Genomic DNA, 51776 nt, shown 5'->3' on the forward strand with positions numbered 1-51776 from the left:
ACGCCGCCGGCGGCGGGATTGACGCTCTCGGGCAGCACCGGCACCTTGGGCAAGCTCGGGCTGACTGCCGTCGGCGATGGCTTGTCAGGTCAGACCTTGACGGTCGGCGCCACAGGAGGTGGCACGGCGACAAGCATCACGTTCGGCCTAGGGACAGGACAGGTCAAGTCGCTGAACGATCTCAACGCGAAGCTCGCAGCCAACAACCTGCAGGCCACGGTCGACTCGTCCACCGGCAAGATCTCGATCACCACGACCAACGACGCGGCTTCGGCCACGATCGGTGCGATCGGCGGTACGTCGGCTGCATCCAGCCAGGCCTTCAACGGTCTGACGGCGGCGGCTCCGGTGGCGGACGCGACCGCGCAGACGCAGCGCGCGAGCCTGGTCTCCCAGTACAACAACGTGCTGGCGCAGATCAACACGACCGCGGCTGACGCTTCGTTCAACGGCATCAACCTGCTGAACGGCGACACGCTGAAGCTGACCTTCAACGAAACGGGCAAGTCGACGCTGTCGATCACCGGTGTCACGTTCAACTCGGCTGGCCTCGGCCTGTCGAACCTGACCTCGGGCACCGACTTCCTCGACAACAACTCGGCGAACAAGGTCATCGGCGTCCTCAACTCGGCGAGCTCCACGCTGCGCAACGAGGCCTCCACGCTGGGTTCGAACCTCTCGGTCGTGCAGGTTCGTCAGGACTTCAACAAGAACCTGATCAACGTGCTGCAGACCGGCTCGTCGAACCTGACGCTGGCCGACACCAACGAGGAAGCGGCCAACAGCCAGGCGCTGTCGACCCGCCAGTCGATCGCGGTGTCCGCGCTGTCGCTCGCCAACCAGTCGCAGGCGAGCGTGCTGCAGCTCCTGCGCTAAGGCGCGGGCGGCACCCACGAATATCGGAGGCGGCGGGGCTTGCCCCGCCGTTTTCGGCTCTAGACTATTCGCAAATTGACGCCGCTCGGCTGCGGCGCCGGATCAGCCGGACAGCGAGCACGAGAGCAACGTCGTGTCGACGCGAATGCAGCCTGCCGACGACGCCGCTCCCGAGAGGAGCCTCCCGAGAGGAGCCTTCTGAGAGGAGACTGGGCCATGCCCCTGCGGGTCGAGCTGAAGCCTTTCGAGCGCATCGTGATCGGCGACACCGTCATCGTCAATTCGAACACGCGCGCCCGCTTCATCGTCGAAGGCGACGCGCCCATCCTCCGCGAGCGTGACACCGTCACTGCCGAGACCGCCGATACGCCGGCCAAGCGCCTCTATCTCTGCGTCCAGACGATGTATCTGAAGAACGACGCGATCCGTTATCGCGCGTCCTATCTCGCCTGTATGAACGAGTTGCGCAGGGTGATTCCGGAAGCCGCCGGCCAAGCCGAGATGGTGGATCGCCATGTCACGGAAGGAGCGCTGTACAAGGCGCTGAAGGAGATCAGGGCGTTGATCGAGCGAGAGGATCGCGCAGTCGCGCCGGTCGAAGCGATGCCTTGACATTCCGGCCGCGGAAGGAGCCGGGCTCGCCACAGCCTGAGAGGTTGGTGCTACGTCCGTATTAGCACGGACAATAAAATTAACGGGACGGATAAAAGCCCCACCTAACGATGGCGTGGACGAAAGTCTGTTCAGCCGGGTCGGCGAGGGCCGGGTATCGATCCGCGCCGCTGGTGAAGGCCGGGACCGACCGTCGCTCTGACAGGATCAGCGGTCGCCCCGTGACCGCGGCGCCAATTCTTGGAAGGCCAGTTTCATGGATGACCTGTTGCGTGAGTTCCTGACGGAGACCAGCGAGAGCCTGGACACCGTCGACAATCAATTGGTGCGGTTCGAGCAGGAGCCGAACAACGCCAAGATCCTCGATAACATCTTCCGGCTGGTGCACACGATCAAGGGGACCTGCGGTTTCCTCGGCCTGCCGCGGCTCGAAGCACTGGCGCACGCCGCCGAAACATTGATGGGCAAATTCCGCGACGGCATGCCGGTGACCGGCGAGGCCGTGACGCTGATCCTGACCACGATCGACCGCATCAAGGACATCCTGGGACAGCTCGAGGCCAACGAGGCCGAGCCCGAGGGCGAGGACCGCGACCTCATCAGCGAGCTCGAGGCCATGGTCGAGCGCGGCATGGCGGCGATGGCCGCCGGCGAGGCGGCCCCGCCGCTGGTGCCGGCCGCGCCGCCCGCCCCCGCGGTGACGCACGGCTCGCTGATCGACCAGACGCTGGAGCGTCCGCTGCGTCCGGGCGAAGTGTCGCTCGACGAGCTCGAGCGGGCCTTCCGCGAGACCGCGATCGAGTTGCCGCCCGCGCATGAGAAGGCGCCTGAGCCCAAGGCCGCTGCCCCGGCGCCGGTCGCCAAGGCCGGGCCTGCCAAGGCGGAAGCAGAGGCCAAGGCCGAGCCGAAGAAGGCGGCGCGGCCGAAGGTCAATGCCGACGGCGAGGTGCACGAGAACGACAAGGTCGCCAACCAGTCGATCCGCGTCAACGTCGACACGCTCGAACATCTGATGACGATGGTCTCGGAGCTGGTGCTGACGCGCAACCAGCTCCTGGAGATCGCCCGCCGCAACGAGGACACCGAGTTCAAGGTGCCGCTGCAGCGGCTGTCCAACGTCACCGCCGAGCTGCAGGAGGGCGTCATGAAGACGCGCATGCAGCCGATCGGCAATGCCTGGCAGAAGCTGCCGCGCATCGTCCGCGACCTCGCCACCGAACTCGGCAAGCAGATCGAGCTCGAGATGCACGGCGCCGACACCGAGCTCGACCGCCAGGTGCTCGACCTGATCAAGGACCCGCTCACCCACATGGTGCGCAACTCCGCCGATCACGGCCTGGAGACGATGGCCGAGCGCGCCGCGGCCGGCAAGGCCGAGCAGGGCACCATCCGGCTGTCCGCCTATCACGAAGGCGGCCATATCATCATCTGCATCGCCGACAACGGCCGCGGCCTCAACACCGAGCGCATCAAGGCCAAGGCCTTGGCGAACGGCCTCGTCACCGAGGCCGAGCTCGAGAAGATGACGGAAGCGCAGATCCACAAGTTCATCTTCGAGCCGGGCTTCTCGACCGCGGCCGCCGTCACCTCGGTCTCGGGCCGCGGCGTCGGCATGGACGTGGTGCGCACCAACATCGACCAGATCGGCGGCACCATCGACATCAAGTCGGTGCTCGGCGAGGGCACCTCGGTCACCATCAAGATCCCGCTGACGCTCGCGATCGTCTCGGCGCTGATCGTCGAAGCCGGCGGCGACCGCTTCGCGATCCCGCAATTGTCGGTCGTCGAGCTGGTGCGTGCGCGCGCCAACTCCGAGCACCGCATCGAGCGCATCAAGGACACCGCGGTGCTGCGCTTGCGCAACAAGCTGCTGCCGCTGATGCATCTGAAGAAGCTCCTGAAGATCGACGACGGCTCGTCGACCGATCCGGAGAATGGCTTCATCGTGGTGACGCAGGTCGGCAACCAGACCTTCGGCATCGTGGTCGACTGCGTGTTCCACACCGAGGAAATCGTGGTCAAGCCGATGTCGACCAAGCTGCGTCACATCGACATGTTCTCGGGCAACACCATCCTGGGCGACGGCGCCGTGATCATGATCATCGATCCGAACGGCATTGCGAAAGCGCTCGGCGCCGCCGGCTCGGCCTCGCAGGCGGTGTCGGACGAGCACGCCGCGCATCACGCCATCGGCGGCGAGCAGCTCACCTCGCTGCTGGTGTTCCGCGCCGGCACGGCGCAGCCCAAGGCGGTGCCGCTGGCGCTGGTCACGCGCCTGGAGGAGATCGCGGCCGACAAGATCGAGATCTCCAACGGCCGCTACATGGTGCAGTACCGCGACCAGCTGATGCCCCTGGTGCAGATGGAAGGCGTGTCGGTGCAGACGTCGGGCTCGCAGCCGATCCTGGTGTTCGCCGACGAGACCCGCGCGATGGGCCTCGTGGTCGACGAGATCATCGACATCGTCGAGGAGCGGCTCAACATCCAGGTCTCCGGCGCCAAGGACGGCATCCTCGGCTCGGCGGTGATCAAGGGCCAGGCGACCGAGGTGATCGACGTCGGCCACTTCCTGCCGATGGCCTTCGCCGACTGGTTCATCCGCAAGGAGATGCACACCGATGCGCAGACGCAGTCGGTGCTGCTGGTCGACGACTCGCCGTTCTTCCGCAACATGCTGGCGCCGGTGTTGAAGTCGGCCGGCTACAAGGTGCGCACGGCGGCCTCGGCGATCGAGGGCCTGGCCACGCTGCGCTCCGGGCACAGCTTCGACATCGTCGTCACCGACATCGAGATGCCGGAGATGAACGGCTTCGAGTTCACCGAGGCGATCCGCGCCGACCAGAACCTGAGCCAGATGCCGGTCATCGCGGTGTCGTCGCTGGTGTCGCCGGCGGCGATCGAGCGCGGCCGCCAGGCGGGTCTCTACGACTACATCGCCAAGTTCGACCGGCCCGGCCTGATCGCGGCGCTGAAGGAACAGATCGAGGAACGGGCCCGCGCCGAAGCCAACCGGCGGGCCGCGTGACAGCAAGCGGACAGGAGTAGCGTGCGATGAGCAGCAAGATCGAAACCACCGAGGGCGCCGCCGTCGAATACGTCACTGCGATGATCGGCGGCCAGCTGTTCGGCCTGCCGATCTCCCGGGTGCAGGACGTGTTCATGCCGGAGCGGGTGACGCGGGTGCCGCTGTCATCGGCGGAGATCGCCGGGGTCCTGAACCTGCGCGGCCGCATCGTGACCGTCGTCGACATGCGGGCGCGGCTCGGCCTTGCCCGCGCCGAGGACGGCAAGCCGCCGATGGCGGTCGGCGTCGATCTGCGCGGCGAGTCCTATGGTCTCCTGATCGACCAGATCGGCGAGGTGCTGCGGCTGCCCGAGGAGGGCCGGGAGGAGAACCCCGTCAATCTCGACCCGCGCATGGCGAAGCTTGCCGGCGGCGTGCACCGCCTCGACGGCCAGCTGATGGTCATTCTCGACGTCGATCGCGTGCTCGAACTCCTGCCGAAGGCAGCAATCGCCGCCTAGCCCGTCAACCGTCCCATAGGGGAGACAACAATGAAGAGCTGTCTGGTCGTGGATGACTCCAGCGTCGTGCGCAAGATCGCACGCCGTATCCTGGAGGAGTTGGGCTTCTCCGTCGTCGAGGCGGAGGATGGCGAGCGGGCGCTCGAGATCTGCACCAAGAGCCTGCCGGACGCCATTCTGCTCGACTGGAACATGCCCGTCATGGACGGTTATGATTTCCTCGGGCGCCTGCGCCGGCTGCCGGGCGGCGAAGGCCCGAAGGTGGTGTTCTGCACCACCGAAAACGACATCGATCACATTTCGCGCGCGCTGAACGCCGGCGCCAACGAATACATCATGAAGCCGTTCGACAAAGAGATTGTGGCCGCCAAATTCCAGGAAGTTGGTCTCATCCAGGCGCTGTCAGCCGAATCCGCCTGATCCCTTCGTCTGCCCAGAAGAGGCCGCCCGTGAACCAGCCTGATTATGAGTTCCTGCGCAAGCTGCTTCGAGACAAGTCCGGTCTCGATCTGTCTGCCGACAAGCAATATCTGATCGAGAGCCGCCTGCTTCCGCTCGCGCGCAAGGCCGGCCTGGCCAGCATCAGCGATCTCGTCCAGAAGCTGAAGGACGGGTCGAGCGCCTTGATCAGCCAGGTCGTCGAAGCGATGACGACCAACGAGACGTTCTTCTTCCGCGACAAGGTCCCGTTCGATCATTTTCGCGACGTGATCATGCCGGAGCTCCTCAAGGCGCGCGCCAACCGCAAGTCGATCCGGATCTGGTGCGCTGCTTGCTCGACCGGCCAGGAGCCGTATTCGCTGGCGATGTCGCTCAAGGAGATGGGATCTGCGCTCAGTGGATGGCGCATCGAGATCATCGCCACCGATCTGTCGCAGGAGGTGCTGGAGAAATCGAAGGCCGGCCTCTACAGCCAGTTCGAGGTGCAGCGCGGGCTGCCGATCCAGCTTCTGGTCAAATATTTCAAGCAGGCAGGCGAACTCTGGCAGATCAATTCCGACGTGCGCGGCATGGTCCAGCATCGCCAGCTCAATCTGCTGCACGACTTCTCACAGCTCGGCACGTTCGACGTCGTGTTCTGCCGCAACGTGCTGATCTATTTCGATCAGGACACCAAGATCAACATCTTCGGCCGGCTCGCCAAGCAGATGGAGCCGGACGGCTTCCTCGTACTCGGTGCGGCGGAGACCGTCGTCGGCCTCACCGACGTGTTCAAGCCGCTCGCGGACCGGCGTGGCCTTTATCGCCCGAGCGGGATCGCTTCCGCGGCGAAGGCGTCCGCTCCGGGAATGCCCAGGATCGCGGCCGCGGGCAACTAGATGTTCCCGCAGCCCAATAGAGCAGGACGCGAAGATGTCTGACGACAACAAAGGTACGGAGCGCGTCACCTTCAGCCGTGGTTACGATGTCTGCATCATGGGCATCGACGGGACCTGGCGCAGGGACTGCCAGCTCAACGCCATCTCGGACACCGACGCGGTGCTGACGGTCGAGGGATCGATCCAGGGATTGAATCTGAAAGAGTTCTTTCTGCTGCTGTCCTCGACGGGGCTCGCCTACCGCCGCTGCGAGCTGGTCCGGGTCAACGGCTCCGAGATGGACATCCAGTTCATCAAGGGAAAGAACAAGAAGAAACGTGGCAACGCTTCCGCCGGCCAGGAAACGACCGTCAACTAGTTCGCCTTGCGGCAGCACGGCGCATTGCTCGCCCGCCGCTCGGGAAACTTCCGCGCGCGGAGCGACGAGGAGACGCGCCGGCCCGGGTCCTGCGCAAGTCCTAAGACGCGTGGCCTTTTTTCCGAGAGCCGCTTTACGTCGCCGCAGGGTCGGACGTGTATGACAATGACGTCGGTCAAATTTTCCAGGGACGGCCAATGCCGGTCATGAGTTCGGAACTTGCATCCAGCCGGTCGGAGCGCGCCGATGATGGCGAACGGCGCGCGCTGCAGCTCTTGGTCGTCGACGACGACGCCGCGCAGCGGACGCTGATCGCGCTGGCGGCCAAGCAGGCCGGCCACGCCGTGACGGTCGCGGCCACGTGCAGCGATGCGATCCGCGAGGTGCGCAACAACCGCTTTGACTGCGTGACGCTCGATCTCATGCTAGAGGATGGCGAGGGGACCGAGGTCCTCAAGGTCATCGCAGATACCCGCTTCGCCGGTTCCGTGATCGTGATCAGCGGCATGGATGCGGCAAAGCGAATTGAGGCCCGGCTGTTCGCGCGCTCGCTCGGGATCGACCTGCAGAGCCTGCCGAAGCCAGTCGATCTGGCAGCGTTGCGCATCTGCCTGGCGAATCTCGGCAAGACTGTGCTCGGCCTGCCCGTGGTTCACACCTGGGGCGGCGTCGCCGCCGAAAGTGTTGCCGCGAAGCATCGGTCCTGACAGAGCTGCATCGGCGCAAGCCGCGGTCCAGGGCGCACAATCCTATGCAACGTCCGAATCCCGCCGATCTCTGATCAAAACGAGGGCAAGGCCGGCTGACGGCTGTACGTCTTGTGTCAAATGCCGTGCAGATTTTCGTGGGCTGAGGGCCGTGCACGCGTCCGCCGCCGAGCATGTCTGTGGGCGTGGTGCACGTGGGCAACGCCGATGCGATCAGAGTTTGATGTCGATCATGACGCTGTCGGCGTTGATGTGTTTTTGCAAGGCAGCATGCTGCCCGAGACGACTGCCTTGAGATCGTGTCCAGATCATGGTCTCGTGAAGGCGATCACCGATCTGCAGCTACTACTTGTGGGTTAGGATCATAAACCGTACAAATACGGGTGCCCAAAGCACCCGACGAGTATGGTATCATAAGACGCGCTTTCATTGTTTCTTCTCCTTTGCAAGAGCAATCGCCCATGGCCGAACAAACAGCTTCCCGCGGTGAGATTTTTGTCGTCGATGACGACCCAGCCGTGCGCGACACCCTCTCGATGGTCTTGTCGGCAGGTGGGTATGAAGTGATCTGTTTTGCGGACGGCGCCGCGCTCCTGGCGGTGGCGCGGAGCAGGACACCGGCCTGTATCCTGCTCGACGTGCACATCCCCGGAAAGTCCGGTCTCGACATTCTCAGGGAACTGCACGGCGAGGACTATCCGGCTCCGATCTTCATGATCTCGGGCCAGGGCGACATCCCGATGGCCGTCAATGCGATCAAGAACGGGGCGCTCGACTTCATCGAGAAGCCGTTCCGCGGCAGTGAGATCGTGGCCCGTCTGAACGAGGCGATCGGCGCGTTCGCGCGGCGGCAGAAGGAGAATGCCTCGCCGAAGATCGGCTCGCTGCATTTCCCCGGCCGCGAGCCGCTGACGCGGCGCGAGCGCGAGGTCCTGGAACAATTCACGGCGGGGGCCTCGAACAAGGAGGCGGGGCGCACGCTGGGTATCAGCCCCCGCACGATCGAGGATCACCGCGCCAACATCATGAAGAAGCTCGGCGCGCGCAACGCGGCCGATCTGATCCGCATCGTGATGACGGCGTCGCGCGCCAATTGAGCCGATGGCCGGGCCGCCCGCACGGGGCCTCAAGCTGGAGTAGCGGCAACCGCAAGCGCCAGGCCGCGTTGGTCGGGCCGCATTGGCCAAGCCTCGTTTTTCAAGCCTGGTTTTTCAAGCCTCGGTCGCGGCGAGCGCCTTGCGGATCATCTTGGCGAGCTCGGATTTGCGGTACGGCTTCGGCAGCAGAAGAATTCCTTCGTCGAGCCGGCCGTGATGCACCACGGCATTCTCGGTGTAGCCGGAGGTGAACAGGACCCGCTGCGTCGGACGAATCCGCTGGATCTCGGATGCGAGCTGGCGGCCGTTCATCGTCCCCGGCATGATGATGTCGGTGAAGAGCAGATCGAACGGCTCTCCGGCATTGGTGATCGCCAGCGCTTCGGCGGCATTGGCCGCCTCCAGCGTCGCATAGCCCAGTGCATGGAGCTGGGCGAGAACGTAGCCGCGCACCAGCCGGTCGTCCTCCACCACCAGGATCGTCTCCTGGCCGCCCTGGATCGCCGGCGCGTCGCCCGAGGGCTGCGTGATCGCTTCTTCGCTGCCCGGCGGCAGGTACATCCGGATCGTGGTGCCGTGGCCCTCTTCGCTGTAGATCCTGATGTGGCCGGCCGATTGCTTCACGAAGCCGTACACCATCGACAATCCGAGCCCCGTCCCCTTGCCCGGCCCCTTCGAGGTGAAGAACGGATTGAACACCTTGTCGATGATGGCGGCGGGAATGCCGCTGCCACTGTCGCTCACCGCGATCATCGCGTAGCGACCGGGCCGCACGTCGTCGTAGAGACTTGCGTAGTTCTCGTCGAGGTCGGCCCAGCCGGTCTCCAGGATGAGCTTGCCGCCATTCGGCATCGCGTCGCGGGCATTGAGCGCGAGGTTGATGACCGCCGTGGCGAGCTGGTTCGGATCGACATGCGCCACGCAGGTCTCGTCCTGGAAGACGGACTCGATCTCGATCTGCTCTCCGAGCGTCGGCCGCAGCAGCTTGGCCGTGTCGATCATCAGCGTGTTGACGTCGACCTCGCGCGGCTGCAGCGGCTGCCGGCGCGCAAAGGCGAGCAGATGCTGGGTGAGATCGGCCCCGCGCGCGGCGGCCTCGTCGATCATCCGGGTGATCGCGGCGAGCTGCGGCTCCTTGGCCACGGCCGCGGCGAGAATCTCGATGGTGCCGGTGATCACGGTGAGGATGTTGTTGAAGTCGTGTGCGATGCCGCCGGTGAGCTGGCCGATCGCTTCCATCTTCTCGGACTGGCGGATCCGCTCCTCGGTCGCGATCTTGTCGGTGAGGTCGCGGAAGAAGCCGTTCAGCACGAACCCGTTGCGGGTCTTCAGCGCGGTCACGCTGAGCTCGGCCTTGAACTCGCGGCCATCGCGCCGCTTCACCATGACCTCGCGTCGGCGGCCGACGCCGAGTGCGCTCGCTTGTCCGGTCATCAGGATGCGGCCGAGCGCGGCGCGCAGCTCCTCGCCGACGTCCCCGACGGTGATCACGTCGAAGACGTCCTTGCCGATGATCTCGGCGCGCGACCAGCCGAAGATCTTCTCGGCCTGGGAGTTCCAGTTGAGAATGGCCCCGTTGTCGTCGACCTGGACGAAGGCGTCGAGCGCGGTCTCGACGATGTTGCGGGCGAGCTGTTCGCTCTCCCGGAGCGTCTCCTGCGCCAGCCGGCTCTCGGTCATGTCGCGGCCGATGAAGAAGTGGCGCTGCACCGGCTCCGACCAGTTCGAGGTCCAGGACAGCGTCACCACGCGGCCATCCTTGTGGACGTAGCGGCAGTCGGAGGTGCGCGCCCGAAGGCCGAGGCGCGAGGCGCGAAGCTCCTCGCGTGCTTTGGGTAGATCGTCCGGGTGGATGAACTCCGCGCCGCTGCGGCCGATCATCTCGGCCGGCGTATAGCCGAGAATCGCCTCCACGCTCGGTGAGACCTGAACCAGGATGCCATTGCGGTCGGTGATGAGGATCAGGTCCTGCGACGTCTCGAAGATGCGCCGCCGTTCCTCGGTCTGCTGGCGCAGCGCCAGTTCGGTCCGGCGGCTCTCGGTGACGTCGCGTGCGATCTTGGAGGCGCCGATGATCTGGCCCGTCGGTGATTTGATCGGCGAGACGCTGAGCGAGACCTGGACCAGCTCACCGTCCTTGCGGATCCGCACCGTCTCGAAATGCTGGATCCGCTCGCCGCGGGCCATGCGCGCCAGAAGGTCCTGGGCCTCGGCCATGCGCTCGGGCGGCACGAGGAAATCCGCAAGGCGGCCCACGGCCTCCTCGGCGGAGTAGCCCAGCATGGCCTCGGCTGCCGGATTCCAGGCGGTGATGGTGCCGTCCAGCGACAGCGTCACGATCGCGTCGTTCGACGATTCCACCGCGGCACTGTAGAGCCGTTCGCGGGCGGCGAAATGGTCGCGCGCTGCTTCGGTCAGGTAATGCTCCTGGACCTCGCGCTCGAGCTCGGCGGTCTTGGTGCGAACCTCGTCCAGCACGCGGGCGAAGGCGCGCGCCAGCACGCCGGTCTCGCCGACCGCCTCGAGCGGGATATTCACCGCCTCGCCGCGCCCCACGCCCTCGACGGCCTGGGTCAGTTGGTTGATCGGCCGCGTCAGCGAGCGCGCGACCACGAAGGCGAGCGCGGCCGCGCACAGCATCGCGATCAGGCCGACCTCGATCGCCGTCTTGCGGATGGCGAGGGCGGGCGCCATGAAGGCGGTGTTCGGGATCGTCTCGATCACCGCCACCCATTCCTGTCCCGCGAGCAGCGCCGGCGCGAAGGCGACACCGCCGGGACGATCGGCTTCGTCGTGCAGGATCTGCGCGAAACCCTCGGCGCTGCCGGTCGCGCCGGCGAGCGTCGGAAAATCGTCCTGCCATCGCGTCGATCGGCCGCGTTTCGAGGCGAATTCCCGGTCTGATTCGGGATGGAAGAGATAGTCGCCGCGGGCGTTCACGACATAGAGCTGCGCGCCCGGGCGGGCCGCCGTGCGCAGATGCGCGAAGATCGGGCGCATGTCGAGATCGACGATCAGGATCGCGTACGGCTTGCCGTCCGGCGCGAACACCGGCGTGCCGACGCACAGCATCGGCACGCCTGTCTTGGGGTCCGTCGTGTTGCCGTCGAGAATGATCGGCGAGAGCCGGATGCCGCCGGGCGGCAGGCTCAGCGTCTCCTTGATGTAGTTGCGCTCGCCGCGCGTGATCAGCTCGTTCTCCGGAACGATCCGCACCGTGTTGCCCGGCCCGAGCCGGTCGACCCGGATCAGCTCGCGATAATCGTTCTCGATCCCGACCAGGCGGATCATCGCGTAGGTCGGCTTGGCCTGCAGCTCGGCGAAGTAGCGCGTTGCGACCCGCTCGCGCCACGACTGCGCCGGCAGCCCTTCGCGGGGATCGGGAGCTCCCGTCTTCAGTGTGCGCATCAACGTCGCCAGATTCGGCGAGGCGCGATAGCCGTTGATGTCATTCCGGGCGCTGCCGACATAGTTTTCGAGCTCGGTCGCCATCAGGCGCGAATGCGACTCGATTCGATCGAGCGCGCGCGGCAACAGCGCCCGCTCGAGGCTGCGATAGCCGAGCCAGCCGACGGCGAACACCGCGATCGCGACCAGCAGGATCATCGCGATCGCCAGCCGCGTCGTCAGCGTGAGGCGGCCGCCGAACCGCGGCGCCTCGCTCGCGCGCTGCGCGCCGCTGAGCAGGAGCCCTTCGGTTCGGCCGTCAGGATTTCGGAACAGCATCTTGGCCTGGCCGGGGTCGAGCAGCCCGATCGCCTGCCGATGCCAGGCATTCGGAAACCATCGTCAGGAGGGCTGCCGGTTTGAATGGCTTGGGCAATGCGGACACCGCTCCCAGCCTGGTGGCCATGGTAAGATAGTCGGGCTCGGTCACCGAGGTCGGGGTGTGGGCACGTCCCGAGGTCATGATGATCGGAACGCCCGGCGTGTGCTTGAGGATCAAGCGCATCGCCTCCAGCCCGTCCATGCCCGGCATGAAGATGTCCAGGATCACCAAGTCAAAGCTCTCGCTCTTGAAGCGGACGAGTGCCTTCTGGCCGTCGCCGGCGATGCCGACGACGTGACCGGCCCGTTCGAGCACGCGCTGAATTGTCAGCTGCATGAGCGGATCGTCGTCCACGACCAGAATCTTCGCCACGCTCCGCATCTCCCGATTGGCTGGCAGCAAGACCAACGGTCAGTTGTAAGGTTTTGCCCAATTCGCGGCGCGCCGCAAGCGTTTCGCCGGGCAAGTCACATGCAGGATGGGGCGCGGTGATCGATGTCCTGTACGGGACAAGGGTGGACTATCCGGGCGCCGGGCCTGCATTCGAGGCGCTCGCGCCGTAGTTGCATGGCACGGAGCGCTTCACAATCGCCTCGTCCTCGCGCCGAATGCACAATATTTGAGCACATGTGTGAGGGTTTGCGATCCCAGGTGGCGCGACAGACGGTGCGGACCAGCACGGGACGAAGTGGCCACAGACGACATGCCGGCGTGCGGCGTGACACCGCTCACGTCCTCCGATTGGGCGGGGCCGCTAGCCACTGAGATAGTCTGGCCAGCGGCCGCGAATGGTCGCGAGGTCGCTCAGCGTCCCGGTCAGGTGCTCGCGCAGATGCGTCTGCGCGTCGTCCGGCCGGCCGGCGGCGATCGCATCGACGATCTGCTTGTGATGGCGCAGGATCGTCTGCGCCTTGCCGGGCGAGGGCAGATGCAGCCGGCGCAACCGGTCGATGTGACCGCTGCGGCTGCGCACCAGGGTCCATAGCTCGTGCTTGTCCGCGGCGGTGTAGAGCCGCTCGTGAAATGCGTTGTCGACCACCGTGAATGACGCGAAGTCGCCGTCCTTGGCGAATCGCCGCTGCTGGGCGATCAGAGCATGGAGTTCGTCGATCGGCGCCGCCGCAGGCCGCAGCGCGAGCAGGCGCACGATCTCGAGCTCCAGCGCCTGGCGCAGGAATTGCGCCTGCTGCGCCCGACCAACATCGATGCGGCTGACCAGGGTCGCATGCTGCGGGAACACGTCGACGAGGCCTTCCTCGGCGAGGCGCATCAGCGCGTCGCGGATCGGCGTCGAGCTGAGGCCGAACTCGGCCTGCAGCGCCGGCCGCGACAATGGCGCTCCCGGTGGGAGCGCGAGGGCGATGATCTGGTCGCGCAACCGCTCGAAGACCTGCGGTGCCGCGCGCCGGCTCGGATCGAGCCGTTCGGGCGGGAGAACCGCAGCAGGCGTCGCGGGCAATGCCATTTGGTGGGACGTCCGGCTCGAATGTCGCAGGGGGAGAACAGCCCTTGTCAGAGATGCACTAATGCATTAGTGCATCTCTCCGCCGGCCGTCAAGAAGGAGCCGGCACGCGAGGAGGGATGTCCCATGTTCGAGAAGTTCGCGCGCTCGGCCGCACGAGCCGCCGGCCTGCTGGCCACGCTGCTGGTCGCGGCGGCCTGGAATGACGCCGCGCAGGCCCAGCAGAAGACCGAAATCTCGCTGTCGCGCCAGCCTGGCATCTTCTACATGCCGAGCCACATCATCGAGAAGAACAAGCTGATCGAGAAGCATGCGGCCGCGCTCGGCGTGCCCGGCGTCACCACCAAATGGCTGACCTTCTCCGGCGGCGGCGCGCAGACCGATGCGCTGTTGTCGGGCAGCGTCGACATCCTCAACACCGGCACCGGCAATCTGCTGCTGTTGTGGGATCGTACCCGCGGCGGCGTGAAGGGCATCGTCGCCACCTCGGCGCAGCCGATGACCCTGATCAGCCGCGATCCCAACATCAAGTCGATCAAGGACTTCGGTCCCAGTGACAAGATCGCCGTGCCGACCGTCAAGGTCTCGACCCAGTCCATCGTGCTGCAGATCGCGGCCGCCGAGGCGTTTGGCGCCGATCAGTGGAACAAGCTCGACGCGAACACCGTGCAGCTCGGTCACCCCGACGCCTATACGGCGCTGTCGAACCCGCAGCACGAGGTGCACAATCATTTCTCGATCCCGCCCTACACGTTCCTCGAATTGAAGAACGTGCCAGGCGCGCATGTCGTGATGAATTCGCCCGACGTCATGGGCGGACCGCTGAGCCAGGCGCAGTTCTTCACCACCACGAAGTTCGCCGACGCCAATCCGAAGATCATCCAGGCGGTGCGCGATGCGACCAAGGAAGCGCAGGACCTGATCCGCAGCGATACCAGGACGGCGGTCGAGATCTACAAGGAGATCACCGGCGACAAGACCTCGGTCGATGACCTGCTCGTCTGGCTCAAGGAGCCCGGAATGATGGAATGGAATCTGGAGCCGCAGGGCACCATGAAGTTCGCGGCCCATCTCGCCAAGATCGGCACCATCAAGACCCAGCCCAAGGCCTGGACCGATTATTATCTCCCCGTCGCGCATGATCTGAAGGGCAACTGATGTCCGCGCTGCTCGACGTCGATGGCGTCACCCTGCGCTACAAGACCTCCAGCGCGGTGATCACCGCGACGGAGCGGGTCGGCTTCTCCGTCGACCGCTCCGATCGCTTCGTGCTGCTGGGACCGTCCGGTTGCGGCAAGTCGACCTTGCTGAAGGCGGTCGGTGGCTACATCAAGCCGAGCGAGGGCCGGATGCGCATCAACGGCCGCGAGATCACCGGTCCTGGCGCCGATCGCATGATGATCTTCCAGGAGTTCGACCAGCTGCTGCCGTGGAAGACCGTGCTCGCCAACGTGATGTTCCCGCTGCTGACGGCGCGGCGCATGCCGCGCAAGGAGGCCGAGAGCCGCGCCCGCACCTATATCGAGAAGGTCGGGTTGACGCGCGTCGTCGATGCCTATCCGCACACGCTGTCGGGCGGCATGAAGCAGCGCGTCGCGATCGCCCGGGGCATGGCGATGGAGCCGGACATCCTGCTGATGGACGAGCCGTTCGCCGCGCTCGATGCGCTGACGCGACGCACCTGCCAGGACGAGCTGCTGCAGTTGTGGAACGAGACGAAATTCACCGTCTTGTTCGTGACGCATTCGATCGCCGAAGCCATCAAGATCGGCAACCGCATTCTGCTGCTGTCGCCGCATCCCGGCCGCGTCAAGGCCGAGGTGGTCGACGTCGACAAGGTCTCGGCCGAGGACGGCAGCGCGGCGCGCCTGGAGAAGCAGATCCATGATCTCTTGTTCTCCGAACCTGCAACGACGCATTGAGGACGGCGCCCATGGCTGAAGCCAAGATCATCCTGCGCGATACGTCGGCCGCGAGCGCCGCGCCTGCAGATGTCGCGCGCAAGCTCGGCGTGCTCGAGCTGCTGTGGAACGACGGCTTCGTGCGCAAGAGCCTGATCATTGTCTTGCTCGCCGCGATCTGGCAGGCCTATGGCAGCTATCTCGACAATCCCCTGCTGTTCCCGACCTTCTCCGACACCATCGCGGCGCTGTGGGAGAAGGTCCGCGACGGCACCATCCCGATGCGCGTCTGGACCTCGCTGAAGGTGCTGTTCATGGGCTATGCCGCAGGCATCGTTCTCGCGGCGATCCTGACTGTGCTCGCGATCTCGACCCGCATCGGCACCGATTTCCTCGAGACGATCACGGCGATGTTCAATCCCTTGCCGGCGATCGCGCTGCTGCCGCTGGCGCTGATCTGGTTCGGGCTCGGCAGCGGCAGTCTCGTCTTCGTGCTGATCCATTCGGTGCTGTGGCCCGTCGCGCTCAACACCCATTCCGGCTTCAAAAGCGTCTCGAACACGCTGCGCATGGTCGGGCGCAACTACGGTCTCAGCGGCTTCTCCTATGTGATCCGAATCCTGATTCCGGCGGCGTTCGGCGCCATCCTCACGGGTTTGAAGATCGGCTGGGCCTTCGCCTGGCGCACCCTGATCGCGGCCGAGCTGGTGTTCGGTGTCTCCTCGGGGCAGGGCGGCCTCGGCTGGTTCATCTTCGAGAACCGCAATCTGCTCGAGATCCCCGCGGTGTTCGCTGGCCTGCTGACCGTGATCCTGATCGGTCTCGTGGTCGAGAACCTGATCTTCCGCACCATCGAGCGCAAGACCGTGCTGACCTGGGGAACGCAATCATGAGCCACAAGAAGAGCCCCGATCAGCTGCGCAGCGCGCGCTGGTTCGCGCCCGACGATCTCCGTTCCTTCGGCCACCGCTCGCGGGTGATGCAGATGGGCTATGCCCAGGAGGAGTGGAAGGGCCGTCCCGTCATCGCCATCGTCAACACCTGGTCCGACGCGCAGCCCTGCCACATGCACTTCAAGCAGCGCGTCGACGACGTCAAGCGCGGCGTGCTGATGGCCGGCGGTTTCCCGATCGAGCTGCCTGCGCTGTCGCTGTCGGAGTCGCTGTTGAAGCCGACCACGATGCTCTATCGCAACATGCTGGCGATGGATGTCGAGGAGCTCTTGCGCGGCCACCCCGTCGATGGCGTCGTGCTGATGGGCGGCTGCGACAAGACCACGCCGGCGCTGCTGCTCGGCGCCACCAGCATGAACCTGCCGGCGATCTATCTCCCGGCCGGGCCGATGCTGCGCGGCAACTGGAAGGGCAAGACGCTCGGCTCCGGCTCCGACGCCTGGAAGTACTGGGACGAGCGCCGCGCCGGCAAGCTGTCGGACGCTGATTGGAACGCGATGGAAGCCGGCATCGCCCGCAGCCACGGCACCTGCATGACCATGGGGACGGCCTCGACCATGACCGCGATCGCGGAAGCGATCGGCATGACCTTGCCCGGCGCCTCGTCGATTCCGGCTGCCGATGCCGAGCACATCCGCATGAGCTCGGAATGCGGCCGCCGCGTCGTCGAGATGGTGTGGGAGGACCTGACGCCATCAAAGATCCAGACCCATCAGGCGTTCGAGAATGCGATCGCGGTCGCCATGGCGATGGGCTGCTCGACCAACGCCATCATCCATGTGATCGCGCAGGCGCGCCGCGCCGGCGCCGATATCGGCCTTGATGATTTCGAGGCCGCCAGCCGCAAGGTGCCGGTGCTCGCCAATGTCCGGCCGAGCGGCGACGCCTATCTGATGGAGGATTTCTACTACGCGGGCGGGCTGCCCGGCCTGATGAGCAGGATGAAAGAGCATCTCCATCTGGATTGCATGACCGTCAACGGCCGCACGCTGGGCGACAACATCACAGGCGCCGGCGTCTACAATGACGACGTGATCCGTCCGCAATCCAACCCGATCTACCGCGAGGGCGCGCTCGCCGTGCTCAAGGGCAACCTCGCGCCGGACGGCTGCGTCATCAAGCCTTCTGCCTGCGATCCGCGCTTCCTCAGGCACACCGGCCCGGCGCTGGTGTTCGACGACTATCCCTCGATGAAGAAGGCGATCGACGATCCCGATCTCGACGTCACCGCCGACCATGTGCTGATCCTGCGCAATGCCGGGCCACAGGGCGGGCCGGGGATGCCGGAATGGGGCATGCTGCCGATCCCGACCAAGCTGGTGAAGCAGGGCGTGCGCGACATGGTCCGGCTGTCCGACGCGCGCATGAGCGGGACGTCCTACGGCGCCTGCATCCTGCACGTCGCGCCGGAGGCCTATGTCGGCGGTCCGCTGGCGCTGGTGAAGAATGGCGACCTGATCACGCTGGACGTCGCCGCGCGCACCATCAATCTCGATGTGCCCGAGGACGAACTGGCGCGCCGCCGCGCCGCCTGGACTCCGCCGGACCCGCGCTTCGAGCGCGGCTATGGCTGGATGTTCGCCCGCCACATCAAGCAGGCCAATGATGGCTGCGATTTCGATTTCCTCGAGACCGGCTTCGGCGCCGCAGTCGGCGAGCCAGCGATTTATTAGTTCACCCGTCATTCCGGGGCGCCGCGGAGCGGCGAGCCCGGAATCCATAACCACGATCGGGAGTATGGATTCCGGGCTCGCGCTCCGCGCGCCCCGGAATGACGACCGGAGAGAGCAGGACATGACCAGACTCAGCACCGCCACCCGCAACAAGCTCAAGACCGTCTCGACGGCCACGGTCGCTACCGCGCTGTTCAAGCGCGGCCTGCGCATCCAGTGCATCCAGAACGTCCATCCGCTCAGCCCGGCGCAGCCGACCATGGTCGGCGAAGCCTTCACCTTGCGCTACATCCCAGCGCGCGAGGATCTCAACACCATCGAAGTGTTTCGCGACCGCGGCCATCCGCAGCGCAAGGCCGTCGAAGATTGTCCGCCCGGCGCCGTGCTGGTGATGGACAGCCGCAAGGACGCGCGCGCCGCCTCGGCCGGCGCCATTCTCGTGAGCCGCCTGCAGCAGCGCGGCGTCGCCGGCGTCGTCACCGACGGCGGCTTCCGTGACGCCGCCGACATTGCCAAGCTCGGCATCCCCGCCTTCCACCAGCGTCCGAGCGCGCCGACCAATCTCACCCTGCATCATGCGATCGAGATCAACGGCCCGATCGCCTGCGGCGACGCGCCGGTGTTTCCGGGTGACGTCATCCTCGGCGATTCCGACGGCGTCATCGTCATCCCCGCCCATCTCGCCGACGAGATCGCGGACGAGACGTTCGAGATGACCGCGTTCGAGGATTTCGTTGCCGAGGAAGTTGCCAAGGGCCGCTCGATCCTCGGCCTCTATCCCGCGACGGATCCGCAGACGCCCGCCGACTTCGCGGCGTGGCGCGCGAAGCACAACCGGTAGCAGTCATGTCCTCCGCTGTTGTCCCGGCCTTGAGCCGGGAGCCATAACCACAGGGCGACGTGACTACGAAGGACGCAGCTCCAGCGCGCTCAGAAACGGACGGCGATGGTTACGGGTCCCTGCGTTCGCAGGGACGACACCGGTGTTCAGGCGAGAGTTTGCCTCAGATCGGATTGCAGCCCATCGCCGCTCACGCCGTCCGATCTGCCAGACCCACCGCCCATAGCGCGAACGCGTAGACGATCGCGACCTCGTCCAGCCGGTTGAAGCGGCCGGAGGCGCCGCCGTGGCCGGCGCCCATGTTGGTGCGCAGGAGGACCGGCCCGCCGCCGGTCATCGTCGCGCGCAGCTGCGCGATCCACTTTGCAGGCTCCCAATAGGTGACGCGCGGGTCGGTCAGTCCGGCCATCGCGAGGATCGCGGGATACTCCTTGGCGGCGACGTTGTCGTAGGGCGAGTAGGACAGGATGGTGCGGAAATCCTTCTCGCTCTCGATCGGGTTGCCCCATTCGGGCCATTCCGGCGGCGTCAGCGGCAGGGTATCGTCGAGCATCGTGTTCAGCACGTCGACGAACGGCACCTCGGCGACGATGCCGGCGAACAGCTCGCCCGCGCGGTTGGCGACCGCGCCCATCAGCATGCCACCGGCGCTGCCGCCATGGCCGACGATGCGCCTGGCGCTGGTGTAGTTCGCCGCGATCAGCGCCCGTGCACAGGCAGCGAAGTCGTCGAAACTGTTGGTCTTCTTCTCGCGCTTGCCGTCGAGATACCAGCCCCAGCCCTTGTCGGTGCCGCCGCGGATATGGGCGATGGCGTAGACGAAGCCGCGGTCGACCAGCGACAGCCGGTTGGCCGAGAACGAGGCCGGCATCGCGTGGCCATAGGAGCCGTAGCCATAGAGCAGCAGCGGCGCCGAGCCGTCGGCGTTGAGGTCGCGCCGGTGCAGCAGCGACACCGGCACCTCGGCGCCGTCCTCCGCCTTGGCCATGATGCGCGTGGTGACGTAGTCGGCCGGATTGTGCCCGGACGGAATCTCCTGGCGCTTGCGCAAGGTCTTCGCGCGCGTCACCATGTCGTAGTCCCACACCTCCGACGGCGTCGTCATCGACGAATAGGCAAAGCGCAGATTGGTGGTGTCGAACTCGTAGGAGCCCATCGCGTCGAGCGAATAGGCGCCTTCGTCGAAGGCGATGGCGTGCTCCTCGCCGGATGCGAGATCGCGGATGACGATCGACGGCAGCGCATTGGCGCGCTCCAGCCGCACGAGGTGCCCGGCATACAGATCGTGGTCGAGTACGTAGATGCCGGCGCGGTGCGGAATGAGGTCGCGCCAGTTGGCGCGCTCGGGCGCGGACAGCGGCGCGGTGACGATCTTGAAGTCGATGGCGCCGTCGGCATTGGTCAGGATGAACAGCTCATCGCCGCGGTCGGCGATCGAATATTGCACGCCGTTCTCGCGCGCGGCCACGAGGCGCGGCGGCGCCTCGGGAGCATCGAGATCGATCAACCGTTGTTCGGACGTCTCGTGGTCGCCGCCGGCGATGACGCAGAACCGGCCCGACGTCGACTCGTGCACATGGGTGAACCAGCCCGTGTCCTTCTCCTCGTACACCAGCGCGTCTTCGGCCTGCCTGGTGCCGAGCTTATGCCGCCACACCTGCATCGGGCGGTGATTGTCGTCGAGCTTGACGTAGAAGAAGCTCGTGCAATCGCGTGACCACACCACACCGCCGTCGGTCTCCTCGACCACGTCGTCGAGATCGTTGCCGCTATCCCAGTCGCGGACGCGGATGGTGAAATATTCGGAGCCCTTGGTGTCGGCGCTCCAGGCGACGCGCTTGTGGTCGTGCGAATGCCTGCTGCCGCCGAACTTGAAATAGTCGTGGCCTCGCGCCAGCGCATCGCCATCGAGCCCGATCGTCTCCGCCCCGCCGTTGCGCGGCGTCCGGCAGAACAGCTCGTGCTGGCCGCCCTCGCGATATTTGCGGAAATAGGCGTAGGGCCCGTCCGGCGACGGCACCGAGGAATCGTCCTCCTTGATGCGGCCGCGCATCTCCGCGACGAGCTTCTTCTGCAGCGGTGAGGTGTGGCCGAGCACGGATTCCGCATAGGCGTTCTCGGCCTCGAGATAGGCGCGGATATCAGCATCCAGCAGCGACGGATCGTGCAGCACCTCCTGCCACCGCGCGTCTTTCAGCCACGCATAGTCGTCGCTTACGGTGATGCCGTGACGGGTGAAGCTGTGCGGATGGCGCGGCGCCACCGGCGCCTTGGTGCTCAAGTCGGTCATGTCGTCCTTTACGGGGTCACGCTCTCGCCGAGCCATTGGATCGCGGCGTCGAGGCCGCCGCGGCCGTGCGGAATCTTCAACGCCACCAGCGCCATTTCGATCACGCCGAGCGTGCCCAGCACCATCGGCGCGTTGACATGGCCCATATGGGCGATGCGGAACGCCTGGCCCTGGAGATCGCCGATCCCGGTGCCGAGCACGACGCCGCACTGCTCCTTGCAGTAGGCCTGCAACACGGCCGGATCATAACCTTCGCCGACCAGCACAGTGGTCACGGTGTTGGAGCGCTCGGCGGCGTCTGCGATGTTGAAGCCGATCACCTGGCCCTCGCTCCACTTCGCCACCGCGCGGCGCACGGCCTCAGCCAACAGCTCATGGCGGCGGAAGGCATGCGGCAGTCCTTCGGCGAACAGCATGTCCATGGCTTGGCGCAGTGCGAACAGCAGATGCACCGGCGCGGTGCCGCCATATTTGCGATAGTGCTCGGTGCCCTCGCGCTCGCTCCAGTCCCAATAGGGCGTGCGCATGTTGGCGCGCTTGTGCGCCTCGAGCGCGCGGTCATTGGCCGCGACGAAGCCGAGACCCGGCGGCGTCATCAGGCCCTTCTGCGACCCGGACATCGCGACGTCGATGCCCCAGGCATCCATCTCGAACGGCATGCAGCCGAGCGAGGCCACGGTGTCGACCATGTAGAGTGCCGGATGGCCCGCGGCCTTGATGGCGCGGCCGATCGCCTCGACGTCGTTGACGACGCCGGACGCCGTATCGATCTGCGCCACCACGATCGCCTTGATGCTGTGCTCCTTGTCGGCGCGCAGCCGCGCCTCGACCTCGGCCGGCCGCACCGCGCGGCGCCAGTCGCCGCGGAGCACTTCGACCTCGGCGCCCATCGCGCGCGCCGCATTGCCCCAGCCGATCGCGAAGCGGCCGCTCTCCAGCACCAGCACCTTGTCGCCGCGCGCCAGCACGTTGGAGAGCACCGCCTCCCAGGCGCCGTGACCGTTGGCGATGTAGATGTAGGTCTTGCCCTTGGTGGCGAACAGCCGGCCGAGATCGGACATGATGCCGTCGGTCAACTCGACCATCTGCTTGGAGTAGATGTCGAGCGCGGGGCGGTGCATCGCCTGCAGCACCTCGTCGGGCATCGTGGTGGGTCCCGGGATGGCCAGAAACTCCCGGCCCGCGCGAACGGTCATTGTCAGTGTCCTCGGCGATGTGGTTTGGCGGTTGAGGGTGGTGACGGGCTCTCGCACACGGCCGGCCCATGGTCGTTTTACGTGGCGCGGCGCATTAAGAAAAGCCGGAGAAGCCGGGGGGCTGGCATGCCCCGGCAGGCCGGCGGGTCGGGCCGTCAGCGCCTCGTTTCGCGGCAGCCGGCGGCCTCGGCCTCCTCGACCGAGCAGAACCAGCGGGTGCCCTTGGCGACGTGCATCTTGATCTGCGCGTACCAGCGGCTCTGCGGCGTGTGATAGATGCACTCGCCGGCGCCGTTGACATTGCCCTTGATGGTGCAGTCCGGCGAGGGCGCGACCGGGCCCGAGGCCGAGGCGAGCAGGATTTTGCGCGCGCCCTCCGGCGGGTTGGTGGCCCCGAGGATCGCAGTCTTCTTGTTGCGCACGCGCCAGTCCCATGGCGCGATGAACGCGCCCTGCCACATGCCGGCCTTGGCTGCGCGCGCCTCCGCCTCGTCGGGCTCGTAGTCATGCGAGAGGGTGCGATAGGCCAGCGCCCAGCCGCTGCGCACCAGCCATTTCTGGATGTCCTCGCCATCGACGTCGCAGCGCGCGACCTGGCGGCCGCGGCGGTCGATCGAGCGCGGATGGCAGGTCCAGCTCTTGCCGTCGACGTACTTGATCAGCTCGTCACGCGCCGCCACGCCGCAGGTCCAGCGCTCGCCGTTCTTGTTGAGGCAGAGCTGATCCACGGAGGGCGCGTCGATGCCGCCGAGCCGGATGCGGGTGGTCCCGATCGTGATCCCATCGGCCTCACGGATCTTGGGAATCCCGGTGATGTCGGCCGCGGACGCGACGGAGGGCAGCAGCAGGAGGAGCGCAAGCAAAGCTGGTTTCATCGACATCAACGGGCGCGGGTCGTCCTTGGGGATGGGAAGGCTGGAGCAATTGTGCGGCGGATCGGCCCGCGGTTCCAGCGCCGTGATTGGCTGAGCCGCTCAACTTCGCGCGATGGCGGGCTGAGAGAAGGGCGACTCGAGCTATCACCTCGACGGCAGTGCGCTCCCTTTCCCGCAAGGGGGAGGGGAGCCGACCGCCATCACTCCCTCACCGCACGACGACCCGCCGCGCCAGCGCCAGGCCCATCAGCACGAAGGCAGATGTCACCTCAGGGCCGCCGACCAGGATCCGGGTCGGGGTCTTCATCTTGTTCCACTCATAGGCGCGGTACGGATGCCGCCGGCCACCCTCGCCGAACGACGTCACGATGCAATGCACTGCGGGCGCGAAGCTCGCCGCAGCGCCGCCGAGATGGCCGAGCGCGATCAGCGCCAGCGCGGCGTCGAACGGGTTCATCTCGCGGCCGACCAGCTCGTCCTCGACATAGGCCAGCACGCGCAGACGAATGAGCTCGAACGCGCCGTCGGGATCGATCGCCTGCCGCGCCGCCGGCGGCAGCGCCATGAAGGCGTGGTAGCAGCGGCCGAAATAGGCGCAGTACAGCTCCGGCAGATAATAGATGTGCGAGCGGGGGTCGGCGAAGGCGCCGCTCAGCACCAGCCGCTGCTGGAAGCCGACGATCCGCCTGACGACGTCGAGCCGGGCTTGCGTCTCCAGGATCTGCCAGCGCCCGAGATTGCGGAACGATACCTCGAGCACGTCGAGGTTCAACGTCGGATCGAGATCATTGCCGTAGGGCCGCTCGCCGGCCAGGCTGTCGATCCAGGTCGCGACACCGCCTTCATAGTCGATGTTGTCGTTGATCGGCACCGTCACGCGCGGCTCGTTGCCGCCGGCGCGCACCTGGTAGCCCGCATAGAAATCCAGCAGCGGCTGGCTCAACATCGGATCCTCCGAGCCGGCCTGCGTCGCCGCCGAGAACGAGCACGCCGTGGTGTCGCAATCCGGCACGTAGACGCCGAAGCCGAGGTCCTGCTTGATCTGGGTGAAGAAGCGCGAGAAGCGCGGATGCGGCGGCGGCGCCAGCGCGGTGACGACATTGTAGCTCTTGCCGTCGGCGCCGCGCACCTCCTCGCGGCTGATGGTCAGGCAGAACTCGACCATGGCGGCGATGGCGCTGCGCGCCGCGCTTGTCTGCTCCGATGACGCGAGGCCCGTCTCCAGATAGCTCAGCAGCGCCTCGGTGAAGAACGCGTCGTAATAGGCCGAGCGGTGGCGGATCTGCACCGGCTCCCACATCGGCTCGGCGATGCCGCGCCACGGCGGATTGATCACCGCGGCCGCCGGCGATCGCGCGATGAAGACGCGGGCGAGGTTGAACAGCAAGGTCGAGTTCTTGTAGCCGCGGGCGTCGAGCCCCTGCAGCGCCATCTTGACCTCGCGGCCCTTCATGTCGGGATCGCCGATCAGGTTGAAGGCGGCATAGGTCGGGATGAAGCCATTGCGGCTGAACGAGCCGAGCAGATCGGCGCCACAGGCCCGGATCACGCGATCGACCTCGCCGGCCGGCGGCATGGCCGCCGCCGCAGTCCGGCGCGGCGGGGCAGGGTGGTGCAAGGCGACGCTGTCGACCAGATCGGCGACGGGGCGGCCGACCTGCTCCCAGTCCGGCGTCGGATTGTCGCGGGCAAGAACCAGCGCCTCGCGCAGCGCATTGAGAACAGCGGGATCGTTCAACTCGGGCAGGCCGGCACGGCGCAGCAATGCGCGCAGCGCCGGGTTCCCGAGCGCGGTCCGGTAGAATTTCGACAGATGCGGGTCGCCGCTGCCGGGCCGGCGCAGGATGGGATCGCAGACCTCGTACAGCGAGGGCCCATCCTTCCGGGCCGTCAGTGCGCGACAGGCCGCGCCGGCGAAATACTGGAAACTCAAGCGAGGACTCGCGGGTTGTCGAAGGCGGGACGAGCGGCATGCGTTGCTCGAGACGCCCGGCAAACGGCGCGTCACGCGCATGCATCGGGCAAACTGACACGCTGGACGGCCAAAGACAACGTGACGGCGGTCACGGCGCGGGAGGCGGATTTGGCGGCAATGTGGTCTCCCGGCGGTCCGTCCGGGGCCGTTTGGAGATCGCCGCCATGGTTAAATTTGCGTTTCTCTTCAAGTGCTTGAAAAGTCAATGGTGTTCCGATGTTGCTTGGGATGCGCGTTCGGGTTAAGCCTTTCTTCGTTGCGGCGCCGCAATTTGCGCGCATTGAGACGACACATCGTCTCGCAACCCCTCAAACCTCAGAGGCGCCAGCGCGACCAAAGGGTGCACCCCTTTGGCATCGATGGGCAGGCTCGGACCAGGATTGACGTGATGACCGCAAGGCAGCCTTCTCTTTCCCGCCGATCGGCCGTGATCGCCGCCGCGCTTCTCTGCACGGTGTCGCTCGCGATCGGCGCGCATGCTGCCCTGAACAAGCGTTCGCTCGAGGCGCCCAAGGCCGCGGCCTCCGAGCAGAGCAGCGTGGCGACCGGCAACGGCGCGCGCCTCGCGCTCGTGATCGGCAATGGTCACTATCCCGACGCGAACGCGCCGCTCGTCCAGCCGATCAACGATGCCCGTGCGCTGACCGGCGCGCTGCGCCGCGACGGCTTCGACGTCGATGTCGTCGAGGATGCCAACAAGGACGACATGGCCCGCGCGGTCGAGCGCCTGAAGGCCAGGATCAAGCCCGACTCGGTCGTGATGCTGTTCTTCGGTGGCTACGCCATCCAGGCCGGACGCGAGAGCTACATGATCCCGGTCGACGCCAAGATCTGGCGGGAAGCCGACGTGCGCCGCGACGGCACCAGCATCGAGCGCCTGCTCGATACCGTCCGCGAGCAGGGCGCGCGCGCCAAGCTGGTGGTGATCGACGCCGCCCGCCGCAATCCCTATGAGCGCCGCTTCCGCGCCTATTCGCACGGCCTGGCGCCGATCAATGCGCCGGCCAACGCCCTGATCCTGTCGTCGGCGACGCCGGGCAAGGTGCTGGACGATCCGAAGGGCCAGAACAGCGTGCTGGTCACCGAGTTGCTGAACCAGCTCGGCAAGAGCCCGAGCGCCGAGACCGTGTTCAACAAGACCCGCAACGCCATCGCCCGCAGCTCCGACGGCGAGCAGGTGCCGACCGTGTCATCCTCGCTGGTCGAGGACATCCGCTTCAGCGCCGACGTCGCCAACGCCGGCAGCTGAGCTTAGCCTGTCCCGCGCCTGAGATGCTCCGCCCTCTCGGCGGCCTCCCACCCTCCCCTGGAGGGGGAGGGTCGCCTCACGGCGAGCGAAGCGAACCGTGGGGCGGGGTGGGGTGATCTCTCCACTTGCACCGTCATCCCTGGCTCCACCCCACCCCGCCGCACGACGCTGGCGCGCCGCACGACGACCCTCCCCCTCCAGGGGAGGGTGGGGCCCCTCAGACCCCTGCGGCGTCGCGTCTTTCAATTGCTCGCCATCACCGGCCGGACCGGGTCGCCCTCGCGCAGCAGCGCGCCGGCGCGGGTGACGACGACGTCGCCCTCGGCGAGGCCGTCGCGGATCTCGACCTGGCCGCCGGCCATCAGGCCGATCTCGACCCGCTTGGTCTCGATCCGCTGAGCCCGGACCACCTGCACCACCGTGCCGTCGGGATCGTACAGCACGGCGGTCAGCGGCACCGCAACGCCGCAGCTCTGGCCGATCTTGATCACGGCGCGGCCGAACGAATGGACCAGCAACCGCGCCGTGCCGGTGATGCCGATGAAGGCCTGGCCGAGCTGGCTGTTCGGCTCGACGGTCGGCGCCACCCTTCGGATCTTGCCCTCGACCTCGCCGGCCCCGACGATGCGGATCCGCGCCGTCTGGTTGACCGCGAGCTTGCCGAGCTGGGCTGATGGCACCAGGCCGACGAGATCATATTCGTTGCGGGCGAGAATCGAGAACAGCGCCTCGCCGCGACCGGAGGCGAACGCCCCGATGGTGGCGCTCGACGACAGGATGGTGCCCGCGACCGGCGCCTGGATCATGATCGTGCCGCCCTCCGGCGGCGTCAGCCGCGCCAGGTTCTGTCCGGCCGTGACGGTGTCGCCGGCATCGACCAGCACCTCCGCGACCTTCAGGCCGGGACGATCGGGCCTGACGGCCGTCTCGTCGCGCGCCAGCACCATGCCGGACACCTCGACCGTGTTGTCGAAGCAGGCCTTGGTCGCCTTGAGCACGCTGACCGCGGCGCCCTTCGGCGCGCCGTCATCGGCTGCCGCAGCCTGGATCATCGCCAGCAGGCCGGCGGCGGCGAGCATCGGCATCCGGCGCATCGTGGCGGCAATTGCGGCATGTCCCATCCGAAACCGATCCTCGCGAACCCAATTCATTGCACGGCTGTCGCCGGGATAGCAGACGCACCGCCGCCGGGCCAGCCGACCCGCGTCCCTGGTAGTCGCGCCAGGATGCCGCGACGTTCATCCGATGGTGCCGAACTTCTCGGCCGGGTCCACGTTGACGCTGCCGAATGTCAGCCGTCTTTCACTTGGGACTCACGACCATGCTTCGGCTCTGGATACCGCTTCTGCTCTGCGCCGTCGTCGTCACGCCTGCGGTCTCCGCCGAGCTCACCGCCGACGCCGTCAACAGCGCCGAGCTGCGCAAGCGGCCGCCTGCCGAGGAGAAGATGGATCCGGTGGCGATCCGCGCCCAGGTGCTGCTCGATCGCGCGCATGTCTCTCCCGGCGAGATCGACGGCCGCTTCGGCGACAATGCGCGCAAGGCGCTCGCCGCGTTCGCGCGCACCAAGGAGCTTGCCGGTGATGCGAAGCTGACGCCCGAGCTGTGGGAGGCGCTGCTGCGCGGCGACCAGGCGCCGGCGATCGTCTCCTACACGATCACCCGCGACGATGTGAAAGGGCCGTTCCTGAAGAAGCTGCCGCAGCACATGGAGGACATGAAGGACCTGCCGGCGCTCGGCTACACCTCGCCGCGCGAGGCGCTGGCCGAGAAATTCCACATGAGCGAAGCGCTGCTGTCGGCGCTCAATCCGAAAGCCAGCTTCGACAAGGAGGGCGAGCAGATCGCCGTCGCCAATGTGATCAGGCCGGACGAGAAGGCGCCGGAGATCATGCGGCTCGACATCAGCAAGGACGCCGGCACGGTGCAGGCGTTCGACCGCGACGGCAAGCTGGTGGCGGTGTTTCCCGCCACGGTCGGCAGCGACGAAAAGCCGACGCCCGACGGCACCTTCAAGGTCACCTCGCGGGATGCCGATCCCAACTACCGCTACAATCCGGACTACGAGTTCAAGGGCGTCAAGTCGCGCAAGCCGTTCACCATCAAGCCCGGCCCGAACAACCCGGTCGGCGCCTATTGGATCGGCCTGTCGGCCGGCAACGGCTACGGCATCCACGGCACGGCCGAGCCGTCCAAGGTCGGCAAGTCGGAGTCGCATGGCTGCGTGCGGCTGACCAATTGGGACGTGCGATTCCTCGGCGACCACCTGGCGAAGAAGGCGAAGGTGGAGCTGCATTGAATGTTCACAATCATTCCGGGGCGGTTGGATTGCTTCGTCGCTTCGCTCCTCGCAATGACGGAGCACGTCAATCTGCATCTGCGCGTAGCGGCCAATTTATTCAGTCATCTCAACTTGATCTGGGCCGTCCAGATGTTCGGTAAAAAAGAAATCGCTTGTGCCGTCGGGCAAATCAGGTGGAGACTTCCGCCCGTCCCGCCTCATTGAAGAGGGGCGCTTTCGCGAACGTCACGACGCGTTGAGGTGGGATGCGATGGCCGCGGCGGGGCGCAGCGTGAGAGCACGCGGACGTACGCCATGCTGCGGACGGTGAAGTCGCAGGGTCCTGGCCTCCCGACGCTGAGGTCCGCGCGGCGCGCGTGATGCGCGCGTCGTCGCCACGGTGACAAACAAGCCGGTCACCGAGGAGACTGCGTATAAATCGTAAAGCCATCGCGCAGGGAGGGCCGGGTCATTCCGGCTGTACCTGTGGTTCTGCCGCCTGCATTTTTTCTCGCAGGCGGACCGCAGGCCTCAGCCGAGGCCTGGCTCTCCCTGCGCCCTCTGTTCAGAAGAGGGTGTCTCGATGAGTAAAGCTCGGACGCGAAACGCGCCGCGAGACCGAAGTGTCATGTTCGCGCGGCGCTTCGTCGATCACCCGCGCAGGCGGGTGGTCCAGTACGCCGCGGCCGTGGTGATTGAGCCTGTCCGTCTCGGAGTCCTGGATCGCCCGTTCGAGCCGGGCGATGACGGCGAAGAAAATCAGCACCGCCTCGGGATGGCGGAAACGATGCTCATTCCTGTCACGTCACTTGGTCCTGCCGCGCCGCTATCTCGCAAACGACCGAGACGGCGCCACATGCAGTGCGTAGGCATCGGCCGCCTCGCTCACGCGCGGATAGAGTTCGGTCACCAGCGGATCGTGGCCCGGAATGAATCGATCCGGATGCCCGGCGAGGCGCTCGATGATCTCCCAGCCCTGGATCATGTCGCCGATGTTGAGCACGATCGGAAACGGGCTGCGGCGCTGCAGGTTGGCGTAGTAATGCGCGGCGTCGGAGGCGAGCACGACCGGGCCGCGCGCGGTGTCGACGCGCACCACCTGCAGCCCGTCGGAATGGCCGCCGACCCGGTGCACGGTGACGCCCGGCGCGACCTCGCCGTCGCCGTTGTGGAAGGTGACGCGCTCGCCATAGACGTGGCGCACCATGGTGGTGACGTGCTCGACCGTGAACGGGTAGCGCAGCATGCCGTTGCACATGCAGCGTCCGGTCGCATACGCCATCTCGCGCTCCTGCAGGTGAAAGCGCGCGTTCGGGAAGCGGTCGAGATTGCCGGCGTGATCGTAGTGCAGATGGGTCACGATGATGTCGCGGATGTCGGCCGCCGCGACGCCGAAGGAAGCGAGCGCATCGATCGGATCGCGCGTCAGGGTGCGATGGCGGATCTCGGCCTCCGCGGCGTTGAAGCCGGTGTCGACCAGGATGTCGCGCCCGTCACGGCGGATCAGCCACACGAAATAGTCGAGGTCCTGCGCCGTGCTGTCGTGCGGATCGGGCTGCAGGAAGTTCATGTGCGGCGTGCGCGGCGACATCGTCGCGTAGCGCAGCGCGTAGATCTCGGCGGCGTTCCCCATGATGGCCTTCTCGTTGGTTGGGCACGGCAACCATCGAGCCATCGGCACGGATCGAGGTCAATCGCATCGAGGTCAATCGCGGTGCTCGTCGAACCGGACGCTGCGCTGCCGCGACACAGCGTGAGGCATCTCACATTTCAAGCCATTGGGATCGTTGCATGGTCCGCTCGTGTCATGGCCCGCAGCTCGCAAGAGGCTCCTGCGGGCGGTCGCCGCCTCAGACGATTCGTCAACCTCTGCAAGCGGTTGACGTGCCGTCACGGCGATTTGATAATGCCTGACGCGTGGGATATGGTCGCCGCGGCGCAAGCTGGACGGCGCCTGATTGCTGACCGCTGGACCGCCATCGTGATGACTTTCCGCCTGCTGTTGCCGCTCGGCCTGATGTTCTCCGTCGCGTTTTCGGCCGTTGTCTCCTGGCCCGCGCACGCGGCCGGCGACCGCTTCGCCCTGGTGATCGGCAATGCGAAATATCCGGATGCCGAGGCGCCGCTCAAGGAACCGGTCAACGATGCCCGCGATCTCACCGACGAGTTGAAGCGCGACGGTTTCAGCGTCGAGACGCTGGAAAATGCCGGCGGCGACGCGATGCGCCGCGGCCTCGATCGGCTCTATGGCAAGATCAAGCCGGGCTCGGTGGCGCTGCTGTTCTTCTCCGGCTACGGCATCCAGTCGAGCCGACAGAGCTACATGATCCCGGTCGATGCGCAGATCTGGCAGGAGGCCGACGTGCGGCGCGACGGCATCGGCCTCGAGCAGGTGCTGCAGGAGATCAACAGCCGCGGCGCCGGCGTGAAGATCGCGCTGCTCGATGCTTCCCGGCGCAATCCCTATGAGCGCAGGTTCCGCACCGCCTCGGCCGGCCTCGCGCCGGTCATCGCACCGAGCGGTACTTTGGTGATGTACTCGGCGGCGCTGTCCGCTGTCGTGACGGATGGCGGGCGCGATCGCAGCCTGTTCGTGCAGGAGCTCCTGAAGGAGATCCGCGTTCCCGACCTCACCGCCGAGGAGACGCTGAACCGCACCCGCGTCGGCGTCACCCGCGCCTCGCGCAGCGAGCAGGTGCCGTGGATCTCGTCGTCGTTGGCGGAGGACTTCTCCTTCGTGCCGGGCAATGGCGGCGTCAGGCCGCCGCCGGCCGAGAGCAATGCCGCGCCGGCGCCTGCACCTGTACCTGTACCTGCGCCAACCCCGACGCAGGTCGTGGTGGCGCCGCCGGTGCCGTCGCCGCTGCCGCCGGCTCCGCCCGCGCCGCAGCCGACGCCGGTGCAGAAGGTGGACACCCCGTCGCCCGCGCCGGTTGCTCCGGCGCCGCCGGCGCCCGCGCCATCTCCCGTGATCGCGAACGTCGCGCCCGCTGCGCCCGCGGCCCCAGCAGCGCCCGCGCAGGATCCGTTCGCCGACGATCCGACGATCAAGAGCCTGAGCGCCAAGATCGCGGCCAATCCGGAGGATGCTGGCGCGCTGTACCGGCGCGGCCAGGTGTATGCGAGCAAGGGCGCCTACGCGCAGGCGATCCGCGATTTCGACGACACCATCCGGATCAATCCGAAGGACGTCGAGGCGCTCAACAACCGCTGCTGGGCGCGCACCGTCGTCGGCGAGCTGCAACCTGCGCTGCGCGACTGCAACGAGGCGCTGCGGCTGCGGCCGAATTTCGTGGACGCGCTCGACAGCCGCGGGCTGGTCAACCTCAAGAGCGGCGCGGTCAAGAACGCCATCGCCGATTTCGATGCGGCGCTGAAGATCAACCCGCGGCTGACGTCGTCATTGTACGGCCGCGGTCTCGCCAAACAGCGTAACGGCGCCGCGCAGGAGGGGGCGCTCGACATCGCCAACGCCAAGGCGATGGACCCCAACATCGTCCGCGAGTTCGAAGCCTACGGCGTGCGCTGATTTGTTGCGCGCGTCGGCCGGCCGGCTCGAACCATGCGGCAGGCCGGACCGACATAACAGCGAACAGCCGGGTGTCGCGCCGGGCGCGGCGGAGACCGGGACGATCAGTTCGCGTGAGGAGGGATTGGCAATGACCGCACCGAAAACGAATTCGACCATGACCGCCGGCCTGACGGCTCTCCTGGCCGCGACGGTCCTGAGCGCGGCCGCGTCGCTGAGCGCGATGCCGGCCTTCGCCGCCGATGATGTCAGTGAGGATCAGATCGTCCGCGCCCTGGCCGGGCCGAAGAGGCCGCTGACCCGGGGACTGTCGATGTCGCCGCCGTCGGAGGCCATACCCGCGGTCGCGCCGGAGCAGGACAAGTTCCTGCAGAGCATTCGCGGCCGCTCGACGCGGTCGCTGTCCACTGCCGAGCGCGAGGAGATCGCGGCGGTCGCCAAGACCAAGCCGAACATCGACCTCGAGATCACCTTCGACTACAACTCCGCCAACATCAGCCAGAAGTCGCTGCCGTCGGTGCAGGCGCTCGGCCGGGCGCTGACCAACGCCGAGCTGAAAGGGTCGACCTTCGTCGTCGCCGGTCATACCGATGCCGCCGGTGGCGAGGCCTACAATCAGGATCTCTCCGAGCGCCGCGCCGATTCGATCAAGCGCTATCTGGTCGAGAAGTTCGGCATCGCCGGCGCCGACCTGGTGACGGTGGGCTATGGCAAGAGCAAGCTGAAGGATCCGAGCCAGCCGCTCGCCGAGGTGAATCGCCGCGTTCAGGTCGTCAACATGCAGAGCAAGACGGCGGCGGCCAAGTAGCGCCGCGTCCATCAAGCGCCGTCGGAGGTCGCGTGGCCGGAGATCGAGGTGGCCGGATGCGTCCCGCAGGATTGCGGGGCGCATCGCCTTGTCGGAGCGCGCCGTGCCAAATTCGCAGCATCCATAACCCGCATCTCGCGCCGACCGGATCACCCTGCCGATGAAGCTGCCAAAATCCCTCAAGTCCGCGGCCAGTGCGGTCGTCTTCGTGGCCCTGTTCGCCGGCTATTACTGGTATGAGCATCGTCCCCATCACACCGCCGAGGAGCCGCCGATGCAGGCCCAGGTGCTGGTGACCAAGGCGGTGAAGGCCTGCTTCTCAGATCTCGTGCGCGTCACCGGCTTCGTCCTGGCCCGCCGCGAGGCGGTGGTCGGCGCCGATCAGGAAGGCTCGCGGGTCATCGACGTTCTGGTCAAGGAGGGCGACACCGTTACCGAGAACCAGGAGCTGGCGCGCCTGACGCCGTCACCGCCGCAGCCGGGAGCGCCGGCGGCGGCCGCGAACCGGCCCGTGTCGCTGCGTGCGCCGGCCGCAGGACTCGTCACCGAGGTCCGCACGATCGCCGGTGCGCCGGCCTCGCCGCAGGCCGGTCCGATGTTCCGCATCGCCGTGAACAACGAGCTGGAGCTCGACGCCGAAGTTCCGAGCGTTCATCTCCTGAAGCTCGGCACGGGCGCGCCGGTGCGCATCACTCGCGACAACCTACCCGACATTGTCGGCCGCCTGCGCGTGGTGGCGCCGCAGGTCGACCGGACCACGCAGCTGGGCCATGTGCGCATCGCGCTGACCAGCAATCCGTCGCTCAAGCCCGGCATGTTCGCGCGCGCCAATATCGATGCCCGGCGGAGCTGCGGCGTCGCCGTGCCCAATACGGCGATCGATCATCTCACCATCCAGGTCGTGAAGGGCAACACGATCGAGACCCGCCGGGTGCGGGTCGGCCTGGTGTCGGATACGGCGAGCGAGATCCTCGACGGGCTGACAGAGGGAGAAATCGTGGTGGCCGACGCCGGCAGCTCGCTGCACGATGGCGACCAGATCAAGACCATGTTTGCCGAAGACATCGATCGCACGCGGGTACGCTGATGGCACTGAACATTTCGGCATGGTCGATCAGGAACCCGCTGCCGTCGATCCTCTTCTCCATCATCCTGCTGATCCTGGGCTGGATGAGCTTCACCAAGCTCGCGGTCACCCGGCTGCCGAACGCCGACATTCCGGTGATCTCGGTCGCGGTGGCGCAGTTCGGCGCGGCGCCGTCGGAGCTTGAATCCCAGGTCACCAAGATCATCGAGGACGGCGTCTCCGGCGTCGAGGGCGCGCGCCACATCCAGTCGCTGATCACCGACGGCCTGTCGGTGACGACGATTACGTTCGCGCTCGAGACCAACACCGATCGCGCCATCAACGACGTCAAGGACGCCGTCACCCGGGTTCGTTCCGACCTGCCGCAGAACGTCACCGAGCCGCTGATCTCGCGCGTCGACAAGATCGGCCTGCCGATCGTCACCTATGCGGCGATCTCACCGGGCAAGACCCCGGAGCAGCTGTCGTTCTTCGTCGACGACGTCGTCAAGCGCGAGCTGCAGGGCGTGCGCGGCGTCAGCCAGGTCGAGCGCATCGGCGGCGTCGAGCGCGAGATTCTGGTCTCGCTCGATCCCGACCGGCTGCAGGCCATGGGTCTCACCGCCGTCAATGTCAGCCAGAGTCTGCGCGGCACCAATGTGGACGTCGCCGGCGGCCGCGCCGAGATCGGCAAGAACGACCAGGCGATCCGCACGCTTGCCGGCGCCAAGACGCTGAACGAGCTGTCCAACACGATGATTCCCTTGTTCGGCGGCGGCGAGGTCCGGCTCGCCGATCTCGGGACGGTCACCGACACGATTGCCGATCGGCGAACCTTTGCGCGCTTCAACGGCGAGCCGGTGGTCGCGCTCGGCATCAAGCGCGCCAAGGGCGCCAGCGACGTGGTCGTCGCCGCCGCGGTCCAGAAGCGCATCGACCAGGTCAGGGCCGCCCATCCCGACGTCGAGCTGAAGCTGATCGATACGTCGGTCGATTTCACCAAGGGCAATTACGAAGCGGCGATCTCGACCCTGTTCGAGGGCGCGATCCTGGCCGTCATCATCGTGCTCTTGTTCCTGCGCGACTTCAGGGCCACGGTGATCGCGGCGATCTCGCTGCCGCTGTCGATCTTTCCGGCCTTCTGGGCGATGGATATTCTCGGCTTCTCGCTGAACATGGTGTCGTTCCTGGCGATCACGTTGTCGACCGGTATTCTCGTCGACGACGCCATCGTCGAGATCGAGAACATCGTGCGCCACATGCGGATGGGGAAGTCGCCCTATCGCGCGGCGCTCGATGCCGCCGACGAGATCGGGCTCGCGGTCATCGCGATCAGCCTCACCATCATCGCGATCTTTGCGCCGGCGAGCTTCATGTCCGGCATCGCCGGACAGTTCTTCAAGCAGTTCGGCATCACCGTCTCGGTGCAGGTGTTCTTCTCGCTGCTGGCGGCGCGCTTCGTCACGCCGATGCTGGCGGCCTACTTCCTCAAGGACCACAAGCACGACGATCCGCCGCCGGGGTTCATCCTGCGTGCCTATCAGCGCATCGTGACGTGGTCGGTAAAGCACTACTTTGTCACGGTGCTGCTCGGCATCGGGATCTTCGCTGCCTCGATTTGGAGCACGACGCTGCTGTCGCAAGGGTTCCTGCCGGCGCAGGACGCGGCGCGATCGCTGCTCGCGATCGAGCTGCCGCCAGGCGCGCAGCTCGCCTACACCGAGAAGGTCACCGAGGACATCGTCGCGCGCCTGCGCAAGCGGCCCGAGGTCCGCAGCGTGTTCGTCGACGGCGGCCGGCTTCAGGGCGCGATGGAGGTTCGTCGCGCCGGAATGATCGTCAACTACACGCCGAAGACCGAGCGCAAGATCACCCAGAAAGAGCTCGAGCTCGAGATCACCAAGGATCTCGAAACCATTCCGGACATCCGTTTCTGGTTCACAGACGAAAATGGTCTGCGCCCGATCAAGCTGGTGCTGACGGGCTCGGATCCCAAGCTGGTCGACAACGTTGCGAGCGAGCTCGCCTCGCAGATGAGGCGGATTCCGATCATCTCCAACGTGGTGTCGGACACTTCGCTCGACCGGCCGGAGTTGCGGGTGCAGCCGCGCGCGGATCTGGCGGCACGTCTGGGCGTTTCGACCGAAAGCCTGTCGCAGACGATCCGCGTCGCCACGATCGGAGATGTTGGACCTGCGCTGGCGAAGTATGACGCCGGCGGCCGGCTGGTCCCGATCCGGGTGCAGCTCGAGGACGCGGCGCGCAGCGACGTGAAGATCCTCGAACAGTTGCGGGTGCCGCTCGGGCAGTACGGCGAAAAGGGCGGCGTGCCGCTGGCCGTCGTCGCCGACATCAAGCTCGACCAAGGCCCGACCAGCATCAGCCGCTACGATCGCGGGCGGCAGGCCACCGTCGCCGCCGACCTCGTCGGACTTGCGGCGCTCGGCGATGCAACCAAGCAGATCGACGAGCTGCCGGTCAGAAAGAGCATGCCGGCCAGCGTCAAGCTGATCCCGTCCGATGATGCCGAAAGCTTGAACGAGCTGGCGTCGGGCTTCATCACGGCGATCACGGCGGGCCTGATGATCGTCTACGCCGTGCTGGTGCTGCTGTTCGGCACCTTCCTGCAGCCGATCACGATCCTGTTCTCGCTGCCGTTGTCGATCGGCGGTGCGATCGCCGCGCTGATGCTGACGGGCAAGCAGCTCACCATCCCCGTCTATATCGGCATGATGATGCTCATGGGCATCGTCACCAAGAACGCGATCATGCTGGTCGAGTTCGCGGTCGAGGCGATCCATGCCGGCGTCAGGCGTGACGAGGCGATCATCGATGCCGGCATGAAGCGGGCCCGTCCGATCGTGATGACCACGATCGCGATGGTCGCCGGCATGATGCCGAGCGCGCTCGCGGTCGGTGCCGGCGGCGAATTCCGCTCGCCGATGGCGCTCGCGGTGATCGGCGGGCTGGTGTTCTCGACCGTGCTGTCGCTGTTGTTCGTGCCGGCGATGTTCCTGGTGATGGACGATGTCGGCGCGTTGTTCGCCCGCCTTGGCCGCAAGCTGATCGTCTCTTCCGGCGATGCCGCCGACGAGGCGCAGTCCGGCCATGGGCCGGAGGCGGCGCATCAGCCAAAGCCGCCGCCGTCGGCGATGTCGCCGGCTGCGGAATGAGATGACGTGCCGGAACGAGCTGTTTCAGTTCGCGGTCGAGGGCATGCGGCGGCGTGCGCTGAGATCGAGACCCCCGCTCGGGGCGCCGTCGACTGGCGCGGCGGTCTCAGGCGGCACGATCAGGGCAACGAAGCCCTGGCTGGCGCCTTCCAGGCCGAACAGCTTGGTCCGGAGCGTGAAATCGGCCCGCACCGAACGCCGCGCCTGCGCCGCCGCGGCTTGCATGCCGGAGATGCAGGAGATGTCGGTGTCGTAGCACAGCGCCGCCCAGCCCTGCGCAGTCAGCGCTTCGGACGGAGGTTGCAGCTCATGCGGGTGCACCAGCGCCATTTCATAGTGCGGATGGTCGGGACTGTAGAACGCTGCGGCAAAGGCGAGGCCGTCATCGCCGCCGACGGAGACAAGGGCGCCGTTCGATGCCGTCTGCCACAGGCGGTCCAGCTCGGTCACGGCCGGCTCGTAGAAGTTGCGACCCTCGTTCAACGGAACGTAGTTCCGGTACAATGCATGGAGGGGCGCTACGACGGTGGCCGCGAATGCCGCGATCGCGATCGTCGCCACGGCGAGATTGATCGTGATGTCGCGGGGGGCGTGATAGCTCGCGCCGCACACGATCACGATGACGAACAGAAAGACGCCCTGCAGGCCCCACAGCGGCGGCATGTCGGTGCCGAACACGATCGAGACCAGTGCGGGGAACACTACGGTCCCGATGCTGATCATCGCCAGCAGCTGGAGTCCGGAGTTGAGGCTGAGCGCATCGTTCAGCACGCGGGTGGGGCGAGGCCGCGTCATGGCGAGCCATATGAGGCCGGGGATACCGGCGATGCCGGCCATCGCCAACAGGAAGCCGCTGCCCTCGACCAGGGCGGCCGCGGCGGTCTTGCCGACGTGATGCTCGATTGCATGCGAGAACGGCTGGGCGCCGGTCGTGGCCAGCCAATAGACATGGGGCGCCAGCGCGACCAGGCCGGACAGCGCCGCGATCCACGGCGCGGGCGAGGTGAAATAGGCCCGACGCTCGCCGTGGCACAACGCTGCGACCGCAAAGCTCGCGATCAGGAAGACCGAGTAGTACTTGCCGAGCATCGCGAGCGCCCCGGTCAGGCCGACCGCGATGGCCCAGCCGACGTGACGTGTCTCGAACGAGCGCAGGAAACACCACGTCGCCAGCGGCCAGCTCGACAGCAGCACGGCGTTGGCGTTGAAGCGCTGCGCATGCAGTTGATAGACCGGCAGCAGCATGAGCAACAGCAGTACGACCAGCCGCTTGTCACCGCGCGCGAAACGCCGGGTGATGAGGTCGACGGCGAAGAGGCCGACGGCTGCGTTGGTCAGCGCCAGCAGGTTGAACGACCAGTTGGTCAGCGGAAACACGGTGGTCCAGGCCCACGCCGCCCAGCCCATCAGCGGCGGATGCTTGGTCGAACCCCAGTCGAAGCTGCGTCCAAGCGACCAGGTCTCGATCACGTCCTGGTGGAGATCGCCCCCGAGATAGGCGATCGAGAAATACACCATCCAGACCGCGACGAACCCGACGATCAAGGCCGGAACGGCCCAGCCGTCCTCCACGGCGTCGATCCAGACCGCGAGAGCTCTGCGCCAACGGCCAACAGAACCACTGGCCTCGATGGCGATTGCCGGCAACGCAAGACTCATGACGTCACTTCCAACCACGCTTGCCTGGCGCGCAAAGCTCCACCCCGCGCGCCGCCGCGCGCGAGCAAATGGAACTCTCCGCTGCCGGATTGAACCCTGTTAGAATTGTTAAAAAGAGTTCATGTCGCAAATTGTGAGGCGTGGTGGCCCAATTGCGATCATGTTTGGCCGATGCTGATACGAAACGATGCATGGCGGGCGGTTCCCGCCATGGACCGGACCCGCAATCGACAAATTTGCGGTGAGCGACGCTGCGCGCTCGGCCAATTAGTCGTTGCGTGCGATCGTGTTCAGCTTGGTCAGGTCATGCAGAAGGATGCGGCCGCGTTGCAGATCCAGGATCTTGTCCTTGCGCCAGGCCTGCAACTGGCGGTTCACGCTTTCACGCGCCGCGCCAACGAAGACGCCAAGCTGTTCCTGCGAGATATGAACCTCGGAGCCGAAATCCTCCGCCAGGGCGCACAGCCGGCGTGCCAGCCGGACCGGCAGCGGCTGCAGCACCGATTCCTCCATTCGCTCGCTCTGCCAGCGGATGCGCTGGCACAGCAGCTGAATGATCCTGATCGCCACCTTGGGCTCGCGTTCCAGGAAGCTGAGGAAATCCTCGCGGCGAAGCACGAACAGTTCGGTCGCTTCACCGGCGGTGGCGTCGGCCGTGCGCTCCTGCCCGTCGAGCACGGCGACCTCGCCGAACAGATCGCCGGGCCCCATGAAGTTGAGCGTCAGCCGGCTGCCGTCGGTGGCACCGGTCTCGATGCGAATCTGGCCGCGCCGCACCCCAAACAGGGCATTGCCGGGGTCGCCCTTCTGGAACAGCACCTCGCCCGACGACAGATGCTGGGTGTGGCAGAGGCTCGAGATTCGCTGCAGCTCGTCCGCGCCGAGGTCGGCGAACATCGGGTTCATCTTCAGAATGACCGCAAATTCGGCCTGCTTGCTCATCACTATACCTTCGGCAACGGTTCAAAGCCTCAGTTACAGAAACCCCCCGGGCGGAAGTGTGTCATAAGTCACATAATGACGCACGGGCTTCCGACTATTTTGGTCGCTCTGGGAGCGGTCTTCGTTCCGAGAAAATTTCGGATTGAACCGGGTCGGCATTGCCGCACGCTAACCCGTGGAGACCGCTCGCGCCTCGCGCTTGGGACATCGACATGAAGGCATTGAAGATCGCAGGCGGTTTGATTGGCGCCGTCATCGTCGTGCTCGCTCTAGCGCTGGCTTTTGGACTTCCGGCGAGCTTCCTCACGGTCGCGATCCAGGACCGCGTCGAGCGTGACACCGGCTATCGCCTGAGCATCGCCGGCTCGGCGAGCGTCAGCCTGTGGCCGTCGCTGCATGCGACCCTGACGGACATCACCCTGCAGGATCCAAAGGAGCGGGACGGCAACAATCGGCTGACGATCGGCAAGCTGCAGGCCGACATGGCGCTGTCGAGCCTGTGGTCCGGCCGGCCCGACATCGGCGAGATCATCATCGACAAGCCCACACTTTATCTGCCGCTGCTGCGCGAACGGCTGCGGGACAATGCGCCGCGCAGCCGTGCCTCGGCGAAGTCGGAAGCGGCGCCTGCGGTCCGGATCGAACGGGTCACCGTCAGGGACGGCGCCGTCGTCCTCTCCAACCCGCGCGACCGCGTCGAGAATCGGCTCGAGGGCATCGGCGCGACGGCGTCTCTGTCCGATGGCAAGGTCAAGATCACGGGTACGGCCCGGGCCGGCGACCGTCCGGTGACCTTCGACCTCACAGCGGCCGCGCCCGCGCTGCCTATTGAGCGCCAGACGCTGCCGGTCGATTTCAAAATCGACATGGCTTCTGCATTCCGCGGGAGTCTTTCCGGCCGCGCCGACGTTCGGCTGAATGGCCCGGTGGTGATGATCAACGGCCTCAGCGGCACGCTTGGCGACGGCGATTTCAACGGCTGGGCCTCGGTCGATCTCGCGAGCAAGCCGCTGGTGAAGGTCGATCTCGACGTTCGCCGGCTCAACTTGGGAGCGCCTGCCGCGCAGGGCTCTGCCGGCGCGTCGGGATGGAGCACGGCGGCAATCGACTTGCGGGGTCTGAACTACGTCGACGCGCGCGTGAAGCTGTCGGCGACGGATGTCGTTCTCTCCGGGACTCGCCTCGGGCCGCTCGATCTCGAAGCCTCGCTGGCCGGCGGCCTGCTGAAGGCGACCGTCGCCAATCTCGGCGCCTATGAGGGGCAGGCCAGTGGCGAGGTCGTGATCGACGCCTCCACGGGCAATCCGGCCTATGCGATGCACTGTGATCTCGTCGGCATCCGGGCGCTGCCGCTGCTCTCGAGCGTCGCCGGATTCGACAAGCTCGATGCGCGGATGCAGGGCAAGCTGGCCTTGCGCTCCAGCGGCGCCAGCCAGCAGGCTCTCATGAGCAACCTGAGCGGCTCGGCGTTCCTGCTGTTCCAGGACGGCGCGATCCGCGGCATCAACGTTGCGCAGATGATCCGCTCACTGACGTCCAATCCGCTGTCGGGATGGCAGGATTCGAAGGAACTGACGACCGATCTCACGCAGCTCTCGGCCTCGTTTCAGGTCGAGCGGGGACAGGCCGCCACCAGTGACCTCAACCTGGTCGGACCGCTGGTCAAAGTCACCGGTACGGGGACGATCGATCTGGGGAATCGGGCGCTGGCGATGCGGGTCGAGCCGAAGCTCGTGATGACGACCGAGGGGCAGGGCCGCACCTCGGAGCCGATAGGCCTCGGGATTCCCGTCGTCATCGACGGCCCCTGGAGTCAGCCGCGCTTCTACCCCGACATGGCCGGCATCCTCGACAATCCGGATGCTGCCTACGCCAGGCTCAAGCAGATGGGCCAGGGCCTGTTCGGCAAGGACGGGGTCGGGCTGAACAATTTGATCAACGGCATCGGCGGCCTCATCGGAAATTCTGCGCCCACCGGTGCTGCTGGTCCGAACGGCGCGCCGTCAACGGCAGCCCCGAATGCGCAGGCCCCGGCGGCCGGCCAATCCGACCTGCTCGGCGGCGATCTCGGATCGGCGATCGGCAATCTGATTCAGCAAGGACTGCAGGCCGCGCAGCCGACAGCCAAGAGCCGCGGCCGTACGCTGGTTGCGCCCCAGGACGGCGCCGTTTCTCGGCCTCCGGGCGCCGCCGGCCAGGGCGCGGCAGAGGCAGCTCCCGCCGAGCCCTTGCAGGACGGTGTGCAGGACAGCCAGCCGATGAACGACGTTCTGAAGCGCATCTTCAATAGGTAATATATAGCCGCGATCGACCGGGCTCGCGGAGGATCTCCTCGATCGGTGCATGCGATTCAGGGCCAGCCGAGCAATAACGAGTTGGCGCGGGGCGCCGGCATGGGCGCCGCTGTGCATGCCATTCTGTGCTAAACGGGTGCCGGCGACGGAGCGTCTCGCACCCGAGCGGTCCTGCCTCCAAAGTGTTGCTGCCGCGAGGACGGCAGCGGACGCGCTTGTCCGAGGCTGACCTCGGTGATGACGCGCGTGAGGGGTCCGGATGAACGAGGTCGAGAACAGAGGCTGGTCGTTGCGGCAGGGCCTGTTCGCCAAATACGTCGTGTCGCTGGTCGGGCTCGTCGTGTTCGTCCTGGCCGTGAATGGCGCGACCGAAACCTGGATCAGCTATCAGTCCACCAAGGCGAGCCTGACCGCCGCCATGGCCGAAAAGGCCGACGCCAGCGCCCGGCGGATCGATCAGGCGCTCTCGGATCTGCAGCGACAGATCAGCTGGGTGACGCGGGCGAGCGCCAATACGCTGGAGCTCCGCCGCGCCGACTATGTACAACTGCTGAGTCAGGCGCCGGCTGTGCGGCAGCTGTATCAGCTCGACGGCCAGGGCCGGGAACAGCTCCGCGTGTCGCGCACCTCGATCTCGTTTGCCTCGGGCAACGACTTGTCACGCGATCTGCGCTTCACCGACACCGTCACACACGGAAGCAATTTCTCCGCCGTGACCTTCAAGGGCGCGCAGCCGATGATGTCGATCTCGGTCGCGCATTCCGGCTTCAATGCCGGGGTGACTGTGGCCGACATCGACCTCGACTTTCTCGAAGACTTCATGACCGAGGCGCAGATCGGCAAGGTCGGCACCGCCTACGTGGTCGATCCGCGGGGCCAGGTGTTGGCGAGCTCGGCGAGGGGACCGGCGGTCGGTCAGGACCTCTCCAAGCTGCCGCAGGTCGCGGCGGTGCTCACGCCGGATGGCGAGCCGCTGGCCTCCGGCACCGACGGCGAGGGGCACGCGGTGCTCTCGGCGGCCGCGACGCTGCCCAAGCTCGGCTGGGCCGTGTTCTTCGAGCAGTCCACGGCTCACGCGCTGGCGCCGATCCGCGATCAGCTGTTGCGCGGTGCGCTGTTGATCGCGCTCGGCCTTGCGGTTGCGATCCTCGCGGGCTCGGTGCTGGCGCGACGCATGCTCGTCCCGATCACCGCGTTGCGCGCCGGCGCGCGCAAGCTCGGCGCCGGCGATTTCGCCCAGCGCATCGAGGTGAAAACGCATGACGAGCTCGAGGAGCTCGCCGATCAGTTCAACAGCATGGCCGGCCAGCTCGCGCAGTCTTATGCCGTGCTGGAAGCCAAGGTCGAGGAACGCACGCGCGATCTGGCCCAGTCGATCAATGAGCTGAAGGTGCTCGAGGAGGTTGGCCGCGCGGTGGCCTCCTCGCTCGATCTCAATGCGGTGCTGCCGACGGTGGCGGCCCGGGCACTGGAGATCACCAAGACCGACGCCGTGCTGATCTATTCCTATGAGGCCGCCGAACGCCGCTTCAGGCTGGTGGAGGCCAAGGGCGTCGACCGGGACGGCCCGCACAATGTGCTGGACGAGCGGACGAGCCTGCTCTCCGACTCCGTGCGCAGCGGCGAGCCGATCGCGATCGCCGAGCTGGAAAACGCGCCCGATCACCCGCTGCGCGACGTCGCGGTTGCCGCCGGCTTTCACGCCGTGCTGTTCACGCCGCTGGTCGATCAGCAGGGCGTGCTCGGCGCGCTCGTGGTGCTCCGCCGGTCGGCCGGTACGTTCCCGCCGAACCTGATCGGACTGATGCGAACGTTCGCCAACCAGGCCGTGCTGGCGATGCGCAACGCACGACTGTTCACCGAGGTCGATCAGAAGGGCCGCGAGCTCGCGCTGACCCACGCGACGGTGCAGCAGCAGGCCGAAAAGCTCACCGAGCAGACCGAGCAGCTGCGCGAATGGAACAAGTCGCTCGAGGAGCGCGTCGAGAAGCAACTGGCGGAGATCGAGCGGATCAGGCGGCTGGAGCGCTTCCTGGCGCCGCAGGTGGCGCAGATCATCGCGTCGTCGGACGGCCATGATGCGCTGCTGGAAAGCCACCGCCGCGAGGTCACGGTGGTGTTCTGCGATCTGCGCGGCTTCACAGCGTTTACCGAGACGACCGAGCCCGAAGAGGCGATGAACGTGCTCCGTGAATATCACGCCGCGCTGGGCAAGCTCATCTTCAAATATGAGGGCACGCTCGATCGCTATGCCGGCGACGGCGTGATGATCCTGTTCAATGCGCCAATCCCGTTCGAGGACCACACGACGCGCGCGGTGAAGATGGCGCTCGAAATGCGCGACGAGATCGGCCAATTGACGGAGCGCTGGAAAAATCGCGGCCACAGCCTGGGGTTCGGCGTCGGCATCGCACTGGGATATGCGACGCTCGGCCAGGTCGGCTTCGAGCACCGGCTCGAATACGCCGCGATCGGCAGCGTCACCAATCTCGCCTCGCGGCTGTGTGACGAGGCCAAGGCAGGCCAAGTGATCGTGTCGCGCCGGGTGTTCGGCGTCGTCGAACAGTCGGTCGATGCCAGGCCGATCGATGACCTGCATCTCAAGGGCTTCAATCACCCGGTGCTGGCGATGGAGATCTTGCGCTGGCGGGGGGAGGGCGCCGACGTGGTCGAAGTCGAGGAGCGGCGGCGATCGTCGGCGACTAACAAGTAGGGCGGGCAAAGGCGCGTGGCGCCTTGCTCGTCGTCGACGGCAGTCTCGCGCGCCCCCGTGCCCATCGCTGTCATTTGACGAAGGGTGGTGGGCACCGGTCGCCTTCGGCGCTTTGGCCACCCGACGAAGCTCGGCTCAATAGGCCTGCTTCGCATCGGCCTCCTCGCTGGTCTGGATCAGATCGAGGCTTGCCTCGATCTTGCCGATCAGGCGGTCGAACGTCTTGCGCTCGTCGGCGGACAGGCATGCCATGATTTCGCGCTCGCGCTGCTGCAAACGCGGGATCAGCTCCTCGTACAGCGTCTTGCCCTTACGTGTCAGGCGCAGACGGAACTCGCGGCGATCCTCGGCGTTCTCGACGCGCTCGATCAGCCGCCGCTCCAGCAACGACGTCACGGCCCGGCTGATGGTCGATTTGTGCGTGCGGGTGCACGCTGCGACATATTGCGCGCTGCAGGCCTCGCGGCGGAAGCCGAGCGTCGCCAGCACGCGCCATTCCGGAATGTCGAGCCCGTAGCGCTCCCGATACTCGACGGCGAGCGCCGCGCTCACCTCGGCGGCCAGACGGTTGAGCCGAAATGGCGCGAACTTGAACAGGTCGAGCCGCTCGTCGTCCTGCGGCACTGCCGCATTTCGGTCATCCTCGACCGGCTTCGCCTGCCGCCTGGACGCCGCGGTAGATGGCTTCGCCAAGATCGCGCTCCGATTTTTGAGTTGACGCGGCCGAAGCCGTCGGCTTTAGAATAGTTGCAGGTGAGACTATCTGGCAAGACGGCCAGATGCCTCGCCCGAGGAAATGTCGGTCGCTTCGAAAGTCGTCGCTTCGAAAGTCCAAGAAAACCACAAGGCGAGCAAGCCATGGTGCAGGCCAATCCGGGGCAGGGCGCGAGCCAGGCGAAGGTTCAGTTCGGCTATCATCGGCACGAAGACCAGGATCAGGCCACGCCGGCCGCGCATCCGGTCGTCGTCGTGGGTGCGGGTCCCGTCGGGCTGTCGTTTGCCATCGATCTTGCGCAGCGCGGCCATGCGGTCGTGGTGCTCGATGATGCCGACCGGATCGGCGAGGGCTCGCGCGCGATCTGCTTCTCCAAGCGCTCGCTGGAATATTGGGATCGCCTCGGCGTTGGCGACCGGATGGTCGACAAGGGCGTGGTGTGGAACGTCGGCCGCATCTTCCACGGTCCGTCCGAGCTCTATCAGTTCAACCTGCTGCCGGAGCCCGGGCACAAGCGGCCGGCCTTCATCAACCTGCAGCAGTTCTATGCCGAGGCCTATCTGGTCGATCGCGTCAACGCGCTGCCTTCGATCTCGCTGCGCTGGCGCAACAAGGTCACCGCGCTCGAACAGCGCAACGATCATGTCGTGCTGACGATCGAGACGCCGGACGGCCCCTATCGGCTGTCGGCGCAATATGTGATCGCCTGCGACGGCGCGCGCTCGTCGCTGCGCCAGATGGTCGGCGCCGGTTTCTCCGGCAAGGTGTTCGAGGATCAGTTCCTGATCGCCGACGTCAGGATGACGGCCGAATTCCCCACCGAGCGCTGGTTCTGGTTCGATCCGCCGTTCCATGCCGGGCGCTCGGCGCTGTTGCACCGGCAGCCGGACAATGTCTGGCGCATCGACCTGCAGCTCAGCCGCTATGCCGATCCCAACGTCGAGAAGCAGCCGGAGAATGTGCGGCCCCGGATCGCACGCATGCTCGGCCATGATCAGTTCGAATTCGAATGGATCTCGCTCTACAAATTCCAGTGCCGGCGCATGGAGCGCTTCATTCATGGTCGCGTCGTCTTCGCTGGCGATTCCGCCCATCAGGTCTCGCCGTTCGGCGCACGCGGTGCCAATTCGGGGCTGGAGGATGCCGAGAATCTGGCCTGGAAGCTCGATCGCGTGCTGCGCGGAACCTCGCCCGCGACGCTGCTCGAAACCTACCATCTGGAGCGAAGCGCGGCCGCCGACGAAAACATTCGCGAATCCACGCGGGCGACGGATTTCATGGCGCCGAATTCGCACCAGGAAGCGCGGCTGCGCAAGGTGGTGCTCGCGCTCGCCAGGGACACCGAATTCGGCAAGCGCATGGTCAATGGCGGCCGGCTGTCGGTTCCCTCGGTCTACCAGACGCCGTTGTCGACCGAAGACGACGAGGCCTGGCACGGTGGCCCTCGTCCGGGAACATCGATGCCGGATGCGCCCCTCGAGACGGCAGACGGACGGCACCTTCACCTTACCGATGCATTCAATGCTCAGGGCCGGCGTTTCACCCTGCTGTCTTTTGCCAATGGTGAGGCGATCGATGTACCCGACGATGTCGGTGTCGTCAGCATCGGCGGTCCGAATGGACTTGCCGATGGCGAGGGTTTCGCGGGCAAGCGTTACGGGGCCGAACCCGGCACCTCCTATCTGCTGCGTCCGGATGGCTATGTCGCGGCGCGCTTCCGGCACCCGAGCCGCGCCGCGATCGCGGCGGCGGTCGCACGCGCCTCCGGCCTGAACTGAGGAAGCCGCAACGATGACGCTCTCGACCGCCTCCAATTTCGCCAAGCCCGACGATGCCTTCCGCGCCATTGTCGAAGCGCATCGGGGCCTCTCGGACCTCGAAAGCGCCGATCTCGATGCGGCATTGGTCCTGATCCTCGCCAATCACATCGGTGACATCGGTGTGCTGGGCGAGGCGATCGCGCTGGCGAAACGCAGCATGGCGGATGCCGGCCAACAGCAACAACAGCAGCAGCAATAGGCTGCTGCGCACACAAGGAATGAAGTGATGGCGAAGGGTTTCGCATCGACCACGGATCTCGCCGAGAAGAAGGTCACCTTCTCGGAGATCGGCCCGGATCTCTATGCTTTCACGGCGGAGGGCGATCCGAACTCTGCGGTGATCGTCGGCGACGACGGCTGCATCGTGTTCGACGCGCAGGCGACGCCGGCGATGGCCAACAAGGTGATCGAGCGGGTCAAGACCGTCACCGACAAGCCGATCAAATATGTCGTGCTGTCGCACTACCACGCCGTGCGCGTGCTCGGCGCCTCGGCCTATCATGCGCAGGGCATCGTCGCCTCGCAGGAGACGCACCGGCTGATCGTCGAGCGCGGCCAGCAGGATTGGGACTCCGAATACGGCCGCTTCCCGCGCCTGTTCCAGGACGCCGAGAGCATTCCTGGCCTGACCTGGCCGACCCTGACCTTCGAGGGCGAGATGACGATCCATCTCGGCAAGCGCGAGGTGCAGCTGATCCAACTCGGTGCCGGCCACACCTCCGGCGACATCGGCGCCTGGGTGCCGGATGCCGAGGTGATGTTCTCCGGCGACCTGATCGAATATCACTCGGCCTGCTATTGCGGCGACGCCTATTTGCGCGAATGGCCGTCGACCTTGAACGAGATCCGCGACTTCAATCCCAAGGCGATCGCGCCCGGTCGCGGCGATGCGCTGAAGGGCGAGGCCACCGTGCGCGAGGCGATCGCCATGACGCGCGACTTCGTCACGTCGCTGTATGGCGCGGCCGAGATGTCGGTCGCGAAGGGACGCAGCCTGAAGGAGTCGATGGCGGCGACGCGCGAGGTGATGGATCCGAAATTCTCGAGCTTCGCCATCTACGAGCACTGCCTGCCGTTCAACGTGTCGCGCGCCTATGACGAGGCCAGCGGCATCGACGATCCCGTGATCTGGACCGCCGAGCGCGACCGCGAGATGTGGGCCCGCCTGCAAGGAGAAGGATGATGAACGTCAACACATCGCCTGACCAGCTCAACCGCGCCACCGGGCAGGTGACGCCGGGCTACATGTCCGGCTTCGGCAATTCGTTCGAGACCGAGGCGCTGCCCGGCGCACTGCCGATCGGGCGCAACTCGCCGCAGCGCTGCGCCTACGGGCTCTATGCCGAGCAGCTCTCGGGTTCGCCGTTCACCGCGCCGCGCGGGTCCAACGAGCGCTCCTGGCTGTATCGCATCCGTCCGTCGGTGAAGCATTCCGGCCGCTTCGCCAAGGTCGATGCCGGGCTGTGGCGCACCGCGCCCTGCCACGAGCAGGAGATCACGGTGCAGCAACTGCGCTGGGATCCGACACCGTTGCCATCGGGCGATGTGACGTTCCTGCAGGGCGTGCAGACCATGACGACGGCCGGCGACGCCGCGACGCAGGCCGGCATGGCCGCGCATGTCTACGTCATCACCAAGTCGATGGTCGACCAGCATTTCTACAATGCCGACGGCGAGCTGATGTTCGTCCTGCAGCAGGGGCGCCTCAAGCTCGTCACCGAGTTCGGCTGCATCGATGCGGAGCCCGGCGAGATCGTCGTGATCCCGCGCGGCGTCAAGTTCCGAGTCGAGATCCCGGCGGGGCCGGCGCGCGGCTATCTCTGCGAGAACTATGGCGGCGCCTTCACGCTGCCGGAGCGCGGACCGATCGGCGCCAACTGCCTCGCCAATGCCCGCGACTTCCTGACGCCGGTCGCCTCCTACGAGGACAAGGACACCCCGACCGAGCTCTACGTCAAGTGGGGCGGCGCGCTGTTCAAGACCGAGCTCGAACATTCTCCGATCGACGTCGTCGCCTGGCACGGCAACTACGCGCCCTACAAATACGACCTGCGCACCTTCTCGCCAGTCGGCGCCATCGGCTTCGACCATCCCGATCCGTCGATCTTCACCGTGCTGACCTCGCCGTCGGAGACGGCCGGCACCGCCAACATCGACTTCGTGATCTTCCCCGAGCGCTGGATGGTGGCCGACAACACCTTCCGTCCGCCGTGGTATCACATGAACATCATGTCGGAGTTCATGGGGCTGATCTACGGCGTCTACGACGCCAAGCCGCAGGGCTTTGTGCCGGGTGGCATGAGCCTGCACAACTGCATGCTGCCGCACGGGCCGGATCGCGAGGCGTTCGATCACGCCAGCAATGGCGAGTTGAAGCCGGTCAAGCTCACAGGCACCATGGCCTTCATGTTCGAGACGCGCTTCCCGCAGCGGATCACCAAGCACGCCGCGGAGTCCGGCACCATGCAGAGCGACTACGCCGATTGCTGGAACGGGCTGGAGAAGCGGTTCGATCCGAACCGGCCGTAGCCACGACCTCCGCCGTCATTCCGGGGCGCCGCGCAGCGGCGAGCCCGGAATCCATAACCACGATCGGCCGTGGGGATGCAAAGCTCGGCCACAACCACTGTGCCCCACACATCTGCCCGTTGCTATGGATTCCGGGCTCGCGCTGCGCGCGCCCCGGAATGACGAGCGGAGACATGGTCCGAACTCAGGAAGACAACTGTGCCCCACCCCAACGATCCCTCGCTCCGCTCCTTCATCCCGGTCGATCCGGCCTCGGACTTCCCGATCCAGAACCTGCCCTACGGCGTGTTCTCCGCCGCCGACTCGCCGAAGCCGCGCGTCGGCGTGGCGATCGGCGACGTCGTCCTCGACCTCGCGGTGCTCGAGGACGAAGGCCTGCTCGATCTGGCGCCGGCCTATGAGGTGTTCGCGCAATCCTCGCTGAATGCCTTCATGGCGCTCGGCCCCGCCGTGTGGTCGAAGACGCGGGCTGCGATCAGCGCCCTCTTGCGCCAGGACAATCCGCGGCTGCGCGACGACAAGCCGTTGCGTAGCCGGGCGCTGCTGCCGCGCTCCGACGTTACGCTGCATCTGCCGTTCCATGTCGCCGGCTACACGGATTTCTATTCGTCGAAGGAGCACGCCACCAATGTCGGCGTCATGTTCCGCGGCAAGGACAATGCGCTGCAGCCGAACTGGCTGCACATGCCGATCGGCTATAACGGCCGCGCGTCGACCGTGGTCGTGTCGGGCACCCGAGTGCGTCGGCCGCGCGGACAGCTGAAGCCGCCGGGCGCCGACGTGCCGAGCTTCGGTCCATGCAAGCGGCTCGATTTCGAGCTGGAGATGGGCGTCGTCATCGGCCAGTCCTCGCCGCTCGGCGAGATGCTGACCGAGGCGCAGGCGGAGGCGATGATCTTCGGCTTCGTGCTGCTCAACGACTGGAGCGCGCGCGACATCCAGCAATGGGAATATGTGCCCCTCGGCCCGTTCCAGGCCAAGGCGTTTGCGACGTCGATCAGCCCGTGGGTGGTGACGCGGGAGGCGCTGGAGCCGTTCCGCGTGTCGGGGCCAACGCAGGATCCAACGCCGCTGCCCTACCTGCAGCAGAAGGAGGCGCAGAACTACGATCTCTCCCTCGACGTGGCCTTGCGCGCCTCCGGCAGCAACGCCGCGCAGACCATCGCGCAGACCAATTTCAAGTACATGTACTGGTCGAGCGTGCAGCAGCTGATGCACCATGCCTCGTCCGGCTGTGCCATGAGTGTCGGCGATCTCCTGGGGAGCGGCACCATCTCCGGTCCGGAAAAGCACCAGCGCGGCAGCCTGCTGGAGATCAGTTGGAACGGCACCGAGCCGGTCGAGCTCGCCGGTGGCGTGAAGCGCTCGTTCTTGGAGGACGGTGACTCCCTCATCATGCACGGCTGGTGCCAGGGGCAGGGCTATCGCGTCGGCTTCGGCGAGGTCGAAGGCACGATCGTGGCGGCGGAGTAGGCGTCATTGCGAGCGTAGTGTTCAGCCCGGAGACATAGATTACACCTGTTCGGGGACATAGTTGACAGTTTTGGGGTCGCGCAGATCAATCGCTG

40 protein-coding genes are annotated in these 51776 nt (G+C 66.3%); 27 read left to right on the plus strand and 13 right to left on the minus strand.

The genetic code is table 11. The annotated features are described in order from the left end of the window. The 9 genes from QX073_RS33365 to QX073_RS33405 form a co-directional block, all read left to right on the plus strand. On the plus strand, positions 1–876 hold an 876-nt coding region (locus QX073_RS33365), incomplete at its 5' end, for a flagellin (RefSeq protein ID WP_316227038.1). Positions 877–1092: 216 nt separating this feature from the next. After that, positions 1093–1488, plus strand: coding sequence for a flagellar biosynthesis repressor FlbT (flbT, locus tag QX073_RS33370; protein ID WP_316227039.1), 396 nt, complete (start codon positions 1093–1095; stop codon positions 1486–1488). A 256-nt stretch (positions 1489–1744) separates the two neighbouring features. After that, a complete protein-coding gene (locus QX073_RS33375) occupies positions 1745–4513 on the plus strand; it encodes a hybrid sensor histidine kinase/response regulator (protein WP_315714011.1) in 2769 nt (922 codons plus the stop codon). A gap of 26 nt (positions 4514–4539) precedes the next feature. Further along, positions 4540–5013, plus strand: a complete 474-nt coding sequence (locus tag QX073_RS33380) for a chemotaxis protein CheW (protein WP_315716970.1) — start codon at positions 4540–4542, stop codon at positions 5011–5013. Positions 5014–5043: 30 nt separating this feature from the next. Continuing rightward, positions 5044–5433, plus strand: a complete 390-nt coding sequence (locus QX073_RS33385; RefSeq protein ID WP_315716971.1) for a response regulator — start codon at positions 5044–5046, stop codon at positions 5431–5433. Positions 5434–5462: 29 nt separating this feature from the next. Beyond that, positions 5463–6332: a protein-glutamate O-methyltransferase CheR gene (locus QX073_RS33390; protein ID WP_315750716.1), complete on the plus strand. Its 870-nt coding sequence runs from the start codon at positions 5463–5465 to the stop codon at positions 6330–6332. Between the two features lie 34 nt (positions 6333–6366). Beyond that, complete coding sequence (locus tag QX073_RS33395; protein WP_315716973.1) at positions 6367–6690, plus strand: PilZ domain-containing protein; 324 nt, start codon at positions 6367–6369, stop codon at positions 6688–6690. A gap of 197 nt (positions 6691–6887) precedes the next feature. Beyond that, positions 6888–7397 carry a response regulator gene (locus QX073_RS33400; RefSeq protein ID WP_315750717.1) on the plus strand — a complete coding sequence of 170 codons (510 nt, stop codon included), beginning with the start codon at positions 6888–6890 and terminating at the stop codon, positions 7395–7397. 461 nt (positions 7398–7858) lie between these two features. Next, positions 7859–8494, plus strand: coding sequence for a response regulator transcription factor (locus tag QX073_RS33405; RefSeq protein WP_315750719.1), 636 nt, complete (start codon positions 7859–7861; stop codon positions 8492–8494). Between the two features lie 114 nt (positions 8495–8608). Here the strand turns inward: QX073_RS33405 and QX073_RS33410 are convergent, their stop codons facing one another. From QX073_RS33410 to QX073_RS33420, 3 genes are all read right to left on the minus strand, one after another. Continuing rightward, positions 8609–12220, minus strand: coding sequence for a PAS domain S-box protein (locus QX073_RS33410; RefSeq protein ID WP_316227040.1), 3612 nt, complete (start codon positions 12218–12220; stop codon positions 8609–8611). Continuing rightward, the gene (locus QX073_RS33415) at positions 12201–12635 is read right to left on the minus strand and encodes a response regulator (RefSeq protein WP_315750724.1); all 435 of its coding nucleotides are present in this window, start codon (positions 12633–12635) and stop codon (positions 12201–12203) included. Before QX073_RS33415 ends, QX073_RS33410 begins: the two co-directional genes overlap by 20 nt. A gap of 382 nt (positions 12636–13017) precedes the next feature. Beyond that, positions 13018–13728, minus strand: coding sequence for a GntR family transcriptional regulator (locus QX073_RS33420; protein WP_315750726.1), 711 nt, complete (start codon positions 13726–13728; stop codon positions 13018–13020). Positions 13729–13852: 124 nt separating this feature from the next. Here QX073_RS33420 and QX073_RS33425 point away from each other — a divergent pair, with 124 nt between their 5' ends. The 5 genes from QX073_RS33425 to QX073_RS33445 all read left to right on the plus strand — a co-directional run bounded on the left by QX073_RS33425 (position 13853) and on the right by QX073_RS33445 (position 19094). Next, the gene (locus QX073_RS33425) at positions 13853–14884 is read left to right on the plus strand and encodes an ABC transporter substrate-binding protein (protein ID WP_315828380.1); all 1032 of its coding nucleotides are present in this window, start codon (positions 13853–13855) and stop codon (positions 14882–14884) included. Continuing rightward, positions 14884–15648 (plus strand): ABC transporter ATP-binding protein, encoded by a 765-nt coding sequence (locus QX073_RS33430; protein ID WP_315750730.1) that lies wholly within the window; start codon positions 14884–14886, stop codon positions 15646–15648. Before QX073_RS33425 ends, QX073_RS33430 begins: the two co-directional genes overlap by 1 nt. An 11-nt stretch (positions 15649–15659) precedes the next feature. Further along, positions 15660–16520: an ABC transporter permease gene (locus QX073_RS33435; protein ID WP_315750732.1), complete on the plus strand. Its 861-nt coding sequence runs from the start codon at positions 15660–15662 to the stop codon at positions 16518–16520. Continuing rightward, positions 16517–18253 (plus strand): L-arabinonate dehydratase, encoded by a 1737-nt coding sequence (gene araD / locus QX073_RS33440; RefSeq protein WP_315828379.1) that lies wholly within the window; start codon positions 16517–16519, stop codon positions 18251–18253. Before QX073_RS33435 ends, araD begins: the two co-directional genes overlap by 4 nt. Positions 18254–18374: 121 nt before the next feature. After that, on the plus strand, positions 18375–19094 hold the full coding sequence (locus QX073_RS33445) for a ribonuclease activity regulator RraA (RefSeq protein WP_315828378.1): 720 nt from the start codon (positions 18375–18377) through the stop codon (positions 19092–19094). A gap of 190 nt (positions 19095–19284) precedes the next feature. Here the strand turns inward: QX073_RS33445 and QX073_RS33450 are convergent, their stop codons facing one another. From QX073_RS33450 to QX073_RS33465, 4 genes are all read right to left on the minus strand, one after another. Then, positions 19285–21384, minus strand: coding sequence for a S9 family peptidase (locus tag QX073_RS33450; RefSeq protein WP_315828377.1), 2100 nt, complete (start codon positions 21382–21384; stop codon positions 19285–19287). Between the two features lie 8 nt (positions 21385–21392). Continuing rightward, positions 21393–22580: a pyridoxal-phosphate-dependent aminotransferase family protein gene (locus QX073_RS33455; RefSeq protein ID WP_316227041.1), complete on the minus strand. Its 1188-nt coding sequence runs from the start codon at positions 22578–22580 to the stop codon at positions 21393–21395. A 155-nt stretch (positions 22581–22735) separates the two neighbouring features. Continuing rightward, entirely contained in the window at positions 22736–23461 is a 726-nt protein-coding gene (locus tag QX073_RS33460) for a thermonuclease family protein (RefSeq protein WP_315716988.1), read from the minus strand. A 202-nt stretch (positions 23462–23663) separates the two neighbouring features. Continuing rightward, on the minus strand, positions 23664–25388 hold the full coding sequence (locus tag QX073_RS33465) for a hypothetical protein (protein WP_316227042.1): 1725 nt from the start codon (positions 25386–25388) through the stop codon (positions 23664–23666). Positions 25389–25818: 430 nt separating this feature from the next. On the opposite strand from QX073_RS33465, the gene QX073_RS33470 reads away from it, so the two are divergent. Further along, entirely contained in the window at positions 25819–26679 is an 861-nt protein-coding gene (locus QX073_RS33470) for a caspase family protein (protein ID WP_315750742.1), read from the plus strand. Positions 26680–26921: 242 nt separating this feature from the next. Here QX073_RS33470 and QX073_RS33475 read toward each other — a convergent pair whose 3' ends face one another. Next, positions 26922–27800 carry an efflux RND transporter periplasmic adaptor subunit gene (locus QX073_RS33475; protein WP_316227043.1) on the minus strand — a complete coding sequence of 293 codons (879 nt, stop codon included), beginning with the start codon at positions 27798–27800 and terminating at the stop codon, positions 26922–26924. A 200-nt stretch (positions 27801–28000) separates the two neighbouring features. Between QX073_RS33475 and QX073_RS33480 the strand changes: the two genes are divergently transcribed. Continuing rightward, positions 28001–28978, plus strand: coding sequence for a L,D-transpeptidase (locus QX073_RS33480; RefSeq protein ID WP_316227044.1), 978 nt, complete (start codon positions 28001–28003; stop codon positions 28976–28978). 547 nt (positions 28979–29525) lie between these two features. Here QX073_RS33480 and QX073_RS33485 read toward each other — a convergent pair. Both QX073_RS33485 and QX073_RS33490 read right to left on the minus strand, forming a co-directional pair. Next, the gene (locus tag QX073_RS33485) at positions 29526–29726 is read right to left on the minus strand and encodes a hypothetical protein (RefSeq protein WP_315828373.1); all 201 of its coding nucleotides are present in this window, start codon (positions 29724–29726) and stop codon (positions 29526–29528) included. A gap of 60 nt (positions 29727–29786) precedes the next feature. Beyond that, complete coding sequence (locus QX073_RS33490) at positions 29787–30593, minus strand: N-acyl homoserine lactonase family protein (RefSeq protein ID WP_315750746.1); 807 nt, start codon at positions 30591–30593, stop codon at positions 29787–29789. A 351-nt stretch (positions 30594–30944) separates the two neighbouring features. Between QX073_RS33490 and QX073_RS33495 the strand changes: the two genes are divergently transcribed. From QX073_RS33495 to QX073_RS33510, 4 genes are all read left to right on the plus strand, one after another. Continuing rightward, on the plus strand, positions 30945–32489 hold the full coding sequence (locus tag QX073_RS33495) for a caspase family protein (RefSeq protein ID WP_316227052.1): 1545 nt from the start codon (positions 30945–30947) through the stop codon (positions 32487–32489). A gap of 130 nt (positions 32490–32619) precedes the next feature. Continuing rightward, entirely contained in the window at positions 32620–33297 is a 678-nt protein-coding gene (locus tag QX073_RS33500; RefSeq protein ID WP_316227045.1) for an OmpA family protein, read from the plus strand. A 160-nt stretch (positions 33298–33457) separates the two neighbouring features. Beyond that, complete coding sequence (locus QX073_RS33505) at positions 33458–34384, plus strand: efflux RND transporter periplasmic adaptor subunit (protein ID WP_316195146.1); 927 nt, start codon at positions 33458–33460, stop codon at positions 34382–34384. Next, positions 34384–37536, plus strand: a complete 3153-nt coding sequence (locus QX073_RS33510; RefSeq protein WP_315750752.1) for an efflux RND transporter permease subunit — start codon at positions 34384–34386, stop codon at positions 37534–37536. Before QX073_RS33505 ends, QX073_RS33510 begins: the two co-directional genes overlap by 1 nt. 24 nt (positions 37537–37560) lie before the next feature. Here QX073_RS33510 and QX073_RS33515 read toward each other — a convergent pair whose 3' ends face one another. Together QX073_RS33515 and QX073_RS33520 are read right to left on the minus strand one after the other, a co-directional pair. Then, positions 37561–39195 (minus strand): glycosyltransferase family 39 protein, encoded by a 1635-nt coding sequence (locus QX073_RS33515; RefSeq protein WP_316227046.1) that lies wholly within the window; start codon positions 39193–39195, stop codon positions 37561–37563. Between the two features lie 267 nt (positions 39196–39462). Further along, positions 39463–40137 carry a Crp/Fnr family transcriptional regulator gene (locus tag QX073_RS33520; RefSeq protein WP_315717001.1) on the minus strand — a complete coding sequence of 225 codons (675 nt, stop codon included), beginning with the start codon at positions 40135–40137 and terminating at the stop codon, positions 39463–39465. Positions 40138–40349: 212 nt separating this feature from the next. Here QX073_RS33520 and QX073_RS33525 point away from each other — a divergent pair, with 212 nt between their 5' ends. Beyond that, positions 40350–42431 (plus strand): AsmA family protein, encoded by a 2082-nt coding sequence (locus QX073_RS33525; RefSeq protein WP_316227047.1) that lies wholly within the window; start codon positions 40350–40352, stop codon positions 42429–42431. A 259-nt stretch (positions 42432–42690) separates the two neighbouring features. Next, positions 42691–45144: an adenylate/guanylate cyclase domain-containing protein gene (locus tag QX073_RS33530; RefSeq protein ID WP_316227048.1), complete on the plus strand. Its 2454-nt coding sequence runs from the start codon at positions 42691–42693 to the stop codon at positions 45142–45144. Positions 45145–45279: 135 nt separating this feature from the next. Here the strand turns inward: QX073_RS33530 and QX073_RS33535 are convergent, their stop codons facing one another. Continuing rightward, positions 45280–45837, minus strand: a complete 558-nt coding sequence (locus QX073_RS33535) for a MarR family transcriptional regulator (RefSeq protein ID WP_315750760.1) — start codon at positions 45835–45837, stop codon at positions 45280–45282. Positions 45838–46002: 165 nt separating this feature from the next. Here QX073_RS33535 and QX073_RS33540 point away from each other — a divergent pair, with 165 nt between their 5' ends. From QX073_RS33540 to fahA, 5 genes are all read left to right on the plus strand, one after another. Then, positions 46003–47637: an FAD-dependent oxidoreductase gene (locus QX073_RS33540; RefSeq protein WP_316169896.1), complete on the plus strand. Its 1635-nt coding sequence runs from the start codon at positions 46003–46005 to the stop codon at positions 47635–47637. Between the two features lie 13 nt (positions 47638–47650). Continuing rightward, positions 47651–47878, plus strand: a complete 228-nt coding sequence (locus QX073_RS33545) for a DUF2783 domain-containing protein (RefSeq protein WP_315750764.1) — start codon at positions 47651–47653, stop codon at positions 47876–47878. 27 nt (positions 47879–47905) lie between these two features. Continuing rightward, on the plus strand, positions 47906–48862 hold the full coding sequence (locus QX073_RS33550; RefSeq protein WP_316227049.1) for an MBL fold metallo-hydrolase: 957 nt from the start codon (positions 47906–47908) through the stop codon (positions 48860–48862). Next, the gene (hmgA, locus tag QX073_RS33555; protein ID WP_316227050.1) at positions 48862–50208 is read left to right on the plus strand and encodes a homogentisate 1,2-dioxygenase; all 1347 of its coding nucleotides are present in this window, start codon (positions 48862–48864) and stop codon (positions 50206–50208) included. Before QX073_RS33550 ends, hmgA begins: the two co-directional genes overlap by 1 nt. 198 nt (positions 50209–50406) lie before the next feature. Further along, positions 50407–51681, plus strand: a complete 1275-nt coding sequence (fahA, locus tag QX073_RS33560) for a fumarylacetoacetase (RefSeq protein ID WP_316227051.1) — start codon at positions 50407–50409, stop codon at positions 51679–51681. Positions 51682–51776: the final 95 nt, after the last annotated feature.

This window comes from Bradyrhizobium sp. SZCCHNS3052 (assembly GCF_032484495.1).
In the GTDB taxonomy this organism is placed as follows: domain Bacteria; phylum Pseudomonadota; class Alphaproteobacteria; order Rhizobiales; family Xanthobacteraceae; genus Bradyrhizobium.

What these genes read in the sequence shown, in the direction of transcription:
- QX073_RS33500 (WP_316227045.1), top strand. Translation starts at nt 32,620, where the DNA reads ATGACCGCACCGAAAACGAATTCGACCATGACCGCCGGCCTGACGGCT.
- flbT (WP_316227039.1), top strand. Translation starts at nt 1,093, where the DNA reads ATGCCCCTGCGGGTCGAGCTGAAGCCTTTCGAGCGCATCGTGATCGGC.
- QX073_RS33540 (WP_316169896.1), top strand. Translation starts at nt 46,003, where the DNA reads ATGGTGCAGGCCAATCCGGGGCAGGGCGCGAGCCAGGCGAAGGTTCAG.
- hmgA (WP_316227050.1), top strand. Translation starts at nt 48,862, where the DNA reads ATGAACGTCAACACATCGCCTGACCAGCTCAACCGCGCCACCGGGCAG.
- QX073_RS33510 (WP_315750752.1), top strand. Translation starts at nt 34,384, where the DNA reads ATGGCACTGAACATTTCGGCATGGTCGATCAGGAACCCGCTGCCGTCG.
- QX073_RS33420 (WP_315750726.1), bottom strand. Translation starts at nt 13,728, where the DNA reads ATGGCATTGCCCGCGACGCCTGCTGCGGTTCTCCCGCCCGAACGGCTC.
- QX073_RS33410 (WP_316227040.1), bottom strand. Translation starts at nt 12,220, where the DNA reads ATGCTGTTCCGAAATCCTGACGGCCGAACCGAAGGGCTCCTGCTCAGC.
- QX073_RS33530 (WP_316227048.1), top strand. Translation starts at nt 42,691, where the DNA reads ATGAACGAGGTCGAGAACAGAGGCTGGTCGTTGCGGCAGGGCCTGTTC.
- QX073_RS33550 (WP_316227049.1), top strand. Translation starts at nt 47,906, where the DNA reads ATGGCGAAGGGTTTCGCATCGACCACGGATCTCGCCGAGAAGAAGGTC.
- QX073_RS33375 (WP_315714011.1), top strand. Translation starts at nt 1,745, where the DNA reads ATGGATGACCTGTTGCGTGAGTTCCTGACGGAGACCAGCGAGAGCCTG.
- QX073_RS33505 (WP_316195146.1), top strand. Translation starts at nt 33,458, where the DNA reads ATGAAGCTGCCAAAATCCCTCAAGTCCGCGGCCAGTGCGGTCGTCTTC.
- QX073_RS33525 (WP_316227047.1), top strand. Translation starts at nt 40,350, where the DNA reads ATGAAGGCATTGAAGATCGCAGGCGGTTTGATTGGCGCCGTCATCGTC.
- QX073_RS33455 (WP_316227041.1), bottom strand. Translation starts at nt 22,580, where the DNA reads ATGACCGTTCGCGCGGGCCGGGAGTTTCTGGCCATCCCGGGACCCACC.
- QX073_RS33425 (WP_315828380.1), top strand. Translation starts at nt 13,853, where the DNA reads ATGTTCGAGAAGTTCGCGCGCTCGGCCGCACGAGCCGCCGGCCTGCTG.
- QX073_RS33395 (WP_315716973.1), top strand. Translation starts at nt 6,367, where the DNA reads ATGTCTGACGACAACAAAGGTACGGAGCGCGTCACCTTCAGCCGTGGT.
- QX073_RS33405 (WP_315750719.1), top strand. Translation starts at nt 7,859, where the DNA reads ATGGCCGAACAAACAGCTTCCCGCGGTGAGATTTTTGTCGTCGATGAC.
- QX073_RS33385 (WP_315716971.1), top strand. Translation starts at nt 5,044, where the DNA reads ATGAAGAGCTGTCTGGTCGTGGATGACTCCAGCGTCGTGCGCAAGATC.
- araD (WP_315828379.1), top strand. Translation starts at nt 16,517, where the DNA reads ATGAGCCACAAGAAGAGCCCCGATCAGCTGCGCAGCGCGCGCTGGTTC.
- QX073_RS33400 (WP_315750717.1), top strand. Translation starts at nt 6,888, where the DNA reads ATGCCGGTCATGAGTTCGGAACTTGCATCCAGCCGGTCGGAGCGCGCC.
- QX073_RS33460 (WP_315716988.1), bottom strand. Translation starts at nt 23,461, where the DNA reads ATGTCGATGAAACCAGCTTTGCTTGCGCTCCTCCTGCTGCTGCCCTCC.
- QX073_RS33515 (WP_316227046.1), bottom strand. Translation starts at nt 39,195, where the DNA reads ATGAGTCTTGCGTTGCCGGCAATCGCCATCGAGGCCAGTGGTTCTGTT.
- QX073_RS33475 (WP_316227043.1), bottom strand. Translation starts at nt 27,800, where the DNA reads ATGGGACATGCCGCAATTGCCGCCACGATGCGCCGGATGCCGATGCTC.
- QX073_RS33430 (WP_315750730.1), top strand. Translation starts at nt 14,884, where the DNA reads ATGTCCGCGCTGCTCGACGTCGATGGCGTCACCCTGCGCTACAAGACC.
- QX073_RS33520 (WP_315717001.1), bottom strand. Translation starts at nt 40,137, where the DNA reads ATGAGCAAGCAGGCCGAATTTGCGGTCATTCTGAAGATGAACCCGATG.
- QX073_RS33435 (WP_315750732.1), top strand. Translation starts at nt 15,660, where the DNA reads ATGGCTGAAGCCAAGATCATCCTGCGCGATACGTCGGCCGCGAGCGCC.
- QX073_RS33445 (WP_315828378.1), top strand. Translation starts at nt 18,375, where the DNA reads ATGACCAGACTCAGCACCGCCACCCGCAACAAGCTCAAGACCGTCTCG.
- QX073_RS33470 (WP_315750742.1), top strand. Translation starts at nt 25,819, where the DNA reads ATGACCGCAAGGCAGCCTTCTCTTTCCCGCCGATCGGCCGTGATCGCC.
- QX073_RS33380 (WP_315716970.1), top strand. Translation starts at nt 4,540, where the DNA reads ATGAGCAGCAAGATCGAAACCACCGAGGGCGCCGCCGTCGAATACGTC.
- QX073_RS33490 (WP_315750746.1), bottom strand. Translation starts at nt 30,593, where the DNA reads ATGGGGAACGCCGCCGAGATCTACGCGCTGCGCTACGCGACGATGTCG.
- QX073_RS33480 (WP_316227044.1), top strand. Translation starts at nt 28,001, where the DNA reads ATGCTTCGGCTCTGGATACCGCTTCTGCTCTGCGCCGTCGTCGTCACG.
- QX073_RS33450 (WP_315828377.1), bottom strand. Translation starts at nt 21,384, where the DNA reads ATGACCGACTTGAGCACCAAGGCGCCGGTGGCGCCGCGCCATCCGCAC.
- QX073_RS33545 (WP_315750764.1), top strand. Translation starts at nt 47,651, where the DNA reads ATGACGCTCTCGACCGCCTCCAATTTCGCCAAGCCCGACGATGCCTTC.
- QX073_RS33495 (WP_316227052.1), top strand. Translation starts at nt 30,945, where the DNA reads ATGACTTTCCGCCTGCTGTTGCCGCTCGGCCTGATGTTCTCCGTCGCG.